At 69.2% G+C, this 56,527-nt stretch carries 54 protein-coding genes and 1 pseudogene (1 of these 55 cut by a window edge); 10 read left to right on the forward strand and 45 right to left on the reverse strand.

The genetic code is table 11. The annotated features are described in order from the left end of the window. Nucleotides 1–547: 547 nt before the first annotated feature. The 14 genes from ccsB to BSP109_RS00070 all read right to left on the reverse strand — a co-directional run bounded on the left by ccsB (nt 548) and on the right by BSP109_RS00070 (nt 15,349). On the reverse strand, nt 548–1,621 hold the full coding sequence (ccsB, locus tag BSP109_RS00005) for a c-type cytochrome biogenesis protein CcsB (RefSeq protein WP_087007535.1): 1,074 nt from the start codon (nt 1,619–1,621) through the stop codon (nt 548–550). Nucleotides 1,622–1,626: 5 nt separating this feature from the next. Continuing rightward, nucleotides 1,627–3,294: a cytochrome c biogenesis protein ResB gene (locus BSP109_RS00010; protein ID WP_257944486.1), complete on the reverse strand. Its 1,668-nt coding sequence runs from the start codon at nt 3,292–3,294 to the stop codon at nt 1,627–1,629. 20 nt (nt 3,295–3,314) lie between these two features. Then, a complete protein-coding gene (locus BSP109_RS00015; RefSeq protein WP_087007533.1) occupies nt 3,315–4,094 on the reverse strand; it encodes a cytochrome c biogenesis CcdA family protein in 780 nt (259 codons plus the stop codon). Further along, the gene (locus tag BSP109_RS00020; protein WP_101598965.1) at nt 4,091–4,750 is read right to left on the reverse strand and encodes a TlpA disulfide reductase family protein; all 660 of its coding nucleotides are present in this window, start codon (nt 4,748–4,750) and stop codon (nt 4,091–4,093) included. The genes BSP109_RS00015 and BSP109_RS00020 overlap by 4 nt, the downstream gene beginning before the upstream one ends. Beyond that, the gene (locus BSP109_RS00025; RefSeq protein WP_101598966.1) at nt 4,747–5,412 is read right to left on the reverse strand and encodes a histidine phosphatase family protein; all 666 of its coding nucleotides are present in this window, start codon (nt 5,410–5,412) and stop codon (nt 4,747–4,749) included. The genes BSP109_RS00020 and BSP109_RS00025 overlap by 4 nt, the downstream gene beginning before the upstream one ends. Beyond that, entirely contained in the window at nt 5,412–6,749 is a 1,338-nt protein-coding gene (hemL, locus tag BSP109_RS00030; protein ID WP_101598967.1) for a glutamate-1-semialdehyde 2,1-aminomutase, read from the reverse strand. The genes BSP109_RS00025 and hemL overlap by 1 nt, the downstream gene beginning before the upstream one ends. Further along, nucleotides 6,746–7,237 (reverse strand): MarR family winged helix-turn-helix transcriptional regulator, encoded by a 492-nt coding sequence (locus BSP109_RS00035; RefSeq protein ID WP_101598968.1) that lies wholly within the window; start codon nt 7,235–7,237, stop codon nt 6,746–6,748. Before BSP109_RS00035 ends, hemL begins: the two co-directional genes overlap by 4 nt. Next, entirely contained in the window at nt 7,237–8,289 is a 1,053-nt protein-coding gene (hemB, locus tag BSP109_RS00040) for a porphobilinogen synthase (protein WP_101599127.1), read from the reverse strand. Before hemB ends, BSP109_RS00035 begins: the two co-directional genes overlap by 1 nt. A 5-nt stretch (nt 8,290–8,294) precedes the next feature. After that, complete coding sequence (locus BSP109_RS00045; RefSeq protein WP_101598969.1) at nt 8,295–9,893, reverse strand: uroporphyrinogen-III synthase; 1,599 nt, start codon at nt 9,891–9,893, stop codon at nt 8,295–8,297. Then, nucleotides 9,877–12,768, reverse strand: coding sequence for a glutamyl-tRNA reductase (gene hemA / locus BSP109_RS17600; protein WP_257944487.1), 2,892 nt, complete (start codon nt 12,766–12,768; stop codon nt 9,877–9,879). Before hemA ends, BSP109_RS00045 begins: the two co-directional genes overlap by 17 nt. Further along, nucleotides 12,765–13,679: a redox-sensing transcriptional repressor Rex gene (locus BSP109_RS00055; protein WP_101598970.1), complete on the reverse strand. Its 915-nt coding sequence runs from the start codon at nt 13,677–13,679 to the stop codon at nt 12,765–12,767. Before BSP109_RS00055 ends, hemA begins: the two co-directional genes overlap by 4 nt. Next, complete coding sequence (locus tag BSP109_RS00060; protein WP_101598971.1) at nt 13,576–13,833, reverse strand: glutaredoxin family protein; 258 nt, start codon at nt 13,831–13,833, stop codon at nt 13,576–13,578. The genes BSP109_RS00055 and BSP109_RS00060 overlap by 104 nt, the downstream gene beginning before the upstream one ends. Before the next feature lie 74 nt (nt 13,834–13,907). After that, nucleotides 13,908–14,006, reverse strand: coding sequence for a 30S ribosomal protein bS22 (locus BSP109_RS00065; protein WP_005504750.1), 99 nt, complete (start codon nt 14,004–14,006; stop codon nt 13,908–13,910). Between the two features lie 140 nt (nt 14,007–14,146). Beyond that, on the reverse strand, nt 14,147–15,349 hold the full coding sequence (locus BSP109_RS00070; RefSeq protein WP_101599129.1) for an acetoin utilization protein AcuC: 1,203 nt from the start codon (nt 15,347–15,349) through the stop codon (nt 14,147–14,149). A gap of 62 nt (nt 15,350–15,411) precedes the next feature. Between BSP109_RS00070 and BSP109_RS00075 the strand changes: the two genes are divergently transcribed. After that, complete coding sequence (locus BSP109_RS00075) at nt 15,412–16,821, forward strand: TrkH family potassium uptake protein (RefSeq protein WP_101598972.1); 1,410 nt, start codon at nt 15,412–15,414, stop codon at nt 16,819–16,821. 15 nt (nt 16,822–16,836) lie between these two features. Here BSP109_RS00075 and BSP109_RS00080 read toward each other — a convergent pair whose 3' ends face one another. From BSP109_RS00080 to BSP109_RS00095, 4 genes and pseudogenes are all read right to left on the reverse strand, one after another. Next, nucleotides 16,837–17,523, reverse strand: a complete 687-nt coding sequence (locus tag BSP109_RS00080; RefSeq protein WP_101598973.1) for a TrkA family potassium uptake protein — start codon at nt 17,521–17,523, stop codon at nt 16,837–16,839. Next, nucleotides 17,513–18,337, reverse strand: coding sequence for a pyrroline-5-carboxylate reductase (gene proC / locus BSP109_RS00085; RefSeq protein ID WP_101598974.1), 825 nt, complete (start codon nt 18,335–18,337; stop codon nt 17,513–17,515). The genes BSP109_RS00080 and proC overlap by 11 nt, the downstream gene beginning before the upstream one ends. 135 nt (nt 18,338–18,472) lie before the next feature. Further along, the gene (locus tag BSP109_RS00090; protein WP_101598975.1) at nt 18,473–19,384 is read right to left on the reverse strand and encodes a sugar phosphate isomerase/epimerase; all 912 of its coding nucleotides are present in this window, start codon (nt 19,382–19,384) and stop codon (nt 18,473–18,475) included. Between the two features lie 258 nt (nt 19,385–19,642). Continuing rightward, a pseudogene (locus BSP109_RS00095) lies at nt 19,643–20,584 on the reverse strand (Ppx/GppA family phosphatase); the annotation flags it as partial. An 86-nt stretch (nt 20,585–20,670) separates the two neighbouring features. Here BSP109_RS00095 and BSP109_RS00100 point away from each other — a divergent pair. Beyond that, nucleotides 20,671–21,336: a 4'-phosphopantetheinyl transferase gene (locus BSP109_RS00100; protein WP_087007507.1), complete on the forward strand. Its 666-nt coding sequence runs from the start codon at nt 20,671–20,673 to the stop codon at nt 21,334–21,336. A gap of 34 nt (nt 21,337–21,370) precedes the next feature. Here BSP109_RS00100 and BSP109_RS00105 read toward each other — a convergent pair whose 3' ends face one another. The 4 genes from BSP109_RS00105 to BSP109_RS00120 all read right to left on the reverse strand — a co-directional run bounded on the left by BSP109_RS00105 (nt 21,371) and on the right by BSP109_RS00120 (nt 25,916). Further along, nucleotides 21,371–22,153 (reverse strand): enoyl-CoA hydratase/isomerase family protein, encoded by a 783-nt coding sequence (locus BSP109_RS00105; protein WP_087007505.1) that lies wholly within the window; start codon nt 22,151–22,153, stop codon nt 21,371–21,373. Between the two features lie 243 nt (nt 22,154–22,396). Further along, nucleotides 22,397–23,518, reverse strand: coding sequence for a bifunctional 2-methylcitrate synthase/citrate synthase (locus BSP109_RS00110; RefSeq protein ID WP_101598976.1), 1,122 nt, complete (start codon nt 23,516–23,518; stop codon nt 22,397–22,399). Then, the gene (gene prpB, locus BSP109_RS00115) at nt 23,515–24,420 is read right to left on the reverse strand and encodes a methylisocitrate lyase (RefSeq protein ID WP_101598977.1); all 906 of its coding nucleotides are present in this window, start codon (nt 24,418–24,420) and stop codon (nt 23,515–23,517) included. The genes BSP109_RS00110 and prpB overlap by 4 nt, the downstream gene beginning before the upstream one ends. Beyond that, the gene (locus tag BSP109_RS00120; RefSeq protein ID WP_101598978.1) at nt 24,420–25,916 is read right to left on the reverse strand and encodes an MmgE/PrpD family protein; all 1,497 of its coding nucleotides are present in this window, start codon (nt 25,914–25,916) and stop codon (nt 24,420–24,422) included. The genes prpB and BSP109_RS00120 overlap by 1 nt, the downstream gene beginning before the upstream one ends. 214 nt (nt 25,917–26,130) lie before the next feature. On the opposite strand from BSP109_RS00120, the gene BSP109_RS00125 reads away from it, so the two are divergent. Beyond that, nucleotides 26,131–26,670 (forward strand): DUF4916 domain-containing protein, encoded by a 540-nt coding sequence (locus BSP109_RS00125; protein WP_101598979.1) that lies wholly within the window; start codon nt 26,131–26,133, stop codon nt 26,668–26,670. 6 nt (nt 26,671–26,676) lie between these two features. On the opposite strand, the gene BSP109_RS00130 is transcribed toward BSP109_RS00125, so the two are convergent. Then, a complete protein-coding gene (locus BSP109_RS00130) occupies nt 26,677–27,288 on the reverse strand; it encodes a hypothetical protein (protein WP_146001063.1) in 612 nt (203 codons plus the stop codon). A 46-nt stretch (nt 27,289–27,334) separates the two neighbouring features. Between BSP109_RS00130 and radA the strand changes: the two genes are divergently transcribed. After that, complete coding sequence (radA, locus tag BSP109_RS00135) at nt 27,335–28,714, forward strand: DNA repair protein RadA (RefSeq protein ID WP_087007493.1); 1,380 nt, start codon at nt 27,335–27,337, stop codon at nt 28,712–28,714. A gap of 8 nt (nt 28,715–28,722) precedes the next feature. Here radA and BSP109_RS00140 read toward each other — a convergent pair whose 3' ends face one another. Continuing rightward, entirely contained in the window at nt 28,723–29,454 is a 732-nt protein-coding gene (locus BSP109_RS00140) for a hypothetical protein (RefSeq protein ID WP_101598981.1), read from the reverse strand. Between the two features lie 202 nt (nt 29,455–29,656). Here BSP109_RS00140 and BSP109_RS00145 point away from each other — a divergent pair, with 202 nt between their 5' ends. Together BSP109_RS00145 and udk are read left to right on the forward strand one after the other, a co-directional pair. Continuing rightward, nucleotides 29,657–30,709, forward strand: a complete 1,053-nt coding sequence (locus BSP109_RS00145) for an A/G-specific adenine glycosylase (protein ID WP_101598982.1) — start codon at nt 29,657–29,659, stop codon at nt 30,707–30,709. A gap of 139 nt (nt 30,710–30,848) precedes the next feature. Further along, complete coding sequence (udk, locus tag BSP109_RS00150) at nt 30,849–31,463, forward strand: uridine kinase (RefSeq protein WP_087007487.1); 615 nt, start codon at nt 30,849–30,851, stop codon at nt 31,461–31,463. Between the two features lie 101 nt (nt 31,464–31,564). Here the strand turns inward: udk and BSP109_RS00155 are convergent, their stop codons facing one another. The 16 genes from BSP109_RS00155 to hpt all read right to left on the reverse strand — a co-directional run bounded on the left by BSP109_RS00155 (nt 31,565) and on the right by hpt (nt 47,528). Further along, entirely contained in the window at nt 31,565–31,876 is a 312-nt protein-coding gene (locus BSP109_RS00155) for a transcriptional regulator (RefSeq protein ID WP_087007486.1), read from the reverse strand. Continuing rightward, nucleotides 31,873–32,403, reverse strand: coding sequence for a hypothetical protein (locus BSP109_RS00160; protein WP_087007484.1), 531 nt, complete (start codon nt 32,401–32,403; stop codon nt 31,873–31,875). Before BSP109_RS00160 ends, BSP109_RS00155 begins: the two co-directional genes overlap by 4 nt. Nucleotides 32,404–32,595: 192 nt before the next feature. Continuing rightward, nucleotides 32,596–33,162: an amino-acid N-acetyltransferase gene (locus BSP109_RS00165; RefSeq protein ID WP_087007482.1), complete on the reverse strand. Its 567-nt coding sequence runs from the start codon at nt 33,160–33,162 to the stop codon at nt 32,596–32,598. 121 nt (nt 33,163–33,283) lie between these two features. Next, nucleotides 33,284–35,893, reverse strand: a complete 2,610-nt coding sequence (locus BSP109_RS00170) for an ATP-dependent Clp protease ATP-binding subunit (RefSeq protein WP_101598983.1) — start codon at nt 35,891–35,893, stop codon at nt 33,284–33,286. Nucleotides 35,894–36,129: 236 nt separating this feature from the next. Beyond that, nucleotides 36,130–36,462, reverse strand: coding sequence for an Lsr2 family protein (locus BSP109_RS00175; RefSeq protein ID WP_087007478.1), 333 nt, complete (start codon nt 36,460–36,462; stop codon nt 36,130–36,132). Then, nucleotides 36,431–36,652, reverse strand: a complete 222-nt coding sequence (locus BSP109_RS00180) for a hypothetical protein (protein WP_087007477.1) — start codon at nt 36,650–36,652, stop codon at nt 36,431–36,433. Before BSP109_RS00180 ends, BSP109_RS00175 begins: the two co-directional genes overlap by 32 nt. 74 nt (nt 36,653–36,726) lie before the next feature. Then, nucleotides 36,727–38,238 carry a lysine--tRNA ligase gene (gene lysS / locus BSP109_RS00185; RefSeq protein ID WP_101598984.1) on the reverse strand — a complete coding sequence of 504 codons (1,512 nt, stop codon included), beginning with the start codon at nt 38,236–38,238 and terminating at the stop codon, nt 36,727–36,729. Nucleotides 38,239–38,308: 70 nt separating this feature from the next. Then, the gene (locus BSP109_RS00190) at nt 38,309–39,229 is read right to left on the reverse strand and encodes a Rossmann-like and DUF2520 domain-containing protein (protein WP_101598985.1); all 921 of its coding nucleotides are present in this window, start codon (nt 39,227–39,229) and stop codon (nt 38,309–38,311) included. Further along, nucleotides 39,219–41,126, reverse strand: coding sequence for a PH domain-containing protein (locus BSP109_RS00195; protein ID WP_101598986.1), 1,908 nt, complete (start codon nt 41,124–41,126; stop codon nt 39,219–39,221). The genes BSP109_RS00190 and BSP109_RS00195 overlap by 11 nt, the downstream gene beginning before the upstream one ends. A gap of 161 nt (nt 41,127–41,287) precedes the next feature. Then, nucleotides 41,288–41,770: a PH domain-containing protein gene (locus BSP109_RS00200; protein ID WP_101598987.1), complete on the reverse strand. Its 483-nt coding sequence runs from the start codon at nt 41,768–41,770 to the stop codon at nt 41,288–41,290. Continuing rightward, complete coding sequence (locus BSP109_RS00205) at nt 41,767–42,273, reverse strand: DUF3180 domain-containing protein (protein WP_101598988.1); 507 nt, start codon at nt 42,271–42,273, stop codon at nt 41,767–41,769. Before BSP109_RS00205 ends, BSP109_RS00200 begins: the two co-directional genes overlap by 4 nt. Further along, nucleotides 42,270–43,337: a 2-amino-4-hydroxy-6-hydroxymethyldihydropteridine diphosphokinase gene (gene folK, locus BSP109_RS00210; protein WP_101598989.1), complete on the reverse strand. Its 1,068-nt coding sequence runs from the start codon at nt 43,335–43,337 to the stop codon at nt 42,270–42,272. Before folK ends, BSP109_RS00205 begins: the two co-directional genes overlap by 4 nt. Nucleotides 43,338–43,352: 15 nt before the next feature. Then, the gene (folP, locus tag BSP109_RS00215; RefSeq protein ID WP_308297891.1) at nt 43,353–44,186 is read right to left on the reverse strand and encodes a dihydropteroate synthase; all 834 of its coding nucleotides are present in this window, start codon (nt 44,184–44,186) and stop codon (nt 43,353–43,355) included. Between the two features lie 5 nt (nt 44,187–44,191). Further along, the gene (gene folE, locus BSP109_RS00220) at nt 44,192–44,758 is read right to left on the reverse strand and encodes a GTP cyclohydrolase I FolE (RefSeq protein WP_101598990.1); all 567 of its coding nucleotides are present in this window, start codon (nt 44,756–44,758) and stop codon (nt 44,192–44,194) included. After that, nucleotides 44,755–46,893, reverse strand: a complete 2,139-nt coding sequence (ftsH, locus tag BSP109_RS00225) for an ATP-dependent zinc metalloprotease FtsH (RefSeq protein ID WP_087007462.1) — start codon at nt 46,891–46,893, stop codon at nt 44,755–44,757. The genes folE and ftsH overlap by 4 nt, the downstream gene beginning before the upstream one ends. 83 nt (nt 46,894–46,976) lie before the next feature. Further along, nucleotides 46,977–47,528, reverse strand: coding sequence for a hypoxanthine phosphoribosyltransferase (gene hpt / locus BSP109_RS00230; protein ID WP_101598991.1), 552 nt, complete (start codon nt 47,526–47,528; stop codon nt 46,977–46,979). A 174-nt stretch (nt 47,529–47,702) separates the two neighbouring features. On the opposite strand from hpt, the gene BSP109_RS00235 reads away from it, so the two are divergent. Next, nucleotides 47,703–48,626 carry a DUF368 domain-containing protein gene (locus tag BSP109_RS00235; protein WP_101598992.1) on the forward strand — a complete coding sequence of 308 codons (924 nt, stop codon included), beginning with the start codon at nt 47,703–47,705 and terminating at the stop codon, nt 48,624–48,626. On the opposite strand, the gene tilS is transcribed toward BSP109_RS00235, so the two are convergent. The 3 genes from tilS to dacB form a co-directional block, all read right to left on the reverse strand. Next, the gene (tilS, locus tag BSP109_RS00240) at nt 48,611–49,753 is read right to left on the reverse strand and encodes a tRNA lysidine(34) synthetase TilS (protein WP_101598993.1); all 1,143 of its coding nucleotides are present in this window, start codon (nt 49,751–49,753) and stop codon (nt 48,611–48,613) included. The two genes, BSP109_RS00235 and tilS, sit on opposite strands and share 16 nt — an antisense overlap. Further along, on the reverse strand, nt 49,750–51,006 hold the full coding sequence (locus tag BSP109_RS00245; RefSeq protein WP_180959573.1) for a zinc-dependent metalloprotease: 1,257 nt from the start codon (nt 51,004–51,006) through the stop codon (nt 49,750–49,752). The genes tilS and BSP109_RS00245 overlap by 4 nt, the downstream gene beginning before the upstream one ends. A gap of 85 nt (nt 51,007–51,091) precedes the next feature. Continuing rightward, a complete protein-coding gene (gene dacB, locus BSP109_RS00250) occupies nt 51,092–52,627 on the reverse strand; it encodes a D-alanyl-D-alanine carboxypeptidase/D-alanyl-D-alanine-endopeptidase (protein ID WP_257944489.1) in 1,536 nt (511 codons plus the stop codon). A gap of 160 nt (nt 52,628–52,787) precedes the next feature. Between dacB and BSP109_RS00255 the strand changes: the two genes are divergently transcribed. The 3 genes from BSP109_RS00255 (at nt 52,788) to BSP109_RS00265 (ending at nt 54,866) form a co-directional block, all read left to right on the forward strand. Further along, nucleotides 52,788–53,285 carry an inorganic diphosphatase gene (locus BSP109_RS00255; RefSeq protein ID WP_087007452.1) on the forward strand — a complete coding sequence of 166 codons (498 nt, stop codon included), beginning with the start codon at nt 52,788–52,790 and terminating at the stop codon, nt 53,283–53,285. A gap of 248 nt (nt 53,286–53,533) precedes the next feature. Further along, a complete protein-coding gene (locus BSP109_RS00260) occupies nt 53,534–54,175 on the forward strand; it encodes a VOC family protein (protein WP_087007450.1) in 642 nt (213 codons plus the stop codon). Nucleotides 54,176–54,212: 37 nt separating this feature from the next. Further along, the gene (locus tag BSP109_RS00265) at nt 54,213–54,866 is read left to right on the forward strand and encodes a hypothetical protein (RefSeq protein WP_101598995.1); all 654 of its coding nucleotides are present in this window, start codon (nt 54,213–54,215) and stop codon (nt 54,864–54,866) included. Nucleotides 54,867–54,892: 26 nt separating this feature from the next. Here BSP109_RS00265 and BSP109_RS00270 read toward each other — a convergent pair whose 3' ends face one another. Together BSP109_RS00270 and BSP109_RS00275 are read right to left on the reverse strand one after the other, a co-directional pair. After that, a complete protein-coding gene (locus BSP109_RS00270; RefSeq protein ID WP_257944490.1) occupies nt 54,893–55,780 on the reverse strand; it encodes a CPBP family intramembrane glutamic endopeptidase in 888 nt (295 codons plus the stop codon). 56 nt (nt 55,781–55,836) lie between these two features. Then, nucleotides 55,837–56,527 carry the end of an efflux RND transporter permease subunit gene (locus BSP109_RS00275; protein WP_101598997.1) on the reverse strand. The gene runs 2,876 nt beyond the window's last position, so 691 of the gene's 3,567 nt are visible here — the last part of the coding sequence; its start codon lies beyond the right edge, outside the window; it ends in the stop codon at nt 55,837–55,839.

Genomic DNA, 56,527 nt, shown 5'->3' on the forward strand with positions numbered 1-56,527 from the left:
CTTTCGGGTGAGCGGGCCGGATGCCGCCTGCGGTGTGGAACATCTCGTGGAGGACTGAGCGTGGAGCAGCGACTTCTTTGCTGATCTCGCTGTGCGTGGTTCCCATCTGGTAAAGATCCCACGCTTGCTGGGCTCTTGCGGGGAATTTCACAGCCCATCGCAGCTTCCCAGGTCGATTGACAGCCATCGCGCACACCTCCGGGTTCTAGGGGTGTTGCGATCACCCCTAGAACCCGCGACGGCGAATCGTGCGGATGTTGCGCACTCGATCGCGAGTGGGGTCCGTATCTATCCCGAGTTGCGCCCAGCAGTCATCGAGGGCGAGGCCCACATCCGGCCCCGGCGATGCGGCCCGAACGATCTGGCCCGCACGATCTGGCCCCCGGCGATCCAGCCCGAACGATTCTGCCCACGCGGGATCGAGTGAGTGCAATCCGGCCCCCGGATCGCGCTTCTGGGGCCGGATTGCACTCACTCGGCGGATGTGGGGCTGCTGGTCGGTGGTTGGGCGCCGACGGCTGTGGACGCCGTCGCTGTCGCCTCGGACTCAGACGCCCGAGTAGGCGTGCAGTCCGTTGAAGTAGAGGTTCACGATGGAGAAGTTGAAGATCACCGTCGCGATGCCGACCAGGTTGAGCACGGCCACGCGCGTGGGCGTCCAGCCGCGGGTGGCACGGGCGTGGAGGTACGCCGCGTAGACGACCCACACCACGAACGTCCAGATCTCCTTGGAGTCCCATCCCCAGTAGCGGCCCCAGGCGATCTCCGCCCAGAACGCACCTGCGACCAGCGTGAACGTCCACGTCACGAAGCCCACCGCCGCGAAGCGGTAGGACGTCTTCTCCAGGTCCTTCGACCCCGGCAGCGCGTTGATGAAGCGCAGCGGCCCCCGCCACGGCTTGGATTCGCTGCGGCTGCGCACGATCTGGACGAGGGCGAAGATCGCGGACAGGAAGAGCAGCACCGTCGACAGGATCGCGATCGGGACGTGGATCCAGATCCAGTAGTTGTCCAGCGCGGGGATGATCTGCGCGGCCGGCGTGTGGAACACCGTGATGCACAGGCCCAGCACCAGCAGGACGGAGAACGTCACGAACGTCCCCAGGTAGCGGAAGTCGCGGAACCGCAGCAGCACGAGGTATGCGACCGAGACGACCGCGGACGCGATGAGCGCGTACTCCATCATGTTCGACCACGGCACGCGCATGACGGCCAGCGTCCGGGTCACGATGGCCCCCACGTGGAAGGCCGCGGCCAGCACGGTCAGGGCCGTCCCCGCACGCGCCCAGCGACGGACGTCGAGCGTCTTCCCGGCGTCGCCGCCGTCGGCGGAATCCCCCGCGCCCGAGGTCCCGGTCGCCTCCGCGTCGTCCAGCACCGCGGTCGTCCCGCTCCCGGCCGCACCGCCGCGCTGCGCTGCGGTCGAGGCTGCCTTCCCGGTCTCAGGACGCGTGGACCGACCGGACCTGCGCCCGGCCTTCTCCTCGACCTTCTGCGTGTCCCCGGCGAAGGCAGGACCGAACAGGTCGAACGCGTAGATGATGAACGCGATCGCGTACACCGCCATCGCTGAATAGATCAGCAGGTTCGACCACTGTGCGAGAGCGACGTTGACGTCCATGACCTCTACTTCCCGGAACGATTCGGTGCGGAGTCCGCATCTGGGTCAGCGGATTCCGGCTCGAGCGATTCTAGTGACAGAACCTGTGTGAGTTCTTCGACGGCCTCATCGACGCGCGGATCCTCTCCGCGAGCCAGCCCTGCAATCTCCACCTGATCGCCGCTCACGCGCACCCACACGCGTCGCCGCGCCACGAACAGCGTCAGGGACAGCCCGCCGAACAGGAGGGCCATGAACGGCAGCATCCACACCTGCACGGGATCGTGGTGGACGTCGAGCGCCGCGTACTTGCGGATCTCCTCGAATGTCACGCTGCCGTGCCCGTCGGGCAGCTCTGCGGTGTCTCCGGGCTGCATGACCATCTGGAAGGGCTGTCCGTCGTCGCCGACCAGCTGCTCCATCGAGTCCGATTCCAGCTGGTAGACCGATTGGGGCGCGCCGGAGTCCAGCCCCAGGTCACCGCGGTAGGCGTCCATGACGAGCAGCGGGTTGCGCAGCTCCGCGAACGTCGAGATGAGCTCGCCTGAGTCATTGCGCCCCGTCGTCGGCAGGAGCACTCCCCCGAAGCCCAGCTGGTCCGGACTGGCATCGGGGACCTTCACGACGCCGGTCGAGGTGTACACGCCGTCCTGCGGCAGGAAGACGACGGGCCCCGAGTACGTGACATCCCCATTCGCGTTGCGGGCCGTGATGACCGGGGCGTAGCCGTTGCCGATGAGGTAGATGTTCGAGCCTTCGACGCGCACCGGCTCGTTGGGACGGAGGACGAAGCTCGTCTCCTCCTCCGGAGTATTGAGGGTCACGTCCGCATCGAACTGGCGCGGCTGACCGAACTGTGCGCCGGTCGCCTCATCGTCGAAGCGGGTCTCGAGGTCATCGAGGGTGAGCCGGAACTCAGGCAGGGAGTTCGCGTCGAAGAACGTGCCGGGTTCGAACGAATCGTACGAGACCAGCGAGTGGGAGAACGTGTCGCCCTCCACCAGCACCCGCTGGCCGGAGTATCCGAACAGCCCGCCCATCGCCATGATGATCACGGTCGCGAGGATCGACACGTGGAAGACGAGATTGCCCGTCTCCTTGAGGTAGCCGCGTTCGGCGGCGATGTGGTCCTCGTTGCGGACGGTCCGGTAGCCGGACTTCTTCAGCTGCTCATGGGCCGTCTCCAGCAGTTCTTCCGCGGTGCGCTGCTGGGCGCCGGTCGCAAGCGGCGTCGTGCGGTATGCGGACATGCGGGTGAGCCTGCGCGGCGCCTTGGGCGGGGCCTGCCGCATCGCCTGGAAGTGGTGCTTGGTGCGCGGGATGATGCAGCCCACGAGGGACACCATGAGGAGGATGTAGACCGCGGAGAACCAGACGGACGTGTAGACGTCGAACAGCTGCACGGTGTCGAGGAACTCTCCCCACGCACCGTTCTCCTCGATGAACGTCGACACGGCGCCGGGGTCCTGGTTGCGCTGCGGCAGCAGCGACCCGGGGATCGCTGCGAGTGCCAGCACGAGCAGCAGGATGAGCGCCGCGCGCATCGTCGTCAGCTGGCGCCACGCCCAGCGCAGCATGCCGACGAATCCGATGTCCGCTGCGGGCGCCCGGCCCTTCGCACCCTTCGCACCCTTCGCGCCCTTCGTCGCCTTCGACGTCGTCGGTGGCTGCGACGCCTGCGACGGCTTCTCCACGTCGTTCCTTCGCGCGTTCACTAGATGACTACCTCGAATCCTGCGATCGTGCCCTGCAGGCTGTTGATCCACATCGTCCACACTCCGCTCAGCAGGAGCAGTCCCAGAATGATCAGCATGATCCCTCCGGCCCGCATGATCCCCCGCTGGTGCCTGCGCACCCACTCCAGCCGGCCCAGACCCTTGTGGATGAGTACCGCGACGATGATGAACGGGATGCCCAGCCCCAGGCAGTAGATGAACGTCAGCAGGGTTCCGCGTGCGATGGCTCCCTGCGCCCCGAATCCGGTCGACAGTGCGAGCACGGCGGCGAGGGTGGGACCCATGCAGGGTGCCCAGCTGAGTGCGAACACGGCACCCAGGGCGGGGGCCCCGGCCAGACCCGCACGGGGCCTCGGCGTCGGCTGCGACGTCCGCTGGAGGAACGGGATGCCCCCGAGGAAGATCACGCCGGCCAGGATCACGACGACGCCCAGGACGCGGTTGACGACGCCCATCCATTCCGCGAGGAACATGCCGACCGTGGAGAACGCCGCGCCCATCGCGACGAAGACCGCGGCGAAGCCGAGGACGAACAGGCTGACGCCGATCACGACGCGGGACGTCTTCCGGTCCTCGAGCGATGTCCCGGACAGACCTGTCACGTAGCCGATGTAGCCGGGCACCAGCGGGAGCACGCACGGAGAGACGAACGAGACCATTCCGGCCAGGGCGGCGACGAGCACCGCCAGCAGGAGCGGGCCGTTCAGGACAGTCTGCGCGAACGACTCGCCCAGGCCGCCGGCCAGGACGTCAGTCACTGCGCCAGGACGTCTTCGATGAGCCCCGTGAGCGTCGACTGCGTGACGGCACCGACCACACGGGCCGCGGCGCGGCCGGACGCATCGAGGATCACCGTCGACGGGGTCGCCTGCGGGGGCAGGACGCTCGACAGCAGCGAGACCATGGAGCCGTCCCCGTCGATCATGATGGGGTAGGGCACCTCGAAGGTGCGGACGAACGACTCCGCCGTCGCCGCCTGATCGCGCACATTCACGCCCAGGAATTCGACCTGGTCGCCGAAGTGCTCGTACGTCGCGTTCAGATCCGGTGCCTCGACGCGGCAGGGTGGGCACGCGGCGTACCAGAGGTTGATCGCGACGACCCTGGGACGCCATGAGGCGAGGCTCGTGCTCTCACCGGAGAGCGTCTCGAAGTCGAGGTCGAGCGGTTCTCCGCGCTCGTCGCCGCTCAGCTGCGTGATGACGCCGCTGCCGGACACGTAGCCCTTGTCCTCGCCGGACTGCGCCTGCTGCGCGAGGTCCTCGGAACCGGAGCTGCCGCATCCTGCCAGCGCGAGGCCGGAGAGTCCGAGCAGTCCCAGAGCGCCCCGGCGCGTCGGGATCCGGTCGAGGCCCGCCAGTCGGTCGAGCCGTCCCAGTCCCCCGCGTCCGTCGGTGCTGAAGGGGCGCGTCATGCTCCCGTCCCCGGCTGAGTGAGCTGCAGATCCCCGGCGATGTCCGCGTATTCCACGACGTCAAGTGTGCCGGAGCCGTCTGAGAAACTCGTGACCGAGGCGAGCGCGCACTCCCGCTTCCGCGGGTCGTGCGCGAGCGGCCGGCCCTCCGTCCAGAGGCGCGTCGACCAGATCGGCAGCTGGTGGGACACGATGACTCCGGAGGCCTCGTCGAGCCCGTCGCGCGCGGCGATCGCGGCCAGGCGCGAACGCAGCGACATCATCGCCGCGCGCATCCGCAGGGCCTGGTCGATGTAGCGCTCACCCCACGACGGGCGCAGGGGGTTGCGGACGAGGAACAGCGACCGCGGATCCCGGACCAGTGAGTCCTTCGTCACACGGGTGCCCTCGAAGTCGTTCTCCGCTTCGATCACGCGCTCGTCCGTCACCACCGGCAGTGCGAGTCGCTCCGCGAGCGGCGCGATCGTCTCCTGCGCGCGCTGGAGCGGCGAGGCGACCAGCGCCCGCAGGTGGGGGTCCTTCGCAGGCAGCGCAGCGGCGACCCGCTGCGCCATCTCGAAGCCCCGCTCGGACAGCCCGTACCCGGGGAGGCGCCCGTAGAGGATCCCCTCCGGATTGAAGACTTCGCCGTGGCGGACGAGGTGGATGCGCAGCTGCGGCATCAGGAGACCGCCGAGGAGCCGGTCGCCGCTGCCGCCCGCGCTGCGGCCGGCAGGGCGGAGACGATGCGGTCCAGGACCTCGTCCGTGTGGGCGTAGGACAGGAACCACGCTTCGAACGCCGACGGCGGCAGGTGGATGCCGGACTCCAGCATCGACTGGAAGAACGCGGCGTGGGCCGCGGTGTCCTGTGTTCCCGCATCCTCGAAGTTCCGCACCTCGCGCTCCGTGAAGAACACGGAGAACATCGAGTTCGCACTCTGGATGCGGTGTGCCACGCCGGCTGCGCTCAGGGCGTCGCCCACGGCGGCCCGCAGTGTGTCCGCCGCTGCTTCGAGACGGGGGTACACGTCCAGTTCGCGGGTGAGGCGCAGCGTCGCGAGGCCGGCCGCAGAGGCGACTGGGTTTCCGGAGAGCGTCCCCGCCTGGTAGACGGGGCCCGCCGGCGCCAGGTGCTCCATGACGTCCCGGCGACCGCCGAACGCCGCAGCGGGGAAGCCGCCGCCCATGACCTTGCCGAAGGTGAAGAGATCGGCGGGACCATCCGGATAGCCGTCGCGCGCGGACTCGTATCCGTACCAGCCCGATGCGGACACGCGGAAGCCCGTCATGACCTCATCGGAGACCATGAGTGCGCCGTGCTCCCGGGTGACCCGTCGGATCGCCTGGGTGAAGCCGTCGCGGGGCGGGACGACGCCCATGTTGCCGGGGCTCGCCTCCGTGATGACGCACGCGATGTCGGCACCGTGCTGCTCGAAGGCCCGGGCCAGAGCATCCTGGTCGTTGTACGGCAGCACGAGGGTGTCCGCCGCGGACGCACCCGTCACGCCGGGAGTGTCCGGCAGCGAGAAGGTCGCGAGGCCCGAGCCTGCGGCAGCCAGCAGGGCGTCGACGTGCCCGTGGTAGCAGCCTGCGAACTTCACGATCTTCGAGCGCCCGGTGAACCCGCGCGCCAGACGGATCGCGGACATCGTCGCCTCCGTGCCGGAGTTGACCAGGCGGACCTGCTCGACCGGCTCGACGCGGGAGACGAGCTCTTCGCTGAGCAGGACCTCGGCCTCGCCGGGGGTGCCGAAGCTGAAGCCGCGGCCGGCGGCCTCGCGGACGGCGGCGACGACCTCGGGATGCGAGTGGCCCAGGATCATGGGGCCCCACGAGCCGATGAGATCGACGTACTCCCGGCCGTCGACGTCGGTGAGGACGGCGCCGTCGGCGCGGTCGATGAAGCGGGGGGTGCCGCCCACCGCACCGAAGGCGCGGACGGGCGAGTTCACGCCGCCGGGGATGACGGCCCTGGCGCGGTCGAACAGTGCGGCGGATGCGGGTGCCGGGTGTGTCATGAGACGTCCTCTCCGTCGGGCATGATGCGGGCGTCGGCGGGCAGTTCGCGCATGTGCGCGAGCACCTTCGTGAAGATCCCCGCCATGACTTCGATCTCCGTGTCGTCGAGCAGGTCGATGAGATGCGTCCTCACACCGGTCACGTGCACGGGTGCGGTCTTCTCGAGCAGTCGGAAGCCGTCCTCGGTGAGCTTGCAGCGCACACCGCGGCGGTCCTCGGCAGTCTTCTCGCGCTCGACGATCCCCCGGTCCTCGAGGCGCGCGACGATGTGGGTCAGCCGCGAGCGCGACACCCCGGTGTCCGCGGCGAGGGTGGCCATCCGCAGCGTGTGGTCATCGGACTCCGACAGCCGCACCAGGATGGTGTACTCCGTGAGCCCCAGCGTGGATTCGGCCCGCAGCTCCCGGTCCAGACGGGTCATGAGCAGCATGTGGGAGTCCAGGAACGATCGCCATGCGACCAGCTGCTCCGAGGTGAGCCAGCGCATCAGCGGTCCTCCGTCGTCTGTGTCGTCGTCTGTGTCGCGGCGGGATCCGCCTGGCCGTTCAGCAGTGCGGCCACCTCGGCCGCCCAGTAGGTGAGGACGGCGTCCGCCCCTGCGCGCTTGAAGCCGACCAGGCTCTCGAGGATCGCGGGCATGCGCTCGATCGCGCCGGCGCGCGCAGCGAACTCGATCATCGCGTACTCACCGGAGATCTGATAGGCCCAGACCGGGACGGAGCTGGCAGCGGCCGCGTCTGCGAGGACGTCCAGATAGGGCGTCCCGGGCTTCACCATGACGATGTCCGCGCCCTCGGTGATGTCGAGCTCGAGTTCGCGCAGGGCCTCGCGGCCGTTCGCCGCGTCCTGCTGGTACGTCCGGCGGTCGCCGGTCAGCTGCGAGTCGACCGCTTCGCGGAACGGGCCGTAGAACGCGGAGGCGAACTTCGCCGCGTACGCGAGCACCACCACGTCCTGATGGCCCGTCGCGTCCAGCGCGTGTCGGACCGCGGCGACCTGGCCGTCCATCATCCCGGACAGGCCCAGCAGGTGGGCTCCGGCATCGGCCTGCGCGACGGCCAGCGAGGCGTAGCGGTCCAGCGTCGCGTCGTTGTCGACGGTGCCGTCCGCCGCCAGGACGCCGCAGTGGCCGTGCGAGGTGAATTCGTCGAGGCACAGGTCGGCCATGATGACGGTGTCATCGCCCAGCTCATCGCGCAGGAGCCGCAGGGCGCGGTTCAGGATCCCGTCCGGGTCGTCGCCCTGGGAGCCCTGCTCGTCGCGCAGGGTGGGGATGCCGAAGAGCATGAGTCCGCCGACTCCCGCGGCGACCGCGGCGCGCGCATCGGACAGCAGCGAGTCGAGCGTGTGCTGCTTCACCCCGGGCATCGAGGTGAGCTCGAGCGGCTCCTCGAGGCTCTCCTTCACGAACATCGGGAGGATGAGGTCCGCCGCATGGAGGCGGTTCTCGCTCACCAGACGCCGCAGCGCCGGTGTCGTGCGGAGTCTGCGGGGGCGCGGTGCGCCATCCGCCAGCTGGTAGACCGGTCTGCTGTCCATCATCGTCACCTCTTCTTGAGCGGGCGCATCTGGGAGGGCCGCAGAGGCGCCCGGCCGTCGGCCAGGTCCTGCGTGCGCTTCTTCACCGCGAAATCGACGAGGCCGCTGATGAGGGACCCGAGGTTCGCCTCGTCCGCGAGCACGTCGACCTCCAGCCCGTGCTCCTGCGCGGTCTGCGCGGTGGCGGGACCGATGGCGCACACCACCGTGCTGGACGGCGGCTTGCCCGCGATCCCCACGAGGTTGCGGACCGTGGACGAGGACGTGAAGAGCACGGCGTCGAAGTCACCGGATTTGATCGAATCGCGCACCGGCGCCGGCGGCGGAGCAGCCCGGACCGTGCGGTAGGCGGTCACGTCGTGGACCTCCCAGCCGCGCTCCTGGAGCCCCTCGTAGAGGACCTCGGTCGCGATGTCCGCCCGCGGCAGCAGGACGCGGCCGCCCGGGTCGATGAGCGGGTCCCGATCGGGCCAGTCCTCGACGAGGCCCCGAGCGGAGTGCTCTCCCGACGGGACCAGGTCCGGGGTGACGCCCCAGTCCTCGAGCGCGTCTGCTGTGGGCCCGCCGACCGCGGCGACCCGCACTCCGGCGAGTGCGCGCGCGTCGAGTCCGAACTCCTCGAACCACTCGCGGACCGCGCGGACCGCATTGACGCTCGTGAGGCCGACCCACTGGTAGTCGCCGTTCACCAGGCCCTGGATCGCCCGCTCCATCTGGGTGGGCGTGCGGGGCGGCTGGATCGCGATCGTCGGCACGATCGTGCCGATCGCGCCCAGCTCGGACAGTTCGCGGGCGGTCGAACGACCCTGCTCCTTGGTGCGCGGGATGAGGACGCGCCAGCCGAAGAGCGGACGCGATTCGAACCAGTCGAGCTCTGCGTGCTGCTCCACGCCCTGACCGAAGAACATCGTCACGCGGGTGCGCTCGGGGACCTCGTCGCGCAGACGGCTCGGTGCCTGCCCGAACGTCGTCTCCAGCGTCAGCTGAGCGATCGTCGAGACCTCGGTCGTGAGGAGGACCGGAGTGCCCTCATCCCAGCCGTCGCCCAGCAGAGCCGTGAGCGCGTCGATGACGTCGTCGCGCTCGCCGTTGATGACGTGTCCGGTGTTCCGATGCTTCGAGACGTCGATGTGCGACTGCTCTCCGGCCTCGACGAGGCGGACGGAGCGGACGCGGTTCGTGGTCACGGGGGCACCCGCGTAGGCCGCTGCGGAGGCTGCGACTCCCACACCGGGAACGATCTCGAAGTCGACGCCCTGACGCCTTACCGCTGCGGCCTCGTCCGTCGTCGCGGAGAAGAGGACGCCGTCATGGGGCACGAGCCGCACGACGCTTCCGTGCTCGCGCGCGAGGCCCGCGAGCTTCCGTCCCCGGGTCGTCGCGGCCTGGCCGAGCTCCGTCGAGTCCATGCGCTGGACGTCTGCTCCGGCGTAGGCGTCGAGGATGCCGTCGTGCACCGTGGGATCGGAGACGACGAGCGGTGCGCCGGCCAGCAGATCCGTCCCGCGGCGGGTCATGAGCGACGGATCGCCGGGGCCCGCGCCGAGGAAGTAGACGGTGGGCACGGCGAGCGCACCGAACGCCTCATCAGCTGGATTCGCCACCCTCGTCACCTCCTGCTGCGTGGTGGGTGGTCGGAAGGTGGGTCTGCGGAGCATTCGCTCCGACCGACTTCCGAGGGTCGATGCCGAGTCCGTCGAGGAGCTCTTCGGCCACTCGCGCGCCGAGGTCCTTCGCCGCATCCAAGCGGGCGGCATGGGCCGCTTCCGAAGAAGCGGTGGCGGAGTCCGCCGAGGCCGTGGCTGAATCTGCCGAGGCCCGGTCGGAATCCCCTGCGGTGGGGAGCTGCGTCGCCTTCGTGACGCGCAGCAGTGTCCCCTCGTCGTCCGCGAGGACTCCGGAGACCTCGAGGGTCCGGCCGTCCAGCGTCGCGAGCGCGCCGATGGGGGCGGAGCAGCCGGCCTCCGCGCGGGACAGGATCGCCCGCTCGCAGTCGACGGCCAGTGCCGTCGTGTGGTCGTGCAGTCCGTGCAGCGCATCGCGCAGCGACGCGTCGTCCGCGTTCAGATCGGCGGTCGCGTCGCGGCATTCGATCCCGAGTGCGCCCTGGCCCGGGGCCGGGAGCATGATCGGTCCGACGAGCACGTCGGTGGCCTCGTCAATCCGGCCGAGCCTCCGCACGCCGGCGGCGGCGAGCACGACGCCGTCCAGGCGCCCCTCCGTCACGTGGCGGATGCGGGTCTCGACGTTGCCGCGCACTCCGGTCACCTCGATGTCGGGGCGCGCGTCGCGCAGCTGTGCGGCGCGACGCGGGGAGCCGGTGCCGATGACGGAGCCTGCGGGCAGATCGGTGAGGCGCATGCCGTCGCGGGCGATCAGGACATCGGACGGGTCGACGCGCGGGGGCACGGCACCCAGGTGGATGCCCGGTGCCGGTGCGGTGGGGAGGTCCTTCAGCGAGTGGACGGCGATGTCGATCGTGCCGCTCAGCAGTGCGCTGCGGACTGCGGAGACGAACACACCGGTTCCGCCGAACGAGGCGAGCGGCCTCATGTTCACGTCGCCCTCTGTGACGACCTCGACGATCTCGACCCGCCATCCCGTCTGCGCGGCGAGCTGCTGCGCGATCGCCGTCGACTGCGACCGGGCCAGCTGCGACCTGCGGGTGCCGAGCCGCACGGTGCGGCCGGTGGGCTCGTCCGGTTCGACGACGTCCAGCGTGTGGTCCGCCACGGGGCGCTGGCCATCGGCCACCACGTAGTGGTCGTCTGCTGACGAGGAGGCTTGCGACGGGGTGGCTTGCGACGAGCCGGCTGATGACGAGGCCGAGGCCGAGGTGACGGCCGAGGAGGCCGCGCCTGCGACAGGACTCGTGCCCGCGACCGGACCGGCACTTGTGACGGGACCGGTCTCCGGCGTCGACACGGCCGCCGCCGGATTCAGCGCCGCGGTGGGCGCAGTCGCCAGCGCGGTCACGGACCCAGACCCAGTCACAGACCCAGTCACCGACCCGGACACGAAACCAGACCCGGACGCGAAGCCGGACTCAGAGATGGACCCAGCGCCCTCCGGAGCGGATGCGGAGGCGAGCACGAACGGATTCGCGGCCATGGCCTCGGCGGCGGTGGCTGTGGAGTCCGGGCCGGGAGCGGACGCGGATTCGACCGCGGCGGGCGGCGTGCGCTGCAGATCGAAGAGCATCGAGAGCGCCGCGGCGTAGTCGACCGATTCGTCGTCCGCGCCCATGAGCTCCTTCACCCGGACCGTCGGAGTGTGGATGAGGTTGGTCGCGACACGGCGCAGGGACTTCCGGATGTCGTCGAGGTCCTTGTCGGACACGCGGTCGCCCAGACGGCGCGACAGCCGTTCGAACTCACGGTCCACCGTGTCGCGGGCCTGGCGGCGCAGCGCCGTGACGGTCGGCGCGATCTGGCGTGCGCGACGGCTCGCTGACAGCGCGGCGATCTCCTCGTGGATGATCGAGCGCACCTGCGTGACGATCTCCACGACACCGGAGGTCTGCGTGTAGGCGGAGTCGGCGAAGAGCGATGAGAGGCCCTCGAGGCCGATCGTCCGCACGTGCTCGTGCGTCTCCACGTCCGGATCCACGTCGAACGGCAGTGCGAGGTCGACGACGAACGTGCTGGTGGGCTCTTCACCGGGGGCCAGATGATCGAGCGATGCCGTGACGGTCCCCGCATCGATGACCGTCCCGCGGGCGCCCGTCACGGAGATGACGAGATCCGCCCGGGCGAACTCCTCTGCGAGCACGGCGGGCGTCAGTTCCCGGGCCCGCCCTCCGACGGAGTCCGCGAGCCGCTGCGCCTTGTCGAGCGTCCGGTTGAGCACGGTCACGGAGGCGACGCCCTGGCGCGCGAGGGTGGCGACCGACAGTCCGGACATGGCGCCTGCGCCCACGACGAGCACATCCGCGTCTGCCAGCGGACCGATGTGGGGCACGGCCTCCGTCAGGGCGGTGTCGAGCAGTGAGCGGGCGACGGAGTCGAGCTCCGTCTCCGCGTGCGCGCGCTTGCCCACACGGAGCGATTCCTGCACCGTGCGGCTGAGCTCACCCGTGAGGTGTCCCTCTTCCTGCGCGGCACTGTACGACTGGCGGAGCTGGCCGAGGATCTGGGATTCGCCCACCGCCATCGAATCCAGTCCGGCGGCCACCGTCAGGAGGTGCTCCACGGCCTTGTCGTCGAAACGGACGTAGACGTGGTGCGCGAGTTCCGCCCACTCGATCCCCGTGACGCTCACGAGTGCCGAGCCCACGTCGGCGAGTCCGCCGTGGAAGGCGCGGACGTCGGCCACGATCTCGAGGCGGTTGCACGTCGCCAGCACGAGCGCACCGTCGACGTACTCACCGCCGAGCACGCGGTCGGTGAGGAGGTCGACGTTCCTGCCCGACAGCGCGACGGCGTCGAGCACCGACATGGGTGCGGAACGGTGTGAGACTCCGAGTACGAGCGTGGTCACGTCTCTGCCTCCAGGGGGCCGGGCGACGGATGGGGACTGTGTGCGGCGGCTCCCGGCACGGGCTGCGCGCCACCGGCGGCCTCCGCGCTGCTGGGAGCGAAGTGTGAGAGGACCTGCAGTTCGGTCGCGAGGTCGACGTGGCGGACTTCGACGCCTGCGGGCGTGCGCACGGGCACGGGCGCGAAGTTCAGGAGGCCCCTGATGGGGGTGCCCGCCACGGCGTCGACGACGGACTGGGCCGCGTCCGCGGGGACCGCGATGACGAGGAGTTCGAGCGCCAGCGCTTCGACTGCGCGCGGCAGATCGGAGATGTCCGTGACGATGAGGTCGCCGACCGGCTCGCCGATGCGTGCGGGGGCGGCGTCGAAGACGGCCTGCACGGAGAAGCCGTGCTCGGGGTCCGACAGGTAGTGCGCCAGTGCGGTGCCCAGACGGCCCGCACCCACCACGCCCACGGGGCGCAGCCGGTCGATGCCGAGGAAGGAGCGGATCGCGTCGGCGAGGTCGAGGGCGTCGTAGCCGACCCCGCGGCGTCCGGTGAAGCTGAGGAGGGAGAGGTCGCGGCGGACGATCGCTGCGCCGACACCGCAGGTGCGGGCGAGGTCCTCGCTGGAGGCTGTCGTCCGGCCGGAGGCGATGAGAGCGGTCAGTGCGCCGAGGTAGACCGGCATGCGGGTCACGGCTGGCATGGGAGCCGACCGTTGTGCGCCACCGGGCGCCGTCGCAGCCGACAAGGTCTGTGCCACCGCGTCTCGCTCTCCTCTCTGCGCTGTGCGGTCAATCAGATGCTCGTCCGATTGAGCGCGTTCAGGCTTTGGCCGCTTGGCGCGCGTCGATGGCGTGCGCCAAGCGATCGGGGTCGATCCGGTGGAAGCCCACCTGCCGGCCATCGACCAGCACGACGGGGACATCCCAGTCGTACCGGTCCTTCAGTTCAGGGTCTGTGTCGATGTCCGTGAACGTCACATCGACGTCACGGCCCTCGGACACCTGCGCCACGACCTGCTCCGCAGCGGAGCACAGTCCGCAGTCCGTCCTCGTGAGGACGGTGACCCGAACGACCACCGGTCTCCCTTCACCCCTTCACAACAAACCCCCGGCCTGCACATGCGTGCCGGACGGGGTCTGCGCGAGAAGTATTACTTCTTGTTGCGGCGCTGGTGGCGCGTCTTGCGAAGCAGCTTGCGGTGCTTCTTCTTCGACATACGCTTGCGGCGCTTCTTGATCACTGAGCCCATGGGCACACCTCACCGGGTTGACATCACGGTGAACAGGGGATGCCCACCGCCGGAACATAGCCGCTCAAGTCTATCCCCGCGCTCGGGTCAGGGCAAAAGGAGTCCGCCGGACGTGATCCCGGCCTCAGCCGGGCGGGCGCTCAGTCGTAGTAGGCGTCGAGCCCGAAGAACGGGAAGACGGATTTCCGCGTCGCCATGACCGCGCGGTCCAGGTCCGCCTGGGGGTCGTACCCGTTCGACCATGGGACGAAGGAGCCGTCGTAGCCGTCGGTCATGAGCAGCGGTGCATCGCGTCCCACGATCGACTCCGCGTAGCGCTTCCAGCGGTCCGGCGTCTCCGTGCTCGGCGTGATCTCCACCCCGGCGGCGATAGCGACGAGCTGGGTCCACGCACGGGGGACCACATCGAGGATCGAGTATCCGCCGCCGCCCGTTGCGATCCACTTCCCGCCGGTCAGCTCCTCCGACAGGGAACGGGCCAGCAGCGCGGTCTCCCGCATGCCGTCGACGCTGAAGCGCAGGTGGGTGAGCGGATCGGCCCGATGCCCGTCGCACCCGTGCTGGGTCACGAGGATCTGCAGGTCGAACTCGCGCAGCACGTGGGGCACGACGGCATCAACCGCGCGCAGCCAGTCCGCGTCGTCCGCGCGGGGCGGCAGTGCGACGTTGACGGCGGAGGCGGCCGCCTGCATCCCGCCGATGTCGTTCGCGAAGCCGGTGCCGGGGAAGAGGAAGCGGCCGTTCTCGTGGACGGACAGCGTGAGGACGCGGGGGTCGTCCCAGAAGATCCGTTCGACTCCGTCCCCGTGGTGGGCGTCGAAGTCGATGTACGCGACGCGGCGGTACCCCTTCTCCAGGAGCGTGGTGATCGTCGCGGCGATGTCGTTGTAGATGCAGAAGCCCGATGCCCGATCGCTCATCGCGTGGTGCATGCCGCCGCAGAAGTTCACGGCGCGGTCGTACCCGCCGCCCGCCACGGCGCGCGCGGCCTCGACACCGGCCTGGAAGATCCGGCCGGAGGCCTCGTGGATCTTCTCGAAGCGCGGCACGTCCTCCGTGCCGATCCCCCACTCCTGCTGGAACGCTTCGTCGAGCGAGGTCGTCTCCCCCGCTTCCTTCACCGCATCCACGTAACCGCGCGTGTGGACCTTCGCGAGCTCTGCCTCATCCACCCCGCCGACCGCGGACACCGTGATGCGCGGATGGTCGAAGAGGCCGAAATCGGTCGCGAGCTTCGCGGTGAGGTCCAGCCTGAGCGGATGCATGGGGTGGCTGGGCCCGAAGTCATAGTCGGTGAAGGTCTCGTCCCACGTGACGAAGAGATCGAGATCACTGCTTTCCATGCCCACACTGTATCCGTCCTGCTGCCGACCGGTCCGCTGGACCTGGCCGTACTATGTGTCGAATGGACGACAGCCCGCGTTCCGACACCGCCGACCGCGCACAGGCGCAGGCACCTCCGAGGCGACGACTCCGCGACCTGGTCGACTCGCTCGTGCTCGCGTCGCCCGCGCGCACGGCGATGGTCGGGTTCGCGGTCGTCGCCGCAGTCTTCACAGTGCTCCTCTCCCTGCCGGTGGCCGCACAGGGCCCGGGATCCGCTTCCTTCGCCGATGCGCTCCTCGTCGCCGTCTCCGCGGTGTGCGTCACGGGCCTCACGTCAGTCGTCACAGAGCAGCAGTGGTCCCCCTTCGGACTGGGAGTGATCACGGTCGCCATCCAGATCGGCGGCATCGGCATACTCACCGCCGCCTCCCTCCTGGGCATGGCCATGTCGAAGCGGCTGGGCGTCCGTCAGCGGCTTCTCGCCGCCCAGGCGACGGGAGCCTCGCAGCTCGGGCACGTCGGATCCCTGCTGCGTGTCGTGCTGCTGACGATGATCGCAGCCGAGGTCGTCGTCACCGCGCTGCTCCTCCCCCGGTTCCTGCTGCGCGGTGAGGGAATCTGGCAGGCTCTCTGGCACGCCGTGTTCTACTCCGTGTCGTCCTTCAACAACGCGGGCTTCACGGTGCACCCGGGCGGCATGGCGCACTTCGCCGACGATCCGTGGATCCTCGGGGTGATCGGCGCCGCCGTGTTCGTCGGTTCACTCGGCTTCCCCGTCATATTCGTCATGAGCGTCTTCTGGCGCACCCCCCGCGCATGGGACCTGCACACCAAGCTCACTCTCACGATGTCCGGTGCGCTCGTACTCGTCGGCTGGGCGCTTCTGCTCGGCTTCGAATCGGGCAACCCTCGGACGCTGGCGGAGAAGGGACCCGTCGCAACAGCCGGTGAGGTCCTCTTCCTCTCCGTCATGTCCCGTTCCGGTGGGTTCGCCACGATGGACGTGGAGAGCATGTCGCAGACGAGCCACGTGCTGCTGGACCTCCTCATGTTCGTCGGAGGCGGGTCCGGCTCCACGGCCGGTGGGATCAAGGTGACGACTCTTGCAGTGCTGGTCCTCGTAGCGATCGCCGAAGCGCGGGGCCTCACCGACACGACAGCGTTCCGCCGCAGGATCGCACCTTCGAGCATCCGCCTCGCCGTGACGGTTCTGCTCGCGGGTGCGGGAACCGTCGTCCTCGGCACCATCGTGATGCTGAGCGTCACCGACGAGCCTCTGGACTTCGTCCTCTTCGAGGTCGTGAGCGCCTTCGCCACGTGCGGCCTCAGCGTCGGGGTCACCGAACGCGCTCCCGACGAGGGCCTCTACGTCCTGAGCGGTCTCATGCTCGTCGGTCGGCTGGGGACCATCACGCTCGCGTCCGCATTGTCGCAACGGTCCCAGACGCGCCGGTACCGATATGCGGAGGACCGCCCCATCGTCGGCTGACCGTCACAGGCACCGTCACGGGCGTCGAGCGAACTTCCCCAGATCGTCCACGTGGCCGGCGACGATGAGGACGTCCTGGCTCCCTACACGCGTTTCGACATTCGCATACGTGAATTCTCTGCCGGGCGCCTTGATGCCGACGACGGTCACCCCGTAGGCGTCACGGATCCCCGCCTCTCCGAGGGTGAGCCCCTTGACCTCTTCCGGCGGCCGCATCTTCACGACTGCGAAGTGCCCGTCGTCGAAATCGATGTAGTCGAGCATCTGCGAGTTCAGCAGGTGAGCGACCCGGTCCCCGGCCTCGGTCTCCGGGTAGAGGACGTGCTCCGCCCCGATGCGGCGGAGGATCTTCCCGTGCGCACCTGAGATCGCTTTGGCCCAGATCTGCTCAACGCCCAAGTCGATGAGGTTCGCGGTCGTGAGCACGCTCGCTTCGATCGATGAGCCGATACCGACGACCGCGGTGGAGAACTCACCGGCGCCCAGCTGCCGCAGGGCCTCGAGGTGGGTGGCATCCGCCTCCACGACGTGTGTGAGCTTCGACGACCACTCCTGCACGAGCTCCGGGTTCTTCTCGATCGCCATGACCTCGCGCCCCATCTTCACGAGGGACCCTGCGGTGGCCGCACCGAACCGGCCCAGTCCCACGACGAGCACGCCCGAACCCGAAGCCTGCGCGCGGCGACGATGCTCACCCCTCACGGTTCTCCGCCTCCATCTGCAGCGACCGGTCCCCCGCAGCGCGGACTGCGCGTGCCACGATCTCGTCCAGGCCGTCCTCGGCGAACGATGCGATGCCGGCAGCCGTCGTCCCGCCCGCGCTCGTCACCGCAGCACGCAGAGCGGCAGGATCGGGCGAATCCGCGAGCAGGCGCCCCGCGCCCTCCGCGGTCGCCGCCACGGCTCGCCTCGCGGCCTCCTCATCGAGCCCCTGGGACACCGCCGCAGAGACCATGTGCTCTGCGAGCAGGAAGAAGAAGGCGACGCCCGAGGCGGATGTTCCGATCATCGTCGGCATGTCCTCCTCGCTGATCGGGATGACCTGGCCCGCACCGCCCAGCAGAGAGGTGAGCTCGTCCAGCGTGGCGGATGGGACCTCGTCAGCGGCGGCCAGCGAGATGACGCCGTGGCCCACGGACGACGGCGTGTTCGGCATGATCCGCACGACGGGACGGTGCGGGAAGTGCGCGGTGAGCGTGGCGAGGTCCACACCGGCGGCCATCGACACGACAGTCGCCGTGTCCTTCAGTGCGCCGTCCAGTTCGGACGCGGTCTCCGCCAGCATCCAGGGCTTCACCCCGAGGAAGACCAGGTCCGCCCCGTCGACGGCGCTGCGATTGGCCTGAGGGTCGTCCGCGACCGCGGTCGTCGGCACCCCCAGGCGGGATCCGAGCGCGGCGGCCGACTCCGCGGAGCGAGTCGTCGCACGCACCTGGCCCGCGTCCTGTCCCGCGGCGAGAATGCCCGCCAGCAGCGCACTGCCCATGTTCCCTGTACCCACGAAAGCGATCAGCATGGGATGAGGCTACTACCGGCCCGACCGCCCGTCCTAGTGCGCGCACAGTCCTCGTGGATGTCCAGTCCTCGTGGATGTCCAGTCCTCGTGGATGTCCAGTCCTCGTGGACGTCCAGTCCTCGTGGACGTCCATTCCTAGTGCGCGTCGAGCCCCAGGTGCCGACGCGCGAAGGCGAGCGATTCCGTGAGCATCGCGTCCCGGGTCGACCGGCGCGCGGTGAAGCGGGTGTTCACCTCGACCACGACATCGCCGGACCAGTCGTTCTTCGCGAGGTACTGGAGCGTCTCCGCGACCGGCATCCGCCCGCGGCCGGGGACCAGGTGCTCATCCGTCAGTGTGCCCGCACCGTCCGTCAGGTGGACGTGCCGGAGCTTCGGGAACAGGGCGCCGACCGCTTCGAGTGCGTCCGTGCCCGCTGTGGAGGCGTGCGAGAAGTCGAACGTCACCGCGTCGTAGTCCTGCCCCGCGAGGTCCCAGTGCGGGGAGTAGACGATCACCTCCCGCAGGCCGGCGCGCCACGGGTACATGTTCTCCACCGCCAGCGTCACCCCGGTCTCCCGGGCCATCTCGCGCACGCCCTCGACGAAGTGACGGGCGTAGCTCCCCTGCCAGCGGAACGGCGGGTGGAGGACGACTGTGCGCGCGCCCGCGTCCTTCGCCAGTTCGGCGGTGCGGCGCAGCTTCTCCCAGTGGTCGTGGTGCATGACGCGCGGGAGCAGCAGGAGCGTCGGCGCGTGCACGGACAGCACCGGCAGACCGGTGGACCGCGACAGCAGGTTCATGAGCGACGGGTCCTGCGTCTCCTCGTTGTTCGTGATCATGACCTCGACACCGTCGTAGCCCAGACGGGCCGCCGTCTCGAAGCATTCGCGCACCGTCATCGGATAGACGGACGAGGTGGAGAGCCCGATCCGGATCTCGTTCTCCGAGCGATGCGTCGCATCCGAGTCGTAGACGGGATTCCTGGCGAGCTCCTCCCGCTGCCGCTTCGCCTTCGAGCGTGCGGCGTTGCGGCTGGTCAGAGGTGGTCGAGACGCATCAGCCACGGGTCACCTCCTGCGCTTCGATCCGGCCGAACCGGATGCTTCGGCAGACCCGGCCCCACTGGCAGAACCGGATGGACGTGCTCCTCCCGCCGGCACCGTCGGGACAGCCGGGACTGCTGTGGCGGTCGGCGCGGGCGGACGGATGGCCGCGCCTGCATCGTCACTGGGCGTGAGGTCTGGGGTCTCTCCCGTCGACGTGCCGTTCGAGGGCATCGTGAGTGCGGGAGGGGGCAGGGCCCCGATCCCGCGGCGGGTGGGTGAGAGGACCTCGGAGGAGTCGAGCAGGTCGAGCTGGCGCATGATGATGCCCTCGCGCAGAGCCCAGGGAGAGATCTGGAGGATGGGGACGTCGAAGATCGTCATGGCGGCCTCCGCGACGATCGCTCCCGCCAGCACCTGACCGGAGCGGGCCTCGGACACGCCGGGCAGTGCCGCGCGCTGGCTGGGCGTCCGGTGCACGAGCTCATCGATGATGCCCGGCATGTCCTTCCGCTTGAGTTCGCGGGGGACGAAGATCCCCGCACCGCTGGGTGCCGCTCCCGCGATCCGGGCCAGGGACCGGAACGTCTTGGACGACCCCACCATGCGGTCGGGCTTCCCGACGCGGTTCAGATCGCCTGCGACGCGACCGATCGTGTGCCGCGCATACTTCCGCAGCCCGTCGACCTCATCGGCGGATGGGACGTCCGAATGGAGGAAGTCGCGATGCATGCGTCCCGCTCCCAGCGGGAGCGACAGTGCGGCGTCCGGATACTCATCGCGACCCGATGCGAGCTCCAGCGACCCGCCGCCGATGTCCATGAGGAGGATGCTCCCGGCCGACCAGCCGAACCAGCGGCGGACGGCGAGGAAGGTGACGCGCGCTTCGTCCTCCCCGCTCATGACATTGAGTTCGACGCCCGTCTCCTGGCGGATCCGGTCGATCGTCTCATCGCCGTTGGGCGCGGAGCGGATCGCAGACGTCGCGAAGGCGAGGATCTGCTCGGACCCCTGGTCCTCCGCGATGTCGATGGAATCGCGCACGAAGTCGACCAGGCGGTTCTGCCCGTACGTGGAGATCGACCCGTCGTCCTTCAGGTATTCGGCGAGCCGGAGCACCTCCTTGTGTGAGGTCGCCGGCAGAGGCGGCGCACCGACGTGCGCGTCCACCACGAGGAGGTGGACGCTGTTGGACCCGATGTCAAGGACGGCTAATCGCACCTCGCCATGGTAGCGCGCACTCCTGCCGCCCGGCGGTTGGCGTACCGTGGACTCGCTGCGGACAGTGACGCACGGAACGGAGGCGCATGGGTCAGCCCCTGCTGGAGGACCTGCTGCGGGACCTTCTGCCTGCGACCGTCCGCGTCGCCGCCACCCGCGGCGATGCGCCCGCACACGAGCTGCTTCCCGCCGAGGCCGCCCACATCGCCCGTGCCGTGGACTCTCGTCGCGCGGACTTCGCCGCCGTGCGGCACTGCGCGCGGGTCGCCCTCGCGGAACTCGGGATCGAGCGCGGGCCGATGGTGCCGGGCAGGCAGGGCGCACCGGTCTGGCCGACCGGAGTGGTCGGTTCGCTCACGCACGCCGCCGGTCTGCGGGCGGCCGCGGTCGCACGCGACGGGGACATCGCCTCGCTCGGCATCGACGTGGAGGCGGCGGCGCCGCTGCCCGACGGCGTCCTCGACGTGATCGCGCTGCCGCAGGAGAAGGACTGCCTGCGCAGGCTCGATCCGCTGTGCGGGAGGGTGCTCTTCAGCGCGAAGGAGGCGCTGTACAAGACGTGGTTCCCGCTCACCCTGCGCTGGCTGGACTTCGAGGACGCCGAGGTCCGGGTCGCCTCCGACGGCGGGTTCACCGCCCGCCTGCTCGTGGAGGGGCCCACTGTCGACGGGCGGCGGATCCAGACGCTCACCGGCCGGTGGGCGATCGCGGACGGGATCGTCGCGACCGCGATCGCCCTGCCGCGCAGATGAGCGGGGATGGTCCCTGTCAGCCCCGTCAGACTCGTCAGCCCTGCCAGTCCTGCCGACGGAACCCGAAGTCCGGCTTCTCCTTCGCGAAGAAGGCCCGCTGTCCCTCCCCCAGCTCGACGGGGTAGACGTCGCCCAGCCACCCTGCGGGGTCGAGGTCCTCGCCCCGCATGATCCGCAGGAGACCCGTCTGGGTGAAGGCGGAGCGGCCTGCGATGCGCTCGGCAGTCCGCTGCGCCGCGGCGAACGGATCATCGTTGACCTCGTGGAGGAATCCGAGCGAGTCCGCGCGACCGGTGTCGATGAGGTTCCCCGTCAGCAGCAGGTAGCGCGCCCACGACTCGCCCACTGCTGCGGCGAACCGGCGAGTGGGTCCGGGCGGGTACACGAGGCCCAGCTTCGCGGCCGTGATCCCGAAGCGTGCGCCTGGGGCGGCGATGCGGATGTCTGCCGCGGCCGCCAGTTCGGTGCCGCCGCCCACGCAGACGCCCTCGATCGCGGCGATCGTGGGGATGTCCGCCTGAGCCAGGGCATCCTCCGCCGCAGAGTTCATCGCCCAGAAGTCCGCCAGCGGTACGTTCAGGTCATTGATGTCTGAACCGGCGGAGAAGTTGCCGTCCGTGCCGCGCAGGATGAGCACGGAGACATCCGGCGAGGCGTCGATGGCCGCCACGATGTCAGGGAGCGCGAACCACATCTCGCGGGAGAGTGCGCCCAGCTTCTCCGGCCGGTCGATCGTGAGGGTTCCGACGGAGCCCTCGAGGTCGAAGCGGAACCCGTCGACGAGCGGGATGGCGGGGATGGACGACTCAGTGGTCACAGGGGTCTCCTCACGGGGATGACTGGGTCACACGGGTGCTGTGGGGGTCTGATGGGTACTGCGGGGGTTTCATGGGTGATGCAGCGGTCTCACGGGTGCTGTGGACGGCTCACGGGGGACGACCAGGGCCCACGGTGAATGCCGCACGGCCGGGGCACCGAGGAGGTGCCCCGGCCGTGCGGGTGGCTCAGCAGCGGGAGCCGGCCCGGACCTCGGGCGCGGTTCTCCCGCAGTGACGGTCGCTCAGCGGTCGGTCGGGACTGACCGCTGCTCGGAGCCGCTGTATGCGCTCAGCGGGCGGATGAGCGCGTTCGACGCCTGCTGCTCCATGATGTGCGCGGACCAGCCGGTGATCCGCGACATGACGAAGATCGGCGTGAACTGCGGTGTGTCGAAGCCCATGAGGTGGTAGGCCGGGCCCGACGGGTAGTCGAGGTTGGGGTAGATCCCCTTCCGTCCCACGAAGTCCTCTTCGAATGCGTTGTAGAGCGCGAGCAGATCGTCCGCGCCCTTCGCCTCGACCATGTCCTCGAACGCCTTCCGCATGGTGGGAACGCGCGAATCGCCGTTCTTGTACACGCGGTGGCCGAAGCCCATGATCTTCTCTTTGTTCGCGAGTGCCTTGTCGATCCACGCGCTCGCGTTGTCCGCGGTCCCGACCTCTTCGAGCATCGCCATGACGGCTTCGTTCGCACCGCCGTGCAGGGCGCCCTTGAGCGCACCGATCGCACCGGCGACGGCGGAGTACATGTCCGACGTCGTCGACGTGATGACGCGACCCGTGAAGGTCGAAGCATTGAACGAGTGCTCCGCGTAGAGGATCATCGACACGTCGAAGCAGCGGACGACCGCCGCGTCCGGTACCTCGTCGAAGACCATCTTGAAGAAGTTCTCCGCGTAGCTCAGCTCCGACGACGGGGCGACCGGGTCGAGCCCGTGGCGACGACGGTGGTCGATCGCCACGATGGTCGGCAGCTGGGCGTAGAGGCGCTCCGCCTTGCGGCGGTTGGCCTCCTCTCCCTCCTCCTCGGCCTCAGGGTCCACTGCGCCCAGGTACGCGACCGCCGTCTGCACGACGTGCATGGGGTGCGTGTCCTTCGGCAGACCGAGGATGATGTCGACGAGCTCCTGCGAGATCGCGCGCTGACCGCGTTCGCGGGCCGTGAACGCGGCCAGCTGCTCCTTATCGGGCAGTTCGCTGTTCCAGATGAGGTACGCGACCTCTTCGAACGTGCAGTTCGCGGCGAGCTCCTGCACCGGGTAGCCCCGGTAGGTCAGGGAGTTCGTCTCCTGCACCACTTTGGACACGGCGGTGGTGTCGACGACGACCCCCGCCAGGCCCTTCTTGATCTCCTGATCCGTCACTGGTGTCCCTCCTGAGAGAAGTTGAAGACGGCTGAGTCGAACGAGTTGTACGCCTCGTAATCGATTGCCTCGTAGAGGTCCGCACGCGTCTGCATGCGATCCACCACCGAGGCCTGGGTGCCCTCCGAGCGGATCGCCCTGAGTCCGTCGGTGATCGCGCCCATCGCCAACCGCAGTGTGGTGACAGGGTAGATGACGACACGGACACCCGCATCGGCCAGCTGAGACGTCGTGAACAGCTCGCTCTTGCCGAATTCGGTCATGTTGGCGAGGATCGGTGCGCCTACGGCGTTCGCGAATTTCTCGAACTCGCCCAGATCACGCATCGCCTCCGGGAAGATCATGTCCGCGCCGGCATCGACGTAGGCCTTGGCCCGATCGATCGCCGCGTCAAGACCCTCTCCCGCGCGGGCATCCGTGCGAGCAGTGAGGACGAAGTTCTCATCGCGGCGACCCTTGGCGGCGGCGGAGATTCGCTTGACCATCTCCGCCGTCGTCACGACCTCCTTGCCGTCGAGGTGGCCGCACCGCTTGGGGTTGACCTGGTCCTCGAGGTGGATGCCGGAGAGTCCCGCGTCCTCGAACTCCTGGACGGTGCGGGCGACGTTCATCGCCTCGCCCCACCCGGTGTCCGCATCGATGAACGTCGGCAGGTTCGTGACCCGCGCGATGTTCCGTCCGTGGTCCACGACCTCCGTGAGCGTCGTGAGGCCGATGTCCGGCAGCCCCTGCGCCGCGGAGAACGCGCCGCCGGAGATGTAGACGCCCTCGAACCCGGCCTGCTCGATGAGCATGGCAGTCAGCGGGTTGATGGCCCCGGGGAACTGGACGATCTCGCTGCCGTTCAGCAGTGCGCGGAAATCCGCGCGCCTGGCAGCTGCGGTCTTCTCAGCGCCCAGCATCAGAAGACGCCCTTCGAGCCGGAGTGCTCCAGGCCGTCCACCGTGAAGCTCAGGGCGCGCAGGTCAGCGGCACCGAGGTCCGCGAGGTTCTCCGCGAGTCCCAGGAAGCGGTTCTGCTCCTGCTCGGACAGGATGCCGTCGGACAGGGTGCGGAACTTGTTGACGTAGTTCTCGCGGACGAACGGGCGCGCGCCGTTGGGGTGTGCGTCTGCCACGGCGATCTCGTCGACCAGCGTGGAGCCGTCCTCGAATTCGATCTCGACGCGGCCGCCGAAGGCCATCTCGTTCGGATCGGTCGAGTGGTAGCGACGGGTCCACTCCGGGTCCTCGCGGGTCTCGACCTTGTGCCACAGCTCGACCGTCTCCGGACGCCCCGCGCGCTCCGGCGCGTAGGACTTCTCGTGGTGCCACGCCTGGTCCTCGAGCGCGACGGTGAACATGTACATGATCGAGTGGTCCAGCGTCTCGCGCGATGCCTTCGGATCCATCTTCTGCGGGTCGTTCGCGCCCGTGCCGATGACGAAGTGCGTGTGGTGCGAGGTGTGGATCGTCACCTTGCGGATCTTCGAGAAGTCCTCGATCTGCGCGCCCATGCGGCGGGCCAGGTCGATGAGGGCCTGAGCCTGGTATTCCGCGGAGTGCTCCTTCGTGTACGTGTCCATGATGCCGCGCTTGGCCTCTCCCCTGCCGGGCAGCGGGACCGTGTAGCGGGCTTCCGGACCGGACAGGATCCAGGCGATGAAGCCGTCCTCGCCCTCGTAGATGGGCGACGGAGCGCCCTCGCCGCGCATCGCGCGGTCGACCGACTCGACGGCCATCTTGCCGGCGAAGGCGGGTGCGTGGGCCTTCCAGGTGGAGATCTCGCCCTTGCGCGACTGGCGGGTGGCGGTGGTGACGTGCAGCGCCTGCTGGACGGCCTGGTAGATGACCTCCGTGGGCAGGTGCAGGAGCGTGCCGATGCCCGCCGCAGCCGAGGGGCCCAGGTGGGCGACGTGGTCGATCTTGTGCTCATGGAGGCAGATGCCCTTCACGAGGTCGACCTGGATCTCGTACCCGGTGGCGATGCCGCGGATGACGTCCGCACCGCTGATGCCCTTGTGCTGGGCGACGGCGAGGATGGCCGGGATGTTGTCGCCGGGGTGCGAGTACTCCTTCGCGAGGAAGGTGTCGTGGAAGTCGAGTTCGCGGACGGCCACGCCGTTGGCCCAGGCGGCCCACTCCGGCGAGATCGTCTCCTCGAGGGAGAGCCCGAAGACGGCGGCACCCGGCTTCATGGGGTGGCCCTGCGCCTGCTCGCGGGCGTGCATGGGCGCCCCGCGGCGCACGGAGGCGGCGGCGACGGACGCGTTGTCGATGATGCGGTTGATGACCATGTCCTGGACATCCGCCTCGACCGCGACGTCATCCGCGGCGACCTCTGCGATCTTCCAGGCGAGCTGGTCCTCACGGGCGAGGGGTTCGGAGCTCTTGTACGTGCGGACTTCGTGGTTGATCAACTGGCTCTCCTTCGTCTTGAGCGCTGACCGCTCGAGTGACCTGGATGGTCCCAAGCCTATTCGGCGGGGTGTCGTCGGCCCAGCGGGGATGTCCGGTGGGCCGCATCACACCACATATCTCGACATCAAGATACTTCAGTTCGAGGGAGGTTCTCAAGTTTTTCGTGCCGTCCCGGGCGGCCTACGAACCGGTGATCGCCGCTACATTGGAGGCATGACGCGCACAGCCCTGGACTTCGACGAGAACTGGCTGGATCCGGAGGAACTCGAGCACATCCGCCGTCGCATCCCGATCACCTACGTGCACGGGCTCCCCGTCAGACGCGGGGACGACGGGGAGGTCGAGAGCATCGGACTGCTCCTCCGCACTCTCGAGGACAGCACACTGGGACGGGAGATCGTCGGCGGCCGCGTGCGGTACCACGAGTCGATCCGCGCCGCGCTCCTGCGACATGCGGAGAGCGATCTGGGCCACCTCGCCCTGCCGACGGTGCCCCTGTCGCTGAACCCGTACCACGTCGCCGAGTACTTCCCGACGGAAGCGGTCTCGCAGTACCACGACCCGCGCCAGCACGCCGTCGCGCTGTGCTACATCCTGCCCGTGATCGGCGACTGCGAACCGCGCGGTGCCGCACTGAGCCTCGACTGGCTCACGCCGCGGGAGGCCGTCAGCGACGAGATCCTCTCGGAGATGCGCCACGGGCAGCAGCACATCGTGCGAGCGGGGCTGGCCCACCTCGGCATCCTCCCCTGAGCGGGCTCAGCCCAGGGCCCCCACCACGGCCCTGAGTGCGGTGCGGACCTCTTCGCGCTGCTCCTGGGAGTCGAGCCCGGTCGCCGTGAGCGTGACCAGGCACCGGTCATCCGCCTTCGGCTCCACGGAGACCGCGAGCTTCGCTCCCCCGCCCAGGCCGGTGCGCCGGTAGAGCCGCTTGGGCGTATCGGACTCCCGCCCTCCTGAGCCCACGGACAGGCCCGCGAGATGCTCAGCGGCCAGGACCTCGGCGACGGCACGGGCGCGCAGCTCCCCTCCTGCCCCTGGCAGGGTGCGGGAGGCGGCCACCTGGAAGTCGCCCGCGCTCGACTGTCCTGCGACGCGGCGGCCGATCGACTGCTCGTACACGACGGTCGCCCCCTGTGCCCACCAGCCGGCGTTGTCCACGCGATCGGTGAACAGCGGCTCCACCGTTCGCGCGAGCTCCGCGTGCGTGAGTGCCGCTCCGCCCGCGTCGTTGAAGGCAGCCGCGATCGTGGGCCAGTCGAGTCCAGTCGCGCGCTCGATCGGCGCTGCACCGTCGGGAGAGCCTGTGGCGGGTGGGGCTGTGGCGGGTGGGGCTGCATCTGACGATCGGGGTGCCTGTGCGTCGCTCATGCAGTGATCGTAGGACCGTGTCCGTGCCTCGTGGAAGACTCGGACCATGGCGTCGACGATGCAGTACCTGTGCAATGCGTGCGGTCACACGACCGCGAAGTGGCTGGGCCGGTGCCCGCAGTGCCGCGAGTGGGGGACGATCGAGGAGACGGTCCCCGCGCGCCGCACCGTGCGCACCCAGGCGAAGCCGGCACCGGACAGCGTCGGAGCCACCCCCATCACAGAGGTCGATCGCAGGCTGGCGGAGGCCCGGTCGACCCACATCCCCGAATTCGACCGTGTGCTGGGCGGCGGCCTGGTGCCGGGGGCGGTCGTGCTGCTCGCCGGTGAACCGGGCGTCGGCAAGTCGACCCTGCTCCTGGAGGTCGGGTCGTGGACCGCTCGCCAGGGAACTCGGGTCCTCTACGTGACGGGCGAGGAGTCCGCCGCCCAAGTGCGGCTCCGGGCCGAACGCGTCGACGCCCTGTCGGAGACCCTCTACCTCTCCGCGGAGACGGACCTGGGGATCGTGCTCGGCACCATCGACCAGCTCCAGCCGGACCTCATCATCATCGACTCCGTCCAGACGCTGGCGTCCGCGGACGTCGATGGCGCGCCGGGCGGGGTGGCTCAGGTGCGGGAGGTCGCCGCGGCGGTGATCCGCGCCGCGAAGGACCATGCGATCCCCACGGTCCTGGTCGGTCACGTGACGAAGGACGGCAGCGTGGCCGGTCCGCGGACGCTGGAGCACCTCGTCGACGTCGTCTGCTCGTTCGAGGGCGAGCGCCACTCGCGCCTGCGGATGCTCCGCGCCGTGAAGAACCGCTACGGTCCGACGGACGAAGTGGGCTGCTTCGATATGACGGAGTCGGGCATCGAGAGCCTCCCCGATCCCTCGGGCCTGTTCCTGACCCGGTCCGCGACGCGGGCGCCGGGCTCGTGCCTCACGGTCGCGCTCGAAGGCCGGCGTCCCATGCTCATCGAGGTCCAGTCGCTCATCGACGACGCGCACAGTCATCCCCGACGGACGGTCAGCGGGCTCGATTCCAACCGCATCGCCATGATCCTCGCGGTGCTGGGCCGCCTCACGAAGACGGCGGACAAGGACGTGTTCTCTGCAACGGTCGGCGGCATGCGGGTGTCGGAGCCCGCCTGCGATCTGGCCCTGGCGCTCTCCCTCGCCTCAGCGCGCACGGGCGACGCCCTGTACTCCCGGCTCGTCGCGATCGGAGAGATCAGCCTGTCCGGGGAGATCCGCCAGGTGCCCGGTCTGGGTCAGCGGCTGTCCGAAGCGGCTCGCCAGGGCATCACGAATGCGATCGTCGCCGGCGGATCGCTCGACAACGTGCCCGTTCCGGACGGCATGCGCGTCGCAGAATGCGAGAACCTCGCAGAAGCCATCGCCACTGCCCTGCCGGAGACCACTCTGCCCCCCAGAGACGCCTGACGCGGAGGCTAGTCCGCAGCCTCGTCCTCGGCTTCGGCTGCATCCTCACCCGCGGCGCCGTCGCCCTCACCGGCGGCATCTCCCTCGGCCTCGCCTGCTCCGGCGTCAGCACCGGCATCGTCGCCGGGGTCGTCCGTCGCGTCATCCGCGGGGTCGCCCTTGAGCGTGAAGGGGGCGGGCTCGCTCTCCTCGTCGCCCAGCTTCACGATGAGCTCGTACTGGCCCGCGGGGAACGCTTCCGCGGTCTGCCTGCACGACTCGTCGACGGGGACGCGCGGCCAGTCGAGAGACGTCTTCTTCCCCGACTGCGCAGGGAACACCAACGGGTTCGACCCGCCTTCGGCGTCCTCATCGGTGCTCTCGCAGTACCGCGACGACCAGACGGTGTCGCCCTCGTGCTCGATGACGAATTCCTGGCGCTCCGTGCCCACGTCGATCAGGCAGTCGGCGGAGTGGGTGTTCTTCACCTCGATCGTGAGGACGGGCTCCTCGTCGTCCTCGTACTCGTCCTCATCCGTCGACGCGGCCACGCGCGTGGTGTCCGGCGGGCAGCCTCCGGAACCGGCGTCGCCCACCGGTCCGGGTGCGCTCGGCTCCGGTGATTCCGCGACGGGCGGAGGGCTGCCCACACCCTCGCGGACGCTCTGGATCGCCTGCACTGCAAGCACGACACCCAGGGTGAGGACGGCGGCGACGATGATCGCCAGGACTGCCACGATGATGCGGCGCCGCCGGAACATCTGGCGCCGGGCATCGTCCGGCCCTGGCGCCCGGCCGCGGGTGTCCCCGCGCCCCCTGTCACCGCGCCCCCGCGCAGGCGGACGGGCCGCTCCGCGGGAACCCGTAGACTTCCCGGACGGACGGCTGGGACGACCCTGACGCGGACCACGACCGGAGCTGCTCATCCCCTCGAGCCTAAGGCGAGCACGCAGGAAGGACCCGATGACACACCGCCGGACGACACAGGTCACACGCGCACCCCAGACGCCGGGTCTCCCACCGGTGCCTCAGGCCCGCGTCGCCGACGTCCAGCGGCTCGTCATCGACTGGTTCAGCCGCAATGCCCGACCGCTGCCGTGGCGCGACCCCGAGGCATCCGCCTGGTCGATCCTGGTGTGCGAGGTGATGAGCCAGCAGACGCCGGTCGCCCGAGTCCTCCCCCGGTGGCGCGAGTGGATGCGACGGTGGCCGAGCCCTGCGGACCTCGCCGCCGCTCCCCCGTCGGACGTGCTCATCGCGTGGGATTCCCTGGGCTATCCGCGACGTGCGCTCAGGCTCCAGGAGACGGCCGCCGCGATCGCGGACGAGCACGGCAACCAGGTCCCCCACGAGGAGGACCGACTGCTGGCGCTTCCCGGTGTGGGCGCCTACACGGCCGCTGCCGTCGCGAGCTTCGCATACGGCCGCAGGGCAGTCGTCCTCGACGTGAATGTCCGCCGGGTGCTGGGACGCGTCTTCGCGGCCGTGGAGCACCGGCCCGCCTCACTGACCGCGGCGGAGAAGCGGTGGGCCGGCGCGCTCGTGCCCGCACGCGAGCACGTGGAGTGGAACGCCGGAGCGATGGAGCTGGGCGCGCTCATCTGCACTGCACGGAATCCCGACTGCGATTCGTGCCCGTTGGCGGATGCGTGCGCCTGGGTCGCCGCGGGGAAGCCCTCCGATCCGACTGTCGTCCGTCGCACCCAGGCGTGGGCGGGCACCGACCGGCAGCTGCGCGGCGCGATCATGAAGGTGCTGCGCACGGCGCACGACGAGCTGGCAACGTCCGACGAGGAGCAGGCCGTGAGCATCAGCACGCACCTGCTCACGGCACCGACCGCTGAGCTCACTGCTGACGACGCCGAGGCCCTCGCGCGCCTGAGCGAGCCCATCAGGAAGGCCATCGCCGCGGTGCGCGACCTCGACGCCGACGGGACCAGGACCGCCCGGCTCATCGACGACCTCGTCCGGGACGGTCTCGCATCCCGCAGCTCAACCGGGATCCGACTGCCCTGACCAGCCGGGGACACAACCGACTGAGGTGACACGCAGAGACCGCCTCCGCACGCTCCCGGTTCCTCTAGGATGGTGCGCTGAGTCAACGCGAGCCCCTCCCGGGGCGTCGCACAGTGGCAGCGCGACGGAAGGGTCGGACGTGGGAGCTATCGCGGTGGGTGTCGCCGGCGGCACCGGGAGCGGCAAGACGACGCTGACCCGGTCGCTGCTGGATCGCTTCGGCAGCAAGTCGACGGTCCTCTTCATGGACAACTACTACCGCGCGCACACCGGCAAGACGTGGGACGAGCGTGCGGCCACGAACTTCGACGCACCGGAGGCGTTCGACATCGATCTGATGTACGAGCACATCCGTGCCCTCAAGGCCGGCGCGCCGATCGAGAGTCCGCTCTACGACTTCACGGACCACAACAGGTCAGTCGACACCCTCGCCGTCGATCCGACCCCGGTCCTCATCGTCGAGGGGATCCTCCTCTTCGCAGAGCCCAAGCTGTGCGACCTGCTGGACATCCGCCTCTTCGTGGACACGGACGCGGATGTGAGGATCCTGCGCCGCATCCGCCGCGACGTCGTCGAACGAGGACGCTCCCTGGAGTCCGTCGAGGCCCAGTACCTCGAGACGGTGAAGCCGATGCACGAGCTCTACGTAGAGCCGTCGAAGCGGAAGGCTGACCTGATCATCCCTGACGGCGGACACAACCTCGTCGCGCTCGACATGATCATCCACCGGATCAGCCGGGAGTTCGCGGCCTGACGGGAGTTCACACCCGGCCGGACGTCCCACCCAGCGCGACCCGCGGCCTCATCGGCTGCGGGCGCGCTGCGTGCGGCCGTTCACGTCACGGGTTCCACCTGTCAGGAATCCTGAGGGTCCGCGATCCGTCGGAGGGCATCGAGGTGCCCGCGCCAGCGGACCAGCCCGTCTGAGGTCAGCGAGAGGGTCGTGCGGGGGCGCTTGCCGACGAACGACTTCGCCGCCCTGACGAATCCCGCCTTCTCCAGTTCCGCGATCTGCTTCGACAGCACGGAGTCGCTCACCTGGAGCTCGTCGCGGAGGTCGCCGAACGCCATCTTCTCCACCGTCGCGAGTGCCGCGACGAGCGAGAATCGGACGGGGTGGGCGAGGGAGGAGTCGAGCGCGAACCGGGGGTGCTGGGGTGCGCTCACGGCGCGTCCCCGTCCACGACCGCGCTCTGCGCCGCCTCCTCCTCGGCCCGTGCGGTCCGCGCGCGCTTCGCCTCCGTCGCCGCGGCGATCATGAATAGCCCGAGGAAGAGTGGCGCGAGCACCAGGGCTGCGAACGTCTCCCCCAGCAGCATGGACGCCGCCCAGAGGACGCCCCAGGACCCCATGTAGATGTACCAGCGCACGGCCAGCCCCCGGCGCAGAGGTCGGCGGAAGAGGAACGGCACGATGATCGCGACGAAGACCCAGGCCATCGCCATGACGGTGACCGCGAGCGGCGCATCGAACGAGGAGTCGGGGAGCACGCGCGCCGCGAGGTGCACGCCCAGGGTCGCCATGGTGCCGATCGCGCAGAGGATCGCGAACGAGATGAGGACGGGCGGCACCGCGTCGGGCGTCCGGTGACCGATCCGAGCGGCGTCGGCGAGCATCCGCCGCGCCTCCTCGGGTGTGGGTCCCCGATCGCCGCCGCGGTCCCCCGTCGGCAGGCTGTCGCTGTGGGTGTCCATCGGACTGCTCCTTCGCATCACTGTCGTCCCGAGCCCCGTGAGGAGGGCTGCGGCTTCATCGATCGACCGGTTCCTGCAGAACGTCGATGTGTCCAGTGAAGCATGCACTTTCCAATATGGCAAGTACTTTCCTGCTGGAAGGAAGCCGCGGATGCGCCTCGCGTGCGAAGCGTGCGGTTCACAGCATCCAGTTCACAGCGTGCGGAGCATCCTCGAGTTCCCGAGCGTGTTCGGCTTGACCCGCGCGAGGTCCAGGAACTCTGCGGTGCCCTCGTCCCGCGAGTGGAGGAGCTCGACGTAGACCTCCGGCGCCACCGGTGTGCCCTCGATCACCTCGAAGCCCAGCGAGGAGAAGAAGTCGGTCTCGAACGTGAGGCAGAAGACCCGCTTCGCGCCCAGCACGCGCGCGTCCGCGAGCACCTGCTCGACGAGCGTCCTCCCGATCCCGCGCCCGCGGTAGGCGGGGCTGGTCGCGATGGTCCGGACCTCGGCGACGTCCGACCAGATGAGGTGGCAGGCGGCACAGCCCGCCAGGACCTCGCTCCCGTCGTCCTGCAGCTCGAGCACGAGCCAGAACTCATGGATGCCCTCGAAGTAGTCGACGCGCTCCTTGGGCACGAGGATGCGCGCATCGACCATCGGGGCGACGAGCTCCACGATGGCGGGGACGTCCGCCGCCCTCGCCCGCCGCAGGATCAGGCCATCGCCGAGGGGGTAGGGACGGTACTGGTCGCTCGCGCGCTCTGCTGCAGTCGTCATCCCACCATTCAACACCGTGGACGAGTGCTGCGACGAACCATCCGCCCCGGCACGACGAAGCGGCGGGCCGGACTCCTCGTCCGACCCGCCGCTTCCACCGAGCAGGCGCCTGCGCGCTCCGTCAGCGCTCCGGCGGAACCTCCGCGGTGGCCTGCGCCTCCGCTTCCGCTCCCCCGCCGTCACCGGTGGGTCCGGAGCTGTTCGCCACGCCGGCCTCCGGGATGGCCCCGGAGCCGTCGTCGTCAGCGCCGTAGACCGCACCGACCCGCTCGAGGACGCGCGAGTCCTCTTCGCCCCTGAAGGTGAAGATCGCATCGATGCCCGTGCCCTCGACATCGACGTACACGCGCTGGCCCGAGCGCAGCTCATCGAACAGGATGCGCTCCGAGAGCTGGTCCTCGATCTCCTGCTGGATCGTGCGACGCAGCGGTCGCGCGCCCAGCACCGGGTCGTACCCGCGCTCGGAGAGCAGCTCCTTGGCCGCATCGGTGAGGTCGACTGACATGCCCTGGGCTGCCAGACGCGTGTCGAGCCGCTCGACGAACAGATCGACGATGGTCAGGATCTCCGCCTGCGACAGCTGCGGGAAGACGATCGTGTCATCGACGCGGTTGAGGAACTCCGGACGGAAGTGCTGCTTCAGCTCTTCGTTCACCCGCTGCTTCATCCGCGTGTAGTCGATCGACGGATCGCCCTCGACTTGGAAGCCCATCTGCTGGGTCTTCGCGATGTCCTTCGTCCCGAGGTTCGTGGTCATGATGATGATGGTGTTCTTGAAGTCCACCTCACGACCCTGCGAATCCGTCAGACGTCCGTCCTCGAGGATCTGCAGCAGCGAGTTGAAGATGTCCTGGTGGGCCTTCTCCACCTCGTCGAACAGCACGACGGAGAACGGCTTCCGGCGGACCTTCTCAGTCAGCTGTCCGCCTTCTTCGTAGCCCACGTAGCCGGGGGGAGAGCCGAAGAGGCGGGACACCGTGTGCTTCTCCGCGTACTCCGACATGTCCAGCGTGATGAGGGAGTCCTCGTCACCGAACAGGAACTCCGCCAGTGCCTTCGCGAGCTCCGTCTTGCCGACGCCCGTGGGGCCGGCGAAGATGAACGACCCGGAGGGACGCTTGGGGTCCTTGAGGCCCGCACGCGTACGACGGATCGCACGCGACACGGACTTGATGGCCTCGTTCTGGCCGATGACCCGCTTGTGCAGCTCGTCCTCCATCCGCAGCAGACGCGAGGACTCCTCCTCTGTGAGCTTGAAGACCGGGATGCCCGTGGACTGCGCCAGCACCTCTGCGATGAGCTCCTCATCGACGACGGCCGCGCCCTTGTCGCCGGCCTTCCAGGTCTTCTCGCGCTCTTCCTTCTGCTTCGTGAGCGCCATCTCCGCGTCTCGCTCGGACTGCGCGAGGTTGAAGTCCTGCGCGTCGATCGCGGCCTCCTTGCGGCGGCGCGCCTCGACGATCTGCTCCTCGATCTCCTTGACCTCAGGAGGCGACGACATGCGCGAGATCCGCAGCTTGGCACCGGCCTCATCGATCAGGTCGATCGCCTTGTCCGGCAGGAAGCGGTCGTTGATGTAGCGGTCGGAGAGATTGACCGATGCGGCCAGCGCGCCGTCCGTGATCGTCACCTTGTGGTGCGCCTCGTACTTGTCGCGCAGGCCCTTCATGATGAGCACCGAATCGGCGAGCGTCGGCTCGGGCACCTGGATCGGCTGGAAGCGGCGCTCGAGTGCCGCATCCTTCTCGATGTTCTTCCGGTACTCGTCGAGCGTCGTCGCGCCGATCGTCTGCAGCTCGCCGCGGGCGAGCATGGGCTTGAGGATGCTCGCAGCATCGATCGCGCCCTCTGCGGCACCCGCACCGACCAGCGTGTGGATCTCATCGATGAAGAGGATGATGTCCCCGCGCGTGCGGATCTCCTTGAGGACCTTCTTCAGCCGCTCCTCGAAGTCACCGCGGTAGCGGGAGCCCGCGACCAGCGAACCGAGGTCAAGCGTGTAGAGCTGCTTGTCCTCGAGCGGCTCCGGCACTTCGCCGTTCACGATGGACTGCGCGAGCCCCTCGACGACGCTCGTCTTGCCGACGCCGGGTTCGCCGATGAGCACCGGGTTGTTCTTCGTCCGGCGGGACAGCACCTGCATGACGCGCTGCATCTGCAGCTCGCGCCCGACGACGGGGTCGAGCTTGCCTTCCCGCGCGGCGGCGGTGAGGTTGGTGCCGAACTGGTCCAGCACGAGCGATCCGGAGGGGGTCCCCTCTTCGCGCGCACCGGTCGAGGCCGGCTCTTTGCCCTGGTAGCCGGAGAGGAGCTTGATGACCTCCTGGCGCACGCGCGCCAGGTCGGCTCCGAGCTTGACGAGGACCTGCGCGGCCACGCCTTCGCCCTCACGGATGAGGCCCAGCAGGATGTGCTCCGTGCCGATGTAGCTGTGGCCGAGCTGCAGCGCTTCGCGCAGGCTCAGCTCGAGGACCTTCTTGGCGCGCGGGGTGAAGGGGATGTGCCCCGAGGGCGCCTGCTGGCCCTCGCCGATGATCTCCGTGACCTGCTCGCGGACCTGCTCGAGGGAGATCCCCATCCCTTCGAGCGCCTTCGCGGCAACGCCCTCACCCTCGTGGATGAGACCGAGCAGGATGTGCTCGGTACCGATGTAGTTGTGCTTGAGGAGCTTCGCCTCTTCTTGCGCGAGCACGACGACGCGCCTGGCCCGGTCGGTGAACCGTTCGAACATGATGGTCCTCCTCGTGTCTGATTCCTAGCACTCTAACCACGCGGAGGGTCGTTCTATTGCGGTGTTCGCCCTGAGCCGAACGGTGTTCGCCGTCAGCCGAAGATTGGTCGCGGACAGCGATCCGCAGCGCGCATCCGCAGCGCGCGTCCGGAGCCGCGCCGCCGCCGCGTGCGGGCAGACGGAAGCGCCCCGACCAGAGTGCGTTTCGCAGCAATGGTCGGGGCGCTTCCGTGGGGTCAGTGCGCTGCGTGGTACTCGTCGATGATCGCCTGGGAGATGCGACCGCGCTCGGAGACCTGCTTGCCCTCGCTCTTCGCCCATTCGCGGATCTTCGCGTTCAGGTTGCTGTCCTGTCCGCCCGAGGAACGACGCGGACGCGCCGCTCGCTGGGTCGCGGCGACCCGGCGGGCCTTCGCGATGTACGGGGCGAAGGCCGCACGCAGCCTCTCCGCATTCTCATCGGACAGCTCGATCTCGTAGGTTCCCTGGTCGAGCCCGAAACGGACGGTCTCCGTCGCTTCAGTCCCGTCGATGTCGTCAGTCAGGACGACCTTCATTTCGCGTGCCATGCGGGTGATTCTCCTCTGTGACACCGGTGGAGGATTCGTGATCCTCCGCCGCATCTTCACTGTCCATTCGTCGGTAGTACCGCTCCATCTCCTCGCGCTCGATCGAATCCGAACGGAGAATCCCTCGCATTACGTACCAGAACAGCAGTCCGACACCGATCGAGGGAAGGAGGACCTTGATGTACTCCATGAACACACTACCTTTTCTTCAGAGGAGTGCGCACCCTCGCCGGATCATTCACAACGGCACGCACGTGATTCATATCAATCGGACAGCGGCTTCACGAGAGGAAAGAGAATCGTCTCGCGGATACCCAGACCCGTGAGTGCCATGAGGAGGCGGTCGATTCCCATTCCCATTCCGCCCGCCGGAGGCATTCCGTATTCCATCGCGGTGAGGAAATCCTCGTCGACGCGCATCGCCTCCGCGTCGCCCGCAGCCGCATCGCGCGCCTGCGCCTCGAAGCGCTCCCGCTGGATGACGGGGTCGTTGAGCTCGGAGTACCCGGTCGCCAGCTCGAACCCGCGCACGTAGAGGTCCCACTTCTCCACGACGCCGGGGTTGTGCCGGTCGCTCTTCGTCAGGGGCGAGGTGTCCACGGGGAAACCGGTGACGAATGTGGGCTCGTGGAGTTCGTCCGCGTGGAAATGCTCCCACATCTCCTCGACGTACTTTCCGTGCAGCCGGAACACACCTGCAAGGTCGATATCGTGCTGGCGCGCAAGTGCTTCCAGCTCATCCACGGATGTATCGGATGTCACATCGACGCCGAGCTTCTCGGAGAGCGATTCATACATCGGAATGGTCCGCCATTCACCGCCGAGATCGTATTCCGTGCCGTCTGCGAGAGTGACTATATGAGAACCATATGCATCAAGCGCTGCGTTCTGCACGAGGGTCTTCGTCAGTTCCCCGATTGATCGGAAGTCGCCGTATGCCTCATATGCCTCGAGCATGGCGAATTCCGGCGAGTGCGTGGAATCAGCACCTTCATTCCGGAAGTTCTTATTGATTTCGAAGACATTGTCCAGTCCGCCCACGAGTGCCCGCTTGAGGAACAGCTCCGGGGCAATGCGCAGATACAGCTCCATGTCATACGCATTGATGTGAGTGCTGAAGGGCCTGGCCGCGGCACCGCCGTGGATGGTCTGGAGCATCGGCGTCTCGATCTCCATGTAGCCGCGCTCGTCGAACGTCCGACGCAGCGACTTCATGACGTCCGCACGCACGCGCACGTTCTCGCGCGCCTGATCGCGTGTGATGAGGTCGATGTAGCGCTGCCGCATCCGGGTCTCGTCCGTGAGCTCGGTGTGCAGTGTCGGAAGTGGACGCAGCGCCTTCGAGGCGAGAGCCCAGTCGTCGGCCATGATGGACAGCTCGCCGCGCTTCGACATGATGACCCGTCCGTGCAGGAACACGTGGTCACCCAGGTCGACGTCGTGCTTCCACCGGTCGAGGCCCTCCTGACCGACCTCTGCGAGGGAGAGCATCCCCTGCAGACGGGTGCCGTCCCCGGCCTGGAGAGTCACGAAGCAGAGCTTGCCGGTGTTCCGCTGGAAGACGACCCGTCCTGCGACGCCGACGATGTCGTTCGTCTCCTGCCCGGCCTCGAGGTCCGGGTGCGCGGCGCGCACCTCCGCGAGGGTGTGGGTGCGGCCCACCGCGACGGGATACGGCGATCGCCCCTCTCCGAGCATCTGCTCACGCTTCTCCTTGCGGATGCGCAACTGCTCCGGATCATCGTGGTCATGGGGCTGGGGCTGGGTCTGCGGCATGGGCCCAAGGCTACCGCGCGGCTCCTGTCGCGCGGAAAACGGGCCGGCGGGCACCTCGGCCCCGCAGGCTTCAGCCGTCCTGTGAGTCCAGGGGGTCCTGTGTGTCCAGGGTGTCGAGCAGCCGTGCAGCGGTGGGCTCGTCGATGTTCCCGTTCTCGAGCGCCCGGGCGGTCGTCGCGCGGGCCATCGCCCGATAGGCGTCGACGACCTCGGCGGTCCCCCGGGTCAGTGCGAACTCGGACAGCGCCGCGACATGGGCGCCGACGGTCGCCACATCACCGCGGCTCACGGGGCCGGTGAGCGCCCGCGGGCCCGACCGCAGCACGTTCGACACGCTCGCGTCGACGAGAGAGGCGAGGACGCGCGAGGGGTCTTCCACTCCGAGGGAGGACAGGACCTCCATCGCCTGCGCGAGGATCGCGACGGTGTGGTTCGACGCGTGGGCGATCGCGGAGTGGTAGAGCGCTCGGTCCGCCTCCGCGAGCACGATCGGCTCGGAGCCGATCTCGACGACGAGTGCCTGGCCGATCGGCAGGACCGGCTTGGGCGCTGTCACCCCGATGGTGGTCTGGCGGAGACGCGGGAGGTCCATGCTCGTGCCGGTGAAGGAGAGTGAGGGGTGCAGTGCGATGGGGATCGCACCCGCGTCGGTCGCCGGCTGGAGGACACCGAGGCCGTGGCGGCCCGCACAGTGCACCACGATCTGCCCGCCGCTGAAGAGGCCGAGCTTCGCCAGCCCGGCGACGAGCTCTTCGATCGTGTCGTCCGGCACCGTGAAGAGGATGAGCTCCGCGCGTTCGACGAGGGTCTCCACGTCGAGCACCGGGACGCCCGGGAGCATCGCGTCGACGCGGTCGCGGCTCGCCTCGGACCCGGCGGTCACGCCCACTATCGCGTGCCCCGCATCGCGCAGCGCGGCTCCCATGACGGCTCCGACCTTGCCGACGCCGATGATGCCCACGCCCAGTCGGGTCTGATCGTCAATGTTCATGGGGCGGCCTTTCGGACGGTGCGGGCGGTGACTGCGCAGGCGGAGACTGCGCAGGTGGAGGCTGAGTCGGCGGCGCGGGCGGAACCGGCGGAACCTGTGGGACCAGCCGAGCATGCGAAACCGGTGGGGCCGACGGAACCGCTGGAGCAGGTGGGACCGGAGGCACTGCGGGGCCACCCTGGTACGCGTCCAGTTCCTCCCGGGCCATCCGGGTGACAGTCGCGTGGTGATCGAACAGCTGTGTCGCCTCAGCGGCCGGCAGGTGCACGAAGTGCGGTGCGATGGGACCGGGTGAGATGTGGAGGGCGATCGTGGAGAGCCGGAGTGCCCTCTGCAGCGGGCCCTGCTTCAACCGCAGCGACTGCACGCGGGCGTGCGGGACGAACTCAAGCGTGCGGGACAGTCGACCCGACCGGATGAGGGTGAGCGTTCCCGTGAGCGCATGTGCATTGCGCTTCCACGTGACCGGATCCATCCATGCCGATGCGCGGGGGCGACCCCGGTAGACGTGCTCCGCGGCCAGGGTCTCCGCGTCGCGCGTCATGGGACCGGCCATCCCCGCGAGGACGAGCGAGCGCGCATCCGTCCCCTGCGGCGGACGCGGGTCGGGCAGGCACAGGCCCAGCATGAGCATGACGTCGTCGCGCGTGCCGACGGGCAGCAGCACGTTCTGGGTGGTGTCGTCGTCGCTGCCCACGGAGGCCATGGTGAACTCGGCGCGCCACCAGCCCGGTCCGCGCCACAGCAGCGGCTGGTGGAGCTTCACGGCCTGGATGCGGTCGAGCGGGATGATGCGGTTCGTCGTCGATGCCAGTCCGTGGCTGACGCGCAGGCCGTCCTCGGTGATCGCCACGGTGAAGTTCGCGAGGCCCAGTTCCGACCTCAGCACGCCGATGAGCGCGAAGATGCCGGGGATCATCGCGAACACCGTGGTCACCAGTGCAGCCGGGGTCGCCAGGACAGCGACGATGATGATCGCCACGATCATCCCCACCATGAACACCGCTGTCACCAGCACCGTCGTCGACAGCAGTGCGGAGAAGACCAGGCGGTGGAGCGGCACGCGCAGCAGGCGGCCCTCCGCACCTGCCGTCGGCGACAGCCGATACGGGCGAAGCAGCGCTCGGAGGCTGCTGCTCAGGTCGTCGACCGTGACGGATGCGTGCGTCTGGAGCTGCTGGGTCGTCCTGCTCAGCAGCCGCTGTCCGAGCGGCGCCGTCGGTGCGGCCGGACTGGCCGTGGGCATCTGCCGGGACGGGACGGACTCCGGGCCTGCGGGCCCGTGCGTCGGAACCCGGCCCGCCGCCGAGGTGCCGGTCGCCACTCCGGTGCCCGTGGCCTCGGCGGCGGGGCGGGCTTCCGGAGCGTGCGTCGTCCGCCCCTGCCGGCCGGAGCGCAGGTAGCTGAGGATCTCGTCCCGCAGCGCCTCCGCCTGGGCCCGCTTGAGATAGGAGATCGTGATGTCCGAATCCGACCCGCCCGCGACGTCGAAGACGAGCGAGGCGAGGCCCAGCAGACGCGGGATGAACGGCAGGGAGATGTCGACGGACTGGACGCGGTCGTGCGAGGCGGATCGCTCCTTCCTCGCGATGACGCCGGTGCGCAGGGACACGCCTGCTCCATCGACGCGGAACCGTGTGTACCGCCAGCTCAGCCACAGGAGGACCATGGTGATGACCAGGATGAGGACGATCACGCCGATCACCGCAGCGGTGATGAGCGGGTGCTCCCGGATGAGGGTCGGCAGCAGCCGGATCACGCCGAACCCCCCGGCGTCGCGGCCCTCACCGCCCAGGCCCTCGACGACCAGGTCCTCCAGGACGGCCTGGAGATTCTGGAAGACGATCACGACGATGACACCCAGCGCAGCGATCAGCCCCGCGCCGCCCTTGAGCACCGGAGTCAGCCGGTGGACGTGCCGCCACCGTGCAGGATCATCCGCGGCCGGCCGAGCATCCGGACGCGGGCTCTGCGGCGCCTGTGGCTGATTCTGTGGTGGGTGATTCTGAGGCGGCTGGTCCTGCGGTGGAGGGAACCGCCCGGGCCCCTGCGGCGCGGTCACAGTCCCGCCAGACGGGCGCCGCCGCGCGACGCGATGGAGTCCCGGAGTGCCTCCGCCTCCGGCCTCGGCAGGCCCGGCAGGGATGCGTCGGTCGCCGCTGACGCGGTGTGGAGTGTGATCGTCGCGAGTCCCGCCATGCGCAGCAGCGGACCGGCGGAGACCTCGACGTACTGCAGCCGTCCGTAGGGGACGACGGTGGTCGACCGGAACATGATGCCGCGCTGGACCAGGAGATCGTGCTCGCGCTCGAGGTAGCCCAGGGCCTTCACCTGACGCACGACGATGATCGCCTCGATGACCGCGAGGATGATGCACCCGGCGGCGAGGGCGAAGCCCAGGACCATGAGCCAGGTGATGTCGAAGATCAGTCCGCAGATCGCGGCGACGAGGAGGATGAGGACGAAGATCGCCCACACGATCGCCGATCCGATGAGCTGGACGCCGATGAACTTCGGGCTGACGGGGTTGAGCTGTCTCATGCGGGAGCCTCCGGTGGGTCACGTCGTTCACGTCGTCCGTCCCCGGGACCGTCCGAGGCTCGTGGGTCGTCGGGCGGCAGCGAGCAGAAGGACTCCACGATCAGTCCGACGGCCATGAGGATCGCTGCGGAGATCGCAGCGGCGAGCATGCCCAGGCCCGCTTCCGCGCGCAGGCCGAACGCGGAGGCGAAGAGGTAGAGGGCGCCACCAAGGTACCAGGCGGTGAGCACCGCACCCGCCAGGGCCGCGGCCTTCGCGAGCATCGCGATCCGCGCCGCCTTCACCAGGTCGATCTCCGTCGTCCTGTCCCCGTCGCGCCAGGCGCGCACCGGCCATCCCAGCGCGAGCAGGACCCCGGACAGGACGAGCATCCCGACGATCGCGGGCCACGGCACCAGCGGCAGTGCATTCCCGCCGCGCTCCCACAGCGTGTGGAACGCGATGGACGCGACGAGTCCCACGATCCCCCAGAGGAGGAGCTGCGTGGGCCTGGTGCGGTTCATCCTCCGTCACCCTCACTCGCCGAGGCCGGGCCCCCGTGGTCTGCGGTCCAGACGACCGCGTCGGTGCGCCGCACTCCCTCCGCGTCCTCTGCCTGCGCGAGCGCGGTCGCGATCGGCTCGGGTCCGCGCGGTGTGTCGACGAGAGCGTCCGCCTGGAGATCGGCCCACGGAGCGAGCACGAATGCCCGCTCCCCCGCGCGCGGATGTGGGAGGGTCAGCACGTGGTCGTCGAGACGCACCTCGGCAGCCGACGGATCGGGTCCCGGCATGTCCTCTGCTTCGGTTCCCGGCACATCCCCGGCCTCGGTTCCCGGCACATTCCCTGCGTCGAGGCTCGTGCGCACGTGCACGACATCCAGGTCGAGCGTCCGCGGGCCCCATCGCACCTCACGGGTCCGCCCGGCACCCACTTCGATCCCCTGGCAGACGGCGAGCAGCTGGTGGGGCGGCAGAGTCGTGTCGACGATGACCGCGGCGTTGTGGAAGTCCGGCTGTTCGATGCCGCCGACGGGGACCGTCACATACACGGGGGATCCGGCGACCACGTCGATGCGCGGGTGGAGATCCAGGGCATGCGCCGCGTCCTGCAGGGTCGCGAGTGCATCCCCCAGGTTCGCCCCGAGCGCGATGACCGCGCGCCAGCGCGGGGACAGCATCCCGCCGGCCGGAATCTGTGCCGGTGCCTGTGTCGCTGCCCGCGTTCGGGTATGCGCCCGTGTTCGCCGCACGGTGACGGCGACATCGGTGAACGCGTGGGCGATCGGCGCCTGCGGCTTGCGGACCGTCACCTCCACCTCCGCGCAGGATGCGAGGCATCGGTCCGCCAGCGCCCCGGCCAGTGCCTCGATGAGGTCGTAGGGCTCCCCCGCGACGATCCCCGCGAGGTCGTCGGCGAGTGTCCCGTAGTCGATGGTGTCGGCGAGGTCGTCGGTCGCGGCGGGAAGCGACAGGTCGCCCCGCAGGACCACGTCGACGACGAAGTCCTGGCCGTCTCGCTTCTCGAAGTCGAAGACGCCGTGGAAGCCGCGGATGGTGAGGCCGGTCAGGCGGATCTCATCGGTCACGTCAGGTCCTCCATGTCAGCTACTCGGGCTGCTCGCTGCGTTGACGGCCGCAACAGCATCGGCTGCGATGCGCGAGGCGCGCGGTTCGTGGACCCGCACCGCCCAGGCACCTGCCTGGGCGGCCATCACGGTGATCGCGGCGGTGCCCGCATCGCGGTCCTCCTGCGAGGCCGATGCCGGGTCCTCGGGTGAGGCCAGCGACGCGAGGAACCGTTTGCGGGACGCCGCGACGAGCAGCGGCAGGCCCATGTCGACGAACACGTCGAGGCGGGCGAGCAGGTCCCAGTTGTGCTGGGCGTTCTTCGAGAACCCCAGCCCCGGATCCAGGATGAGGGCATCGCGAGACACGCCGGCGGCCTCGGCGGCCTCGATCCGGGCTGTGAGTTCGTCGGCGACCTCGCGGACGGTGTCGTCGTAGTGCACCGGGGCAGCGGTGTCGGACAGCAGGCCGCGCCAGTGCATGAGGACGAGGGGTGCACCGGATTCCGCGGCCAGGCGGAGCATTCCGGGCTCGCTCTGCCCGGCTGACACGTCGTTGATGATGGCGGCGCCTGCGTCCAGCGAGGCGCGCGCCACTGCTTCCCGCATCGTGTCCACGCTGATGACGGCGCCGTCACGGGCCAGTTCGCGGATGACGGGCAGGACGCGGGCGAGCTCCTCCTCCTCGGAGACGCGCGCCGATCCGGGTCGGGTCGATTCCCCGCCCACGTCGATGATGTCCGCGCCCCCGTCCAGCAGCTCGATGCCATGGGCGACTGCGTCCGCGTGCGTGAACCAGCGACCGCCATCGGAGAAGGAGTCCGGGGTGATGTTGAGGACCCCCATGATCTGCGTGCGCGTCAGGTCCACGACCGTCACCTCCTGAGGATGAGGCTCATCGCCTCGGAACGGGATGCTGCATTGCGCAGCTGGCCGCGCACCGCCGACGTGATCGTCGAGGAGCCCGGCTTCTTCACGCCGCGCATCGACATGCACAGGTGCTCCGCCTCGACGACGACGATCGCGCCGCGCGGCTGCAGGTGAGTGACGAGCGCGTCCGCGATCTGCGTGGTGAGTCGCTCCTGCACCTGGGGACGGCGCGCGAAGACTTCGACGAGGCGTGCGAGCTTCGACAGGCCCGTCACCCGACCCTCGGGGCCGGGGATGTAGCCGATGTGCGCCGCTCCGTGGAACGGCACCAGGTGATGCTCGCACGTCGAGTACAGAGCGATGTCCCGCACGAGGACCATCTCGTCGAACCCGATGTCGAACTGGACTCCCAGGATGTCCGCGGCGTCCTGGGAGAGCCCTGCGAAGGACTCCTCGTAGGCCCGCGCGACACGGGCCGGGGTGTTGACGAGCCCGTCACGGTCGGGATCCTCGCCCACGGCCAGGAGGATCTCCCGGACTGCGGCCTCGATGCGTGCATGATCCACGGTCATCGCGGGGGCTCCTGTCCGTCTGCACCCGGGAATCCGGTCGGGCCCGTCTCTCCACCCGGTACAGCGCCTCCCGCGGGCCCGGTGTCTCCAGTCGGCCCGACCTCTCCGACCTCTCCGATCGGTCCGATCTGTCCAGTCGGCCCGGCTCCTCCGGCGTCTCCACCGTCTCCATCCCCATCGCCGTTCTCCACGCGGGGTGCGGGCGGGTCGATCGGGGGACGGTCGGAGACCGGGCGGTCGCGGCTGGCGAGCCAGACGGTGCGGCGGTCCCGCTTCACGACGTCATGGAAGAGCTCTGCGAGCTGGTGCTCGTCGAGCGTCTCCTTCTCGAGCAGGTCGTATGCGAGGCGGTCGAGGACGTCGCGGTTCTCGTTGAGCGCCCAGTACGCGTCCGCATGGGCCGCGTCGACGAGTGCGCGCACCTCGGCATCGATCGTCGCGAGGGTGGCGTCTGAGAACGACTTGTCCGAACCCCCCATGCTGCGTCCCGCGAACGGCTCCGACGATCCGTCGCCCAGCTTCACCATGCCGGCACGATCGCTCATGCCGTACTCGGTCACCATCTTGCGGGCGATGTCCGTGGCCTTCTCGATGTCGTTCGCCGCACCGGTGGTCGGGTCGTGGAAGACGATCTCCTCCGCGACGCGGCCGCCCATCGCATATGCCAGCTGGTCGAGCAGCTCGTTGCGGGTCGTCGAGTACTTGTCCTCGCTGGGCATCACCATCGTGTAGCCCAGCGCCCGTCCGCGCGGCAGGATCGTCACCTTCGTGACGGGGTCCGTGTCGTTCATCGCGGCGGCGACGAGTGCGTGTCCGCCCTCGTGGTAGGCGGTGACGCGACGCTCCTTGTCATTCATGAGGCGGGTGCGCTTCTGCGGTCCGGCGATCACGCGGTCGATCGCCTCGTCGACGATCGTGTTGTCGATGACGGACTTCTTCTCGCGCGCCGTGAGCAGTGCGGCTTCGTTGAGGACGTTCGCGAGGTCGGCACCGCTGAAGCCGGGGGTGCGCTTCGCGACCATGCCCAGATCGACGTCGGGGGCCAGGGGCTTGTCCTTCGCGTGGACGCCGAGGATCTGCTTGCGGCCCTTCATGTCCGGGGCCTCGACCTGGATCTGGCGGTCGAAGCGTCCCGGGCGCAGCAGGGCCGGGTCGAGGACGTCCGGGCGGTTCGTCGCGGCGATGAGGATGACGTTGGTCGAGGCTTCGAACCCGTCCATCTCGACGAGCATCTGGTTGAGCGTCTGCTCGCGCTCGTCGTTCCCGCCGCCCATGCCGGCGCCGCGCTGACGGCCGACCGCGTCGATCTCGTCGACGAAGATGATGCAGGGCGAGTTCTCCTTCGCCTGCGTGAACAGGTCGCGGACGCGCGATGCGCCGACGCCCACGTACATCTCGACGAAGTCCGAACCGGAGATCGAGTAGAACGGCACCCCGGCCTCGCCGGCGACTGCGCGGGCCAGCAGGGTCTTGCCCGTGCCGGGCGGTCCGTAGAGGAGCACGCCCTTGGGGATCTTCGCCCCCACGGCCTGGAACTTGTCCGGCTCCGCGAGGAACTCCTTGATCTCCTCGAGCTCTTCAAGGGCCTCGTCGACACCCGCGACGTTCTCGAACGTGACGTCCGGGTTCTCCTTGTTGACCAGCTTCGCCTTCGACTTGCCGAAGTTCATGAAGCGGCTGCCGCCGCCTCCCAGCTGCGACAGGAGGAACCAGAAGACGATGAAGATGATGACGAACGGCAGGAGGTTCAGCAGCAGTGTGCTGATCCACGACTGCTGCGGCACCTCGTCGGTGTATCCGCCGTCGGGGGCCGCGCTCGTCACGGCCTCGATGATCTCTTCGCCGCGCGGCTCGATGTAGAAGAACTGGACCTTGTTGCCGTAGTCCTTGCCCGCGAACTCGTATTCGTCGGCGAGCACCAGGTCGACCCGCTGATCGTTGTCGACGATCTTCGCCTGCTCGACCTTCCCCTCGTCGAGGAGCGTGAGGCCCTGTTCGGTGTCCACGCGCTGGAAGCCCGTGCCGCCTGACAGCAGGAGGCCGACGGTGATGAAGGCGAGGACCAGCAGCACCCAGATGAAGGGACCTCGGCGGGCCTTCTTGACGGGGGTGCTGCGATCGGGGGTTTCTGCCATGGGTCCTCTCAGGAGCGTCTACGGCGGCCAGGCGGCGGATGCGGCCCGGTCAGGGTACCGCCTCCGTCTGCAGGGAGACTGCGTCAGCTGTACACGTGCGGGGCCAGCGTCGCGACGAACGGGACGTTGCGGTACTTCTCCGCGAAGTCGAGACCGTATCCGATCACGAACTCGTTGGGCACGTCGAAGCCCACGTACTTCACGTCGATGTCGACCTTGGCAGCTTCCGGCTTGCGCAGCATCGTGCAGATCTCCACCGATGAGGCACCGCGCGACTTCAGGTTGGTGAGCAGCCACGACAGTGTGAGACCGGAGTCGATGATGTCCTCGACGATGAGGACGTGCTGGTCCTTGAGGTCCGTGTCGAGGTCCTTGAGGATGCGCACCACGCCGGATGACTTCGTGCCGGAGCCGTACGAGGAGACGGCCATCCAGTCCATCCGCACGGGTGAGTGCAGTGCGCGTGCGAGGTCCGCCATCACCATGACGGCGCCCTTGAGCACACCCACGAGGAGCAGCTCACGGTCCTTGTAATCACGATCGATCTCCGCCGCCATCTCCGTCAGGCGGTGCTGGATCTGTGCTTCCGTCGCGTGGATCGTCGTGATGTCCTCGCCAAGGTCCTGCTCGTCCACCTGTAGCTCCTCGTTCGCAGTCGTGAGACTCAGGCCGGGTCGGCCTGCACAGTCGTCGTATGTGCCAACCACTCTAGCGGTCGGCGCGGAGGCTGATCGTCCGGCGTGAACTCCCATGTCCGGCATCGACTATCGTTCGGTCCGAACCCCGCGCCCCCGAACGAGGACACGAGTGTGACCACCCCCACAGACCGCCGCTCACTGGCGCAGCTGCCACTCGATCTGGGCAGAGGCTTCCTCATCGGCCTCACCGAACTCGTGCCGGGCGTCTCCGGTTCGACGATCGCCCTGATCGTCGGCATCTACACGGCGCTCATCCGCTCGGCCGGCCACGTGGTCGGCGCCGCCAAGCACCTGGTGCGCGGCCGCGGCTGGAGCTCTGCGCGGAGCGAGCTCGGGCAGGTCGACTGGCGCATCATCATCCCCGTGCTCGTCGGCATGGCCGCGGCCGTGCTGCTCCTGGCCGGGCCGATCAACCACCTCGTCGAATCGTTCCCGCTGAGCTCCCTGGGGCTCTTCTTCGGCATCGTCGTCGTGGGCATCGCGGCACCGCTGCGGATGGTGCGCTGGACCTCCCGACCGCGCCTCGTCCACTACGCGCTGTTCCTCGCGGGCTTCGTCGCGGCGTTCCTCCTGACGGGGCTGGTCGCCGACGGAGACCAGGAATCGCCGTCCATGATCATCGTCTTCCTCGCCGCCGCCGTCGCGATCTGCGCGCTCGTCGTCCCGGGCGTCTCCGGGTCGTTCCTCCTGCTGGCGATGGGCCTCTACGCCCCCACGCTGCAGGCGGTGAGCGATCTGGACCTCATGTACATCGGCGTCTTCGGACTCGGCGCGGTGGTCGGGCTGGCGAGCATCGTCCAGGGGCTGCTCACCGCGCTGGAGAAGTTCCCGCACCTCACCGTGGTGCTCATGGCCGGTCTCATGGCGGGATCCCTGCGGGCGCTGTGGCCCTGGAAGCCGGCCGACGGGCCGTTCTCGTCGGGCGATGTCGTCGCCCCCATCCTCTTCATGGTGGCGGGCGCGGTGTTCGTCCTCGTGCTCATGCTGCTCGATCGCCGAGCCTCCGAAGCACCGCTGGCTCAGGGCCGGCCCTGATCCTCGCGGCCGGATCCCACGTGGAGGATCCGGTCGCCGGTCCGGCGCACCACGCCGCCTCCCGGAACGGATGCCTCCCGCTTGACCGCGCCCGAGGCCGCCGCCACCTCCCGCACGTCCCGCACGTGGTCTGCGGTGAGGTCGCCCGCGGCCACGCCGCGGTCCACCAGCCAGAGGCGCAGGATCCGGCTGGTCACCGCCGGGCCGAAGGCGGCGAGGTCCCGGACCGCCAGCGAGGCCGGAGCAGCTGTGTCGTCGTGCACGGGAACGTTGCCCTGCAGTGAGACGTCTCCGTCTTGCGGGGCCCTCCCCTGCACTGACGCGTTCTCCTGTGCGGAGGTGAGGAGGTCTGCCCAGGCGGCCGCGGCCTCAGCGTCCAGGTGGTCGGCGTCCTCCCGCAGGAGGTCGGCTGTGCGCGCGAGCCCGGCGCGCGGGTCCTGCCCCAGCGAATCGCGCAGCAACTCGAGAGTCCGGCGGGCGCGCACCCGGGTGAAGCGCGTGTCGTCATTCATCGGGTCGTCCCACACCTCAAGGTCCTGCGCCGCGCAGCTCTGCCGGGTCTCGTCTCGCGTCACGCCGAGCAGTGGACGCACGATCTCGATCAGCCCGTTCGCGGTGTCGAACCGTGTGCGGGGGGCCATCCCGGACAGGGACCTCGCGCCCGATCCCCGCAGCAGTCCCAGGAGGACCGTCTCCGCCTGATCGTCGCGCGTGTGGCCCGTGAGGATCTGCGGGATCACACCATGCGCAGGCGGAGCGCTGTGCGCGATCCCGGCCAGAGCCGCGTACCGGCCGCTGCGAGCCGCCGCCTCGAGTCCGCCGGAGTGGTGCGGATCGACCTCCGTCGTCACGCTGGTGACCGGCAGTCCCAGCGCCTCCACCCGTTCGACCACCTGCGCCGCCACCTGCGCGGATGCCGGCTGCAGCCCGTGGTCGACCGTGCACGCGAGGAAGAGCCCCTCACCCCGCCTGTGCAGGAATGCGGCGGCTGCGGCGAGCGCCAGCGAATCGGCACCGCCGGACACGGCGACGATGACAGGGGTGGTGTCCTGTGGCCTGCAGTGAGCGCGCAGTGCGTTCCGGATCCGAGCGGTCGCAGGATCGAGCCGCGGCCGCCGGCCCGTCATGGGCGGGCCGCCTCCACGGGGGCGGCCGCTGCCTCATCCGGGTCGGCAGACTCGTGCTCATCCGACGTCTGCGCACCTGCCTCATGCGCAGGTGGCTGATGCGCACTCGACTCCTGTGCGCCAGACTCCTGTGAGCCGTGCACACGTGCGACCCAGTCGTCAGGACGGGCGATCTCTGCGACGGTCGGCAGCATGTCGGGTGAGGTGAAGACCGCGGCGAGGCCCTCGTGTCCGACCCTGCGCACGACTGAGCGGACGAACACGGCGCCTTCGCGGTACTGCTGCAGCTTCGAGTCCATCCCGAGCAGCCGGCCGATGGAGCCGCCGGGCCCGATCCCGTCTTCCCGACGTGCTTCGAAGCGCTGCCGGATCCGGGCCAGGTCGGGGATCACCGACGGGCCGACGGCGTCCATCACGACGTCCGCGTGCCCTTCGAGGAGGCTCATCAGTGCCATGACCTGGTCGAGGACCGCCTTCTTCTCCGGTCCTGTCACGACGTCGACGAGCTGGGTCTCACCGCGCACGATCTCCGGAATGCTGCGAATGAGCGGCTTCAGGCCGGTGAGCCCGGAGAGGGCGGGGTCGTCGCCCAGCAGCTCGGAGACCAGTGAGCTGAGGTGGTCGCGGAGCCAGGGCGCTGCGGCGAACTGGACGCGGTGGGTGGATTCGTGCAGCGCGACCCAGAGCCGGAAATCACGCGGGGTGACGCTCATCGTCGCCTCGATCTGCGCGATCGAGGGTGCAACGAGCAGGAGCCGCCCCGCTCCGGCGGGGTGCGGCCCGCCGCCGAAGGGATCGAACTGCCCCAGCACCCGTGTCGAGAGGACGGAGAGGACTGCCGCCATCTCGAGTGTGTTCGGGACCCGTCCGGCCTCCATCGCGGCGCGGACGTCGTCCGGCAACGCCGTGCCCACCATCGCGGTGAGCGACTGCCCCGTCGCCTTCGCCCAGCCCAGTCGGTCGACGATCAGGACACTGCCGGCGGCGGCCCGTGCGCGGGCCGCGTCTGCCTCCCCTGCCTCCAGCCGCATGACGTTCAGGACGAGATCGATCGACGTGTCCGCTGCGTCCCGCAGCTGGTCGACGACCTCTGCGGTCTCCTTCTGCGGGAGGCGCGGACCGCCGGGGACCAGCTCCCGCACCGAACGCTCCAGAAGGGTGAGGTCCAGGATGTTCGCGCTGGATCTGTCTGGGCCGGATCCGTCTGGGCTGGATCCGCCTGAGCTGTGTTGGTCCGTGCCGTGTCCGTCCATGCAACCATCCTGCCCCATGCACGGACTGCGCCGCGGACGGACACACAGGTTCACTGCAACCGCACACGCGAGACCGACGTCCCGCTCACCCGCAGCCGCACTCCGCGATGCGTGCGAGTGCCGTGTCGAAGGCGAGGCGGGCCTCGTCGGAGGTGCCCCGATCCATCTCGTCGGCCATCATCGAGAACACGAGCAGTCGGTCGTCCGCCGTCACCACGGTCCCGGACAGCGAGCTCACGGTGGCCAGCGATCCGGTCTTCGCGTGGACGACGCCCGCGCCGGACTCGGTCTCGTCGCTCGTGTAGCGCGGTGCGAGCGTGCCGGAGAACGCGGCCACCGGCATCGCCGGGACGAGCATCGACAGGTCCCCCTCCGCCTGGGCGGATGCCTCGATGATCGTCGTGAGGTCGCCCGCGGAGATCCGATTCCCGTAGTCCAGGCCCGACGTGTCCTGCAGTGCGATCGAGCCGGTGTCCAGGTCCTGGGAGGCGAGGGCGTCGATGACGGCGGACGGGGCCTCGGCGGCGGTGGCCTCCCGATCGGTCGCGAGGGCGACCTCGCGACCCAGCACCTCAGCGACGACGTTGTCGCTGTGGACGAGCATGAACTCCACGAGCTGAGACACCGGAGCGGATTCGACGGCTGCGAGCTCGCTCGCACCGGACGGTGCGGCGGACGGCTCCGCGACCACGACCTCGAGGCCCGCGTCGGCTCCCGCGTCGGCCAGCGCCGAGGCGAACGAGTCGGTCGCCACCGCCGCGGCATCCTCGTGACGAGACGAGTACCGCTCGTTCGGCTCGCTGTAGCCGGACTCCTGCATGAGCGGGACGATGGGGGTGATGTAACCGCTCTCGATGTCCGGTCTCTCCCACCCCGCGTGCCACCCGTCACCCGAGTACCTGCTGAGATCCGCGGAGACCGTCACCTGCGTGATGCCCGATTCCGTCAGCGCCGCCGCAGTGTCCTGGGCCAGCGTCGTCAGCCCGGCGCGCCCCATGACGGCGTCCGGGTCGTTCTCGCCGGGCCCGAGCAGGACATCGCCGCCGCCCACGAGGTGGACGGTCGCCGGACCGGTGGAATCTGCGCCGGGATCTGCTCCAGTACCGGAATCTGCACCAGTATCTGCGCCGGCCTCTGCCTCCGCAGGCGGTGCATCCACCAGGGCACGGGTCGTGAAGCGCCTGTCCGCGCCGAGTGCGCCGAGGGCCGCGGCGCCGGTGAGGACCTTGGTCACCGATGCGGGCGTGTGGGCGGTCTGCTCGTCGCGGGCGAGCAGGACGTCGCCGGTGAGGGCGTCCCGGATGTCATAGCTCCAGCGGCCGGAGAGCTCGGCGTCCTCGAAGATCGGCTCGACGATCTCGTCGAGACCGGACGGGATCGGCGCGTCTGCGGGCAGGGGTGCTGCGGCGGCCTCTGCTTCGGGATCGATCGCACCGGGGCTCGGCAGCGCGTCCACCTCGATCTGCGGCGCAGTCGTGAACGGCCCCGGCACGATGTCCGCCGCGTCCAGCGCGACGAACGCCGCCACCAGCACCGCGGCGCCGCCCGACACCCACCACGCGGTGCGCGGCCGACGACGTCCGGCCGCGCGCGGTCGACGGCCATCAGTGGTGTGGGACACTCGGCCTCCTGCGCGCGGGACTGGATTCGCTCACTATGCTAGGTGAGACTTCCCGGAGCGCGGGGAGCGCTCCCATCCGCACGGCCGCGCGCCGTTCCGCAGTCAGTCGGCTGTGGTGCGGGCTGGGCCACTGACAGTCAGTCATCTGTAAGGAGACCACATGGAACTTCTCGCCACCATCGAAATCCCGGCGGGCTCCCGCAACAAGTACGAGGTCGATCACGAGACCGGTCGGCTGAAGCTGGACCGCTACCTCTACACGTCGATGCAGTACCCCACGGACTACGGGTATTTCGAGGACACGCTGGGCGAGGACGGCGATCCGCTGGACGTGCTCGTGCTGCTCCACGAGTCTGTGTTCCCCGGGTGCCTGGTCGACGCCCGCCCGATCGGCGTCTTCAAGATGGAGGACGAGGCCGGTGGCGATGACAAGGTGCTGGCGGTCCTGGGCGGCGATCACCGCTTCGACCACATCCAGGACGTCGAGGACATCCCCGCGTACCGCCTCGAGGAGATCGCCCACTTCTTCACCCGCTACAAGGACCTCGAGAAGGGCAAGTTCGTGAAGGGCTCCGAATGGGCCGGCAAGGATGAGGCCGAGCGCATCGTCACCGAATCGATCGAGCGCTTCAAGGCCGAGGGCCACTCGGACGCGTAAGAGGGTCACTCGGACACGCAGTACGAGCGCGAAGGTGCTCAGAGCCGTGCCGAACCGCCTGTCTTCACACCGGACCTCTCACGGGCCGATCGCACCGCTCACCGCAGCGTGTCCGGTCAGCCCGTGAGGGGTCCGATGTGTGTGGTGGAGGGGCCGATCCGCACGGGGCACAGCCGTCACCAGCGCTTCTCGTGAGAGTTAGGGTGACCTCACTGCCCCCGTCGCGGCTAATGTGACACTCTGCACATATGCATCTCGACCACGTCTCCTTCGCCGCTGAACCCGACGGTCTCGAGGCCACCGCCGGGCGCCTCGCCGATGCACTGGGCATCGAGTCATACAACGGCGGGGTCCACCCCCGCTTCGGCACTCGCAACCTCGTCTTCCCGCTGGAGAGCGGCCACTATCTGGAGGTCGTCGAACCTCTCGAGCACCCTGCCACCCTCTCCACTCCGTTCGGTCAGGCCGTCCGCGCACGCTCCGAGATGGGCGGCGGATGGATGGGCTGGGTCATCCGAGTCGATGATCTGGCACCCGTGGAGGCTCGGCTGGAGCGCGCTGCGGTCGACGGCAATCGGACGCCCCCGGGACACGACGAGGTCGTGTGGAAGCAGATCGGCATCAAGGGCCTCATCGCTGATCCGCAGCTGCCCTACTTCATCCGCTGGGACTCCCCCGCCGCACAGCACCCCGCCGCGCTGGGGCCGCGCAACGACGTCTCCATCGCGGAGCTGTCGATCGCCGGCGACCGCGACCGGGTCCGCGATTGGCTGGGCACGGACGACAAGAAGCCGATCTCCGAGATCAGCATCGACTGGGTCGCACCCCACGGGGCGCCAGGCATCCAGTCCGTGACCTTCACCACGCCGCACGGCCTCGTCACGATCTGAGGGGCGGACCCTGCACCCGCACGGCACCCCCGCGTCCATGACAGCACCGCCCCGGTCGTCTGCCACCGAGGCGACGGTTGCCCCGCGCCTCCTGTTCTTCAGCGGTGTGGGGCTCTCGATCGCGTTCACCTTCGTGTTCGTCCTCATCGTCGACGCGTTCTACTCCGCCTCGTCCTCGACCCTGCAGACCGCGGGTCTCCAGGTCGGCCTGGTCTCCACGCTCGAGCGCCTCATCACGACGGGCCTCATGGTCGCAGGGATCCTCCTCTACCGCACCGCACCGATGGGACGGCGACTGATCGCCATGGGAGTCATCGTGGCGGCCCCGGTCCTATCGTTGGCGCTGAGCACCCTCCAGGGATTCCTGTCGTCTGCTCTGGGGATGACACCGGGTCCTGCGTTCTCCGCGGTGATGCTCCTGACATCCGGGGCGACCATGTTCGCGCATGCGGCGTTCCTGCTGACAGCCTGGAACATCGTCGCGGGGCGGGCCCTGTCGGTGCACATCGTCGCAGTGAGCGGGGCCGTGGTGCTCACGCTCGTGCGCGTCGTCCTGCAGGCCGTGGCTCTGGGCGCACCGGGGTCCGGCACGGCCACCGCGGGGCTCACGTGGGTGTCGTCCGGGCTCCTGCTCGTCGGCATGGCCCTGCTCTTCTTCGTGAGCTGGAAGCGCCGCCACGCCGTCCGATGACAGCGCACTCACCTGCTCAGGTCTGCTCAAGCCAGGGGATCGACCAGGTGGAGGATCCCGGGAGCCAGGAACCCGACCACATCGATGATGATGTGCGCCCACACGAACGGCATGACCGCCGATCCGGGACCCGTGACGCGTGACGTGCAGGAATCCACGCCGGAGTCCGCCCCTCGACGCGTGACAGACCCTGAGACGAGGACCCGGGCCGACCCGCGCGCACTCTGAGCGCTGCGGCGCGACACAGGCGTGCCCTCCCAGCGGAGCGCGCACCATCCGAAGATCAGCCCCATCGCGACGTTCCCGATGAAGGGGCCCACCCCCTGGTACAGGTGGTAGCTGCCGCGCAGGATCGCGAGGGCGACGATCACGGTCCACGGCGACCAGCCCAGCGCGTGCAGGCGGATCCGGAAGTACCCCATGAGGAGCACTTCCTCGAGGAGCCCGTTCTTCACGGCAGCCAGGACGAGCACCGGCACCGTCCACCAGTGGTCGGCGAGGTTGTCCGTGTTGATCTGAGCGGTGAGCCCCAGCCCGCGGCCGGCCGCGTAGATGCCGAGCGTCCCCACCCCGATCACGAGGAACAGCAGGCTCCCGCGCCCGACGTCCCGCCAGGCTGCACGTCCTCCGGCGACTCCCAGCCGCCGCAGGACCGGCGGAATACTGGCGCCGCCGCTCAGCACGCGGTCGCGGCTCAGCAGCAGGAGCACCAGCGCGACGGGGACGAGCGCGAATCCGATCCCCAGCAGCTGGTAGGTGAGGTCGAACCACGGTCGCTCGTTCGTGGACGTGTTGAGGTTCGCCTGCGCCTCGGACAACGGTGCGCGGGACAGGAGGTCGAGCAGCCGGACGATGGCGTAGACGCCCGACTGCGCCAGGCTCAGGCCCGCGACCACGAGGGCCTCGGCGACCACCTGCCTCTTCGTGAGGGACGGGGTGCTCGCCGAGGCGCCGGTGAGGTTCTGCTCGGTCAGTGCTCTCCGCCTTCACGGCCCGGATCTGAGACCCCGCCCGTTCCGGTGCCGGTACCAGCGTCTGTTCCGCTGCCGTCGTCGGTGCCCGCGGCCTCGGGAGCGGTGGTCTCTGCACCCGCAACCACGGGAGCAGAAGTCTCCGCGTCCGCCGGCGCAGCAGTCGCTGCCCGGTCGCGGGTGAGGTCGCGGATCTTCTGCTTCTCCTGGCGACGCTCCTTGGCGCCCTCGACCAGGGAGTAGAGGACCGGGACCAGGATGAGCGTCAGGATCGTGGACGAGATCAGGCCGCCGATCACCACGATCGCGAGCGACTTCGACACGAAGATCCCGCCGCCCGTCAGGCCCAGAGCCATCGGGATGAGGGCGAAGATCGTCGCGGCCGCCGTCATGAGGATCGGGCGGTAGCGGAGACGCGCACCCTGCACGATCGCGGTGCGCAGGTCCGCGCCGCGCTCACGGAACTGATTGATGAGGTCGATGAGCACGATCGCGTTGGTCACGACGACGCCGATGAGCATGAGCATGCCGATGAGCGCGGTGAGGCCCAGCGCGGTGTCCGTGAGCAGCAGCAGACCGATGGAACCGGTCGCGGCGAAGGGGATCGACACCAGCAGGATGAACGGCTGGATGAGCGATCGGAACGTCGCGACCATGATGACGAACACCAGCAGGATCGCGACGAGCATC

This window comes from Brevibacterium sp. Mu109 (genome assembly GCF_900169375.1).
Taxonomy (GTDB): domain Bacteria; phylum Actinomycetota; class Actinomycetes; order Actinomycetales; family Brevibacteriaceae; genus Brevibacterium; species Brevibacterium yomogidense_A.

What these genes read in the sequence shown, in the direction of transcription:
- ccsB (WP_087007535.1), bottom strand. Translation starts at nt 1,621, where the DNA reads ATGGACGTCAACGTCGCTCTCGCACAGTGGTCGAACCTGCTGATCTAT.
- BSP109_RS00020 (WP_101598965.1), bottom strand. Translation starts at nt 4,750, where the DNA reads ATGACGCGCCCCTTCAGCACCGACGGACGCGGGGGACTGGGACGGCTC.
- BSP109_RS00025 (WP_101598966.1), bottom strand. Translation starts at nt 5,412, where the DNA reads ATGCCGCAGCTGCGCATCCACCTCGTCCGCCACGGCGAAGTCTTCAAT.
- hemL (WP_101598967.1), bottom strand. Translation starts at nt 6,749, where the DNA reads ATGACACACCCGGCACCCGCATCCGCCGCACTGTTCGACCGCGCCAGG.
- BSP109_RS00035 (WP_101598968.1), bottom strand. Translation starts at nt 7,237, where the DNA reads ATGCGCTGGCTCACCTCGGAGCAGCTGGTCGCATGGCGATCGTTCCTG.
- hemB (WP_101599127.1), bottom strand. Translation starts at nt 8,289, where the DNA reads ATGGACAGCAGACCGGTCTACCAGCTGGCGGATGGCGCACCGCGCCCC.
- BSP109_RS00055 (WP_101598970.1), bottom strand. Translation starts at nt 13,679, where the DNA reads ATGTCCCCGTCGTGCTGGTCGATGGCCGGCAGGTGGGCTTCCACCGGA.
- BSP109_RS00065 (WP_005504750.1), bottom strand. Translation starts at nt 14,006, where the DNA reads ATGGGCTCAGTGATCAAGAAGCGCCGCAAGCGTATGTCGAAGAAGAAG.
- BSP109_RS00070 (WP_101599129.1), bottom strand. Translation starts at nt 15,349, where the DNA reads ATGGAAAGCAGTGATCTCGATCTCTTCGTCACGTGGGACGAGACCTTC.
- BSP109_RS00075 (WP_101598972.1), top strand. Translation starts at nt 15,412, where the DNA reads ATGGACGACAGCCCGCGTTCCGACACCGCCGACCGCGCACAGGCGCAG.
- proC (WP_101598974.1), bottom strand. Translation starts at nt 18,337, where the DNA reads ATGCTGATCGCTTTCGTGGGTACAGGGAACATGGGCAGTGCGCTGCTG.
- BSP109_RS00100 (WP_087007507.1), top strand. Translation starts at nt 20,671, where the DNA reads ATGGGTCAGCCCCTGCTGGAGGACCTGCTGCGGGACCTTCTGCCTGCG.
- prpB (WP_101598977.1), bottom strand. Translation starts at nt 24,420, where the DNA reads ATGCTGGGCGCTGAGAAGACCGCAGCTGCCAGGCGCGCGGATTTCCGC.
- BSP109_RS00125 (WP_101598979.1), top strand. Translation starts at nt 26,131, where the DNA reads ATGACGCGCACAGCCCTGGACTTCGACGAGAACTGGCTGGATCCGGAG.
- BSP109_RS00130 (WP_146001063.1), bottom strand. Translation starts at nt 27,288, where the DNA reads ATGAGCGACGCACAGGCACCCCGATCGTCAGATGCAGCCCCACCCGCC.
- radA (WP_087007493.1), top strand. Translation starts at nt 27,335, where the DNA reads ATGGCGTCGACGATGCAGTACCTGTGCAATGCGTGCGGTCACACGACC.
- BSP109_RS00140 (WP_101598981.1), bottom strand. Translation starts at nt 29,454, where the DNA reads ATGTTCCGGCGGCGCCGCATCATCGTGGCAGTCCTGGCGATCATCGTC.
- BSP109_RS00145 (WP_101598982.1), top strand. Translation starts at nt 29,657, where the DNA reads ATGACACACCGCCGGACGACACAGGTCACACGCGCACCCCAGACGCCG.
- BSP109_RS00160 (WP_087007484.1), bottom strand. Translation starts at nt 32,403, where the DNA reads ATGGACACCCACAGCGACAGCCTGCCGACGGGGGACCGCGGCGGCGAT.
- BSP109_RS00165 (WP_087007482.1), bottom strand. Translation starts at nt 33,162, where the DNA reads ATGACGACTGCAGCAGAGCGCGCGAGCGACCAGTACCGTCCCTACCCC.
- BSP109_RS00170 (WP_101598983.1), bottom strand. Translation starts at nt 35,893, where the DNA reads ATGTTCGAACGGTTCACCGACCGGGCCAGGCGCGTCGTCGTGCTCGCG.
- BSP109_RS00175 (WP_087007478.1), bottom strand. Translation starts at nt 36,462, where the DNA reads ATGGCACGCGAAATGAAGGTCGTCCTGACTGACGACATCGACGGGACT.
- BSP109_RS00180 (WP_087007477.1), bottom strand. Translation starts at nt 36,652, where the DNA reads ATGGAGTACATCAAGGTCCTCCTTCCCTCGATCGGTGTCGGACTGCTG.
- lysS (WP_101598984.1), bottom strand. Translation starts at nt 38,238, where the DNA reads ATGCCGCAGACCCAGCCCCAGCCCCATGACCACGATGATCCGGAGCAG.
- BSP109_RS00190 (WP_101598985.1), bottom strand. Translation starts at nt 39,229, where the DNA reads ATGAACATTGACGATCAGACCCGACTGGGCGTGGGCATCATCGGCGTC.
- BSP109_RS00200 (WP_101598987.1), bottom strand. Translation starts at nt 41,770, where the DNA reads ATGAGACAGCTCAACCCCGTCAGCCCGAAGTTCATCGGCGTCCAGCTC.
- BSP109_RS00205 (WP_101598988.1), bottom strand. Translation starts at nt 42,273, where the DNA reads ATGAACCGCACCAGGCCCACGCAGCTCCTCCTCTGGGGGATCGTGGGA.
- folE (WP_101598990.1), bottom strand. Translation starts at nt 44,758, where the DNA reads ATGACCGTGGATCATGCACGCATCGAGGCCGCAGTCCGGGAGATCCTC.
- ftsH (WP_087007462.1), bottom strand. Translation starts at nt 46,893, where the DNA reads ATGGCAGAAACCCCCGATCGCAGCACCCCCGTCAAGAAGGCCCGCCGA.
- tilS (WP_101598993.1), bottom strand. Translation starts at nt 49,753, where the DNA reads ATGACGGGCCGGCGGCCGCGGCTCGATCCTGCGACCGCTCGGATCCGG.
- BSP109_RS00245 (WP_180959573.1), bottom strand. Translation starts at nt 51,006, where the DNA reads ATGGACGGACACGGCACGGACCAACACAGCTCAGGCGGATCCAGCCCA.
- BSP109_RS00255 (WP_087007452.1), top strand. Translation starts at nt 52,788, where the DNA reads ATGGAACTTCTCGCCACCATCGAAATCCCGGCGGGCTCCCGCAACAAG.
- BSP109_RS00260 (WP_087007450.1), top strand. Translation starts at nt 53,534, where the DNA reads ATGCATCTCGACCACGTCTCCTTCGCCGCTGAACCCGACGGTCTCGAG.
- BSP109_RS00265 (WP_101598995.1), top strand. Translation starts at nt 54,213, where the DNA reads ATGACAGCACCGCCCCGGTCGTCTGCCACCGAGGCGACGGTTGCCCCG.